Source organism: Brucella sp. GW823-FHT04E01 (assembly GCF_058796175.1).
In genome coordinates, this window is sequence record NZ_JBXAIK010000003.1 from 759,106 (window position 1) to 816,008 (window position 56,903).

The window sequence follows — 56,903 nt, forward strand, 5'->3', positions numbered from 1 at the left end:
AGGCGTCCTCGCGCCGATCGGGTTGATCTGGCGGAAGCGGGACAACAAATTCTGGAAAGCCTCTCGGGCAAGGCGTTCGACCGCAAGATCGATCTCGGGTTCGAGCTCAAAGCAACCAAAGCCATCATTTCTGGCGACGGCACCATGCTGCGAGAAATGATCGTCAATCTGGTGGACAACGCCCTTACCTATACGCCCGAAGGCGGCACAGTAACGCTTGTGATTGATCAGGATGGGCCCAAAATCGACATACGGGTCGAGGACAACGGACCCGGCATCCCCGCAAATGAATATGAACACGTTTTCGAGCGTTTCTATCGTGTTCCAGGCACTGTCGCAGATGGAAGCGGATTGGGCCTTGCCATCGTGCGCGAAGTTGCCGACACGGCGGGCGGCCATGTCGAGCTTTCCCAAACGAAAGGCGGCGGGCTTACGGTGACTGTCACCTTGCCCGCCGCCTGACTCGTTTGCATCTATCCGACTATCAGCTTCCCTGTTCGGAAAGCGCCTGTGGACGCCATTTCACCAGATGGTTTTCGACCAGTGTGATGATGTATTCCACGACGAGCGCCAGTACCGCCAGAATGACCATGGCCGCAAAGACGCCGTTGGCATTGAATGTGCCCTGCGCCGTGGAAATCATCAGGCCAACGCCTTTCTTGGCGCCGAGGAATTCACCGACGACCGCGCCGACGAGCGCGAAACCGAAACTGACGTGAAGGCTTGCCAGAATCCAGCTCATGGCCGACGGCACGATGACGGTGCGCGTGATCTGCGAACGGGATGCACCCAATATCTGCGCATTGGCGATCAGCGCGCGGTCGGCTTCGCGCACGCCCTGAAACGCATTGGCGAACACGACGAAGAAAACCATGACGACGGCCAGCGCCACCTTGGATGCCATGCCGAGGCCAAGCGCGATGATGAAGATCGAGCCCAGCACGACACGCGGGATGGAATTGGCGATCTTGATGTAAATCGAGAACACATCGGCGAGGAACTTGTTGCGACCCAGCAGGATGCCGCAAATGACGCCGCCGACCGCACCGATAAGGAAACCAAGCGCGGTTTCCTCAAGCGTTACGATGATCTGTTCCGAAAGCGGTCCCTGTGACGTGCCTTCCGTGACCCAGATCCATATCTGGTCGGCAATGCCGGAGGGGCTCGCAAAGAAGAATGGATCGATCAGGCCGGTCCGTGCGCCGAGTTCCCAACCGCCCAGAACGGCGACCAGAATGGCGAGGCGTACAAGAATAACGACCGCTCGGCGGCGGCGCATATCGGCACGAAATTTCGCTTCGGTGCGGGCAAGTTCGTCGGCACTTGCATTGACCTGCAAGCTTGGTGACGCGGAGAGAGCTTGTGTTGTCATATCATTTTCTCCGATTAGTTTCCGTTTGCCAGCGCGCGCTTCTGGCCGATCTGCACTTCCTCGCGCAAATCGTCCCAGATGACCTTGGCGATATCCACAAACTGGCTGTCGTAGCGGATGTCTTCCATGACGCGCGGGCGCGGGATGTCGATATCGTAGACACTCTTGACCGTGGCTGGACCGGCGGTCAGCACATAGACTTTATCGGCCAGCGCAATCGCTTCTTCGAGATCGTGCGTGACGAAGATGACGGACGCGCCAGATTGTTGCCAGAGATCGAGCAATTCACCCTGCATCAGCGTGCGCGTCTGTACGTCAAGCGCACTGAACGGTTCGTCCATGAGCAGGATTTTCGGTTCGTTGATGAAGGTCTGTGCCAGCGCCACGCGCTTGCGCATGCCGCCAGACAATTGGTGCGGATAGTGCTTTTCAAAACGGGCCAGACCAACACGGGCGATCCAGCTACGCGCTTTCTCATAGGCTTCTTCCTTGCCCATACCGCGATAACGCGGACCGGCACTCACATTGTCGATGACATTAAGCCACGGAAAAAGCGCATCGGCCTGAAACACGAAGCCGATATCAGGGCTGATACCTTCGATAGGCTTGCCCATCAGGCGGACTTCGCCGGCACTTGGCTTGGCGAGACCGGTTACGAGATTAAGCGTCGTTGACTTGCCGCAGCCGGTCGGACCGACAACACAGGCAAACTCGCCCTGTGCAACATTCATGGTGAAGTCGCGCAATGCGGTCATCATCTTGCCGTCGGGGGTGACGAAACGGCGAGTTACATTGTTGAGCGCGATTGCAGTAGCTTTCTCACGCGCAATGGTTCTGGGGGCTTCCATCAGCATGGGTTCCTCGCGGGTATGCGGCACCGCTCGCGCGCGATAGTTTCGTTATCAAAGATCTCCGAGCGCAAAACCGTCTTACACGTTTGCTGGAAATGCTCTGTCGCGCGCCTGCAATGCGGTTGAATCTTTGGAGGACAGCGGGACTGACGTTCATGTTTGAACGCCAGTCGAAGGCTGTTTACTTTGCAGCGTCAAGCGTTGCGTTGGCCTTGTCCACGAATTCGGTCGTGAAGGTCTTCGAAAGATCGACCTGCTTCTCCTGAAGCGGCTTCTTGAAGGTTGCGAGAACCTTGAGAACGGTTTCAGGTCCATCCTTCGGCATCCGGCCGTCCGGCGTGTACTGTGCCTTGCCCTCGGCAAGTCCCTTTACGTAAAGGTCCTTGTCACCGACGTAATAATCCTTGGGCATCTGGTCGGCGATTTCTTCAGCGCTGTGCGAAGCGATGTAACGCATGGTCTTGACCAGAGCGTTGGCAAGCTTCTGCGCGTCTTCCTTGTGCGTCTCGAGCCATGCGCTTTGCACATAGAACGACGCAGCCGGGTAAGGTCCACCAAGCGCTTCGATGGTTTTGTCGGGCGTGCGCATATCGACCAGCACCTTGGCATCGCCGCTCTTCAGCATATTGGCGACGGTCGGTTCCGTGGTCATGCCTGCCTGAACGGCATCCTGCTTGAAGGCGGCAATGAAAGTATTGCCCGCTCCGACAGGAAGCAGCGTGTAGTCGCCCTGCTTGAGGCCATTGCGCATGGCAAGGTATTGAGTCAGGAAGTCCGTCGAGGAGCCGAGCCCGGTGACGCCAAGCGTATGCCCCTTGAAATCGCCCGGCGACTTGATCTGGTCGGCATATTTGCTGGAAACGAGTTCCACTTCACCCGGCGCCTGACTGAACTGGACGATGGACTGAATAAATTTGCCCTTCGACTGCAGGTCGATCGTGTGATCGTAAAAGCCGACCACAGCCTGAGCTGCACCGGCCAAAAGTTCGTTTTCAGCATCCACGCCAGCGCGGCTGTTGATCAGCTCGACATCAAGGCCTTCATCCTTGAAGTAACCCAGCTTTTCCGTCAGCACTGCCGGAAGGTAAATCTGCTTTTCCATACCGCCGACAATCACTGTCAGCTTTTCGGCATGGGCAGCACCTGCTCCAAGTACCATTGCGCCGCCGATGAAGGCCGCGCCAAATAGATGGCGGCATGAATCGATAGAGATTTTCATCTACGCTCCTCCGAGAGCTCCTGTTGGCCCGGCAATGCCAGACCCCTCCTGATATGCAGCCGATTCCTCAATCGGTTTTGAATGGTTAGCGCAGGCAAGCTTTCAACCAGCTTTCAACAAACTCGCGGCGAGATTTCGAACCCCGTAAACCGGTAGCCAGAGATTATCGCTATTTATATCCGGAAGAACCGGATCACCAAGAACACTATCGTGATGCGCCTGATATCGCTGTCATAAAACGATCTGTTGCTTTCCCTCTGAATTAGAGGTTCAATCAATCAAACGGGGAGGCGTCCATGCCATTTCGCGGCAACAAATATCAGGGAACATATGCGCCAAACGATCTCCAAGTGCTGCAGATTGCCTATAATCGCTGCTGCGCACTGCTTGATCGATGTTCAACGACGCACGAAAGCAAAGAAGCGCTTGCACGCGCAATTATAAGAACATTTGAATCCGGTGAACAAAATCCGGACAAGATCGCTGAAATAGTAGCCAAACTGGAACTTGATCGCGTTTAACGGCATTGGTTGGAAAAGAGTCTGCTTACGATCCCTCAGCAAATTTTAGCTCTCTAATGCTTTCGGTTTCGCAACTGACTGAATATTTTACATAAACTAAATAATTCTCGATTATAATGCTTTGCAATCAGCTATGTTTTAGTATAGCGGGTCGCAAGAATTTTCAGGCTTTCAGATCGGATTATCTGTCTGTCGCCATCTGCGGAATGCATAAAATGCCATTTTCGAGAGATTACTACTTCGGGCGTTTCAAGCCCATCGAGTTGGAGGAGCTGCAAGCGGCTTATGTCAAGTCGTGTGAAGCGATGGCTCGTTGTCCGATCACTTCTCCCCAAAAAGACGAAATGGCGCGCGAAATCATCCAGATTTATGAATGCGGCGTCATGGATGCCGAGAAGATCGCCGAACTCATGGTGCAGATCGAAGCGGTCAAACCACGTCCGTTGAGCGAACAGATGCTCGACCGTGTGACGACGATCCAGCCCAAGATTGCCTGAGCAAAATTACTTCATGAAAAACACCCGGATGCAAAATCGCATCCGGGTGTTTGTTTGTTCAGCGCTGAGCCACCGGGCGGACAAGCGGAGTCACGCGGCGGATCGTGACACGACGATTTTCCTGTTCGGCTGCCTGCGTGCGAATTTTCAGGAAGCGTTCGCCATAGCCTTGCGTGACAAGGTTTTCTGGTGGAATTTCATAGACTTCCGTCAAAAGGCTTGCAACTGATTCAGCACGTTTATCGGACAGGACGAGATTTGAACGGTCCGATCCAACCGCATCCGTATGCCCTTCAATGAAGAAGGTTTCGCCCGGATCCTTTGCCAGTACCTTCTGCATGGCGGTTGCAACCTTGCGTAGCGTCTTCGCCTGCGAAAGCGAAACCTCGGCGCTGCCCGTCGCGAAGTGGATTGTATCCAGATCGATACGACGCACCTTGTCGCGCAGGCGGGCTGAATGACGAACCTCGTCGATCGTATAGACACGCTCCACACGTTCTACCGGAGGCATGGCAAGGAAGTCATAGAAATCGCGATCCGGATCGTCTGCGACGTCGATGATGTAATCTCTTACCGGAATGGTCAGACGCATCGGCGGCAGTTCGTAACCAACATCGATAATCGAAGCGCGCGGATTGTCGTCATATTCCGGCGCATAGATCATCAGATATTCATTGCCGTCCCGGTCGATACGGGAACGCTGAAGAATATCGCCGTAGCGATCATAAACCGTAACGATCTGGTTGCCACCCGGGCGGACAATGGTTTCACGGGTGCGCCCGCGCGGCAGTTCATCGTAATAGGTTTCCTCGGCATCACGGCGCAACCTTGGGCGATCATCGCCGCGAACGAAGATACGGTCGCCCACGTCCAGAATGACACGATTATCCACCTCCTCGATCACTTTGACGTTGGTGACATTGTTGGTCACGTTATTGACCGTCGTATTATTGATGACCGTATTGTTCACCACCGTGTTGTTGATGATATTGGTGGTTTCCGGCACGGCAAAAACCGGCGCTTCCTTGATACGGGTGCCCTCTTCCTTGAGATTGGCTTCGATCTTCTGCGGCAGCGCTGCCTTCACTTCCTCTGGAATCGCAACCTGTGCCGCCGCATCATTTGCGGGCGGTGGTGCACTTTCCTCAGCGGAACGTTGCTGTTCGCGCTGCTTGCGACGCTCTTCACGCGACTGGCTTCCGCCGGAATTGTCGGCGTCCTTGTCGCTGTCGAGAATGGCAGCGCCATTTTCGACTGGCAAGACAACCGTATCGTCCGTCTTCGCAGGGTCTTTCGCAATCTCCTGCTTTTCCTCGGTCGAACGCTGATCGACTATCTCTGGCGCTGGCTCCGAAGACGGTTTTTGCTGGTCTTCGGTTGATTGGGGCTGTTCGACCGGCTGTGCAGGCTGAGCCTCATTCTGTGGCTCTTCCTTTGCTTTCGGTTCTTGCGGTTGAGCTTCTTCGGGATGCTCAACAGCGGATTCTTCCGCTGGTTCTTTCTGCGGAGGCGAGACCGGAGATGCGTCTGCCGGTTGTTCGGCTGGCTTTTCCGGTTCCTGCGCCGGAGCTTCCTTGGCAGGTTGCTCGGCCTGCTTGGCCGGTTCTTTCGCCGCCGGCTGCTCAGGTTTCGCTTCCGGTTCCTGTGCGGGTTCTTCCTTCACCGGCTTTTCAGCGGGAGCGGTCTGTTCCTGCGTCTCATTGGCCTTGCGAGCAGCCTCTTCATCAGCCTTCTTCTGTTCTTCAGCGCGACGCTGAGCTTCCTCTTCAGCGGCCTTCTGCTGCTGTTCGCTCTGACGCTGTGCCTCTTCGTCAGCCTTTTTCTGTTCGGCAGCCTGCCTGGCCTGCTCTTCGGCCTGTTTCTGCGCTTCGCGCTCGGCTGCCTTCTGTTGTTCCTCGGCTTGCTTCTGTGCTTCGCGCTCGGCGGCTTTTTGCTGCTCTTCAGCCTGGCGTTGCGCCTCTGCCTCCGCAGCGCGCTTCTGTTCTTCCGCTTGACGCTGGGCTTCCTCTTGAGCAGCCTTCTGCTGCTCTTCGGCCTGACGACGATTTTCTTCCTCGGCAGCGCGCTGTTGTTCCTCAGCCCGACGGGCTTCTTCTTCCGCTGCCTTTTGCTGTTCTTCAGCCTCGCGCTGTTGCTGCTGCAACTGCTCGTCGGATGGCTGGTCTCCGTTCTCCTGTGCCAGCAGGATTGGAGCCATCAATGAATCCGCCAGTACGGGTTGCGCTAGAATAGAGGCCGACAGAACCGGCACGGCAACAGTGGCAAGAAGCTTCGAACGAATAGACATAAATCCTTCTCCTTCTGGAAGGCAGAATTGATATGCGTCTCATCCACAGAATCGCGGGCAAAGACGCCGTAGAACCGCCAGCGATATCCATCGAATTGGGACAAATTCCGGCAACTTCACAAATCCGTTATCGTAATCCACATGAACGCAGCCTGAACCCAAGCGTTCCAAAACTACGAGATTTGCCGCATTCTTTTGGCCAGAAGCTCGATGCCTTCCGCAATCCGATTAATCGGAATGGAAGAATAAGCGATGCGAAAATAGCGGCATGGCCTGTCATCGCTCCAGAAGAAAGGGGACCCCGACTCGATCAGCACGCCGTCCTCGCGCAGATCACGTGCGAGTTTGTCGGCATCCATGCCCTCCGGTCCTTCGATCCAGAATGCCGTACCGCCAAAGGCCGATTTACCAGCGATTTTCAATCCTTCGCGATTAAGGGCCTCGATCATGACAATATGGCGCTTGTGATATTCAATCCGCATACGATGAATAACCGCATCGTAGTGACCAAGAGCCAGAAAATAGGCGGCTGTTCGCTGCAAATGTCCGGGCGGATGACGAAGCATGAGCGCGCGTAGCGCCCTCGCCTCACGGATGACAGGTGCCGGAGCAACCAAGTAGCCAAGCCGAAGCCCCGGAAACAGCGACTTTGAAAAACTGCCCACATAGAGAACGCGGCCATACTGGTCGAGCGATTTTAGCGCCGGCGTCGGCGGCTGCAAAAAGCTCATCTCGAATTCGTAATCATCTTCGACAATGACGAAATCGCGCTCGGCTGCAGCCTCCAGAAGTGCGATACGCCGCGCACGTGGCATAGTGGCGGCCGTGGGTGACTGGTGGCTCGGCGTGACGAAGACCGCGTCGATCTCATCTGGCAGCAACTCGGGTGGCAAGCCGCCTTCATCAACGTCAAGCGCCGTTACATTGGCCCCTGTCAGATGGAGCGTAGCGCTGATATCGGGATGTCCGGGATTTTCGCACACGACATGCGAGCGCCGTGTCAAAAGCAGATGACTGATGATCCAAAGCGCGTTCTGCGCGCCAACGGTAACAAGTATCTCGTCTGGCTCCGCGTGTATTCCGCGGCTAGGCAGCGTGCGCGAACGGATATAATTGACAAGTTCCACATCATCGGCAGCGGCAAAATCACCCGCCATAAGGATAAAGTCTTCTCTGGCCAGCGCGCGCCGTGCGCAATCGCGCCATGCGGCGAGATCAAACAAGGTCTGATCCATCTGGCCATAGAGAAAGGGGTAGCGATACTTCCGCCAATCCAGAGGCTTGCGAATGGTCTTGGCAATGTTGAAGCCGAGACGCAACTTGGATGACCAATCGACGGCGGTGTCAGGCGTTTGCAAAAAATCCTTGTCTGGACGGCTGATGGGTGGCGCTGCAGCCACGTGATAGGCACTGCGGGAATGCACTTCCAGATAACCTTGGGACACAAGCTCCTGATAGGCCAGCGTTACCGTGAGGCGCGAGACTTTCAGATAATCCGCCAATCGCCGCGTGGAGGGCATGCGGGCACCGGGCAAAACCGCGCCTGAAAGAATGGCTGATACCGTTGTTTCCCGGATTTGGGACTGCAATCCGGTATTTCTGCCGCCATCTATGAAGAAGATCGTCGGTGAGACGGCATCCAAAACCCTACTCCATTAGTGAATCTGCGATTACACCCAAGTTCGCGTCAGTTTTTCCGCTTCGTGCTCTACTTAGCAATAGCGTTTCTTCTTTCTGTTTCTCCTCGTGGAATAATTTCGACGGTAAAGTGAGCACGAACCCCAATTCCCGGGTAGCGCCATCTTTAATGCCAAACTGGACTTATTGACTATTCCAACTGGATATAAGGCAAATTTCATGAGATGGCTATCGTTTGTAACTGGAACTGCAGATTGGCGAAAAACGTCAACAGTCGTGACCAAGTCAGGCATGGTTCTTAAATGGAAGGGGAACTCCATGAACTATTTCAAAAGCATAAAACGGGTGGTGTTATTTTCGGCCGTAGCAGCGCTTTCCACGTCTGCGGCCTATGCCGAAACCACGGTCGTGGTCGGTTATCAGCAGATCGTCGGGCCGTTTCTGACCGCGATCGCTAACGGAAAATTCGACGCGGCAGCCAAGGAAGCCGGATATAAGATCGATTGGCGCCAGTTCGCATCGGGTGGCGATATTTCGACGGCACTTGCTTCCGGCAACGTGCCGATAGGCGTTATCGGTTCAACGGGCATCGCAGCAGCCGCCACACGCGGTGTTGACCTTCAACTCTTCTGGATTCTCGATAATATCGGCAAATCGGAAGCACTGGTAGCGCGCGAAGGCTCCGGCATAGAGAAGCCGGAAGACCTCAAGGGCAAGAAGGTCGGCGTGCCTTTCGTCTCGACCTCGCATTTCCATCTCCTTGTCGGCATGAGCGACATCTGGAAGATCAATCCGCGCGACGCGGAAATACTCAACATGACACCGCCGCAGATCGTTGCCGCTTGGCAGCGCGGCGATATCGACGCGGCCTATGTCTGGCCTCCTGCTCTTTCCGAAATCCTCAAGACCGGCAGGGAAATTGCCAATTCCGAAGAAATCGGCGCGAAAAGCGTCCCGACTTTCGACGGCCTTGTGGTGGATAAGAGCTTCGCCAGCGAAAACCCCAAATTCATGACCGCCTTCACCACGGTGCTGAAGGATGCCTATGCCGACTACAAGGCCAATGGCGGCCAGTGGACGGCAGACTCCGAACAGGTCAAAGGTATGGTCAAGCTGATCGGTGGCAATGCCGCTGACATACCGGGCGCACTCGCGCTGTTGTCCTTCCCCACCGTGGAAGAACAAGCCTCCCCGACATGGCTCGGCGGTGGCAAGGACAGCGGAGCGCTCAAATCCGTCACCCAGAGTGCAAAATTTCTCGTCGACCAAAAACAGCTCGACCAAGCTCTGGATGACTATAGCGGCAACGTAAATGGCAGTTTTGCCGAAGCCGCAGCGAAGTAATTACGTAAAGTAATGCAAGCACCTCCGCCAGCGGCATGCCTTCGGGCAAGCCGCTGAACCGAGACGGTTCCTGCAATGTTGTGTGTGCCTTCTGGCTTTTGCCGGAACCGCTTCTTCGTTCCCGAAAGGTGACGTAATGGAAACCTTGAACGTATCGAATGTCAGTCTGACCTATCCCGGTCTTTATGTGGAAGAAGCCGTGATTGCGCTGAAGGGCGTTAATCTGCGGATCGACAGCGGGGATTTCGTGGTGGCGCTTGGTGCGTCCGGCTGCGGCAAGACCACGCTTCTCAATCTGATGGCAGGGTTCATGATCCCGTCATCCGGCGAAATCACGTTGGGCGGAAGGCAAGTGCGTGGTCCCGGCGCCGACCGGGGCGTCGTGTTCCAGAAACATGCTCTGCTTCCCTGGCTCAATGTCGTTGACAACACCGAGTTTGGCCTGAAGCTTCAAGGTGTACCGAAGGCAGAACGCCGGGCGCGTGCCACGAAAAATCTGGCTCTGGTCGGCCTGCAGGATTTCCACAATCACAAGATTTACCAGCTTTCCGGCGGTATGCAGCAGCGTGTCGGCATTGCCCGCGCACTGACCTGCGACCCGGCGATGCTGCTTATGGACGAGCCCATGGCAGCGCTTGATGCCCTCACCCGCGAAACGATCCAGGAATTGCTTTTGCGGGTATGGCAAGTGACCAACAAAATGTTCTTCTTCATCACTCACAGCGTCGAAGAGGCCTTGTTCCTCGGTTCGCGGCTGATCGTCATGTCGCCGCGCCCCGGACGGATCACCCATACCTATGATCTGGATTTCAACCGACGCTTTCTGGAATGCGGTGATGCGCGCGCCGTCAAGTCCAGTCCCGACTTCATCAAGATGCGTGAGACAATTCTGGGGATTATCTATGGCGATGAACGTGCATCAGGAAACCCGGAACTGGTCCATGCTTGAGTTCGTAACTCGGGCAAGACCAGTCAAACCCGGTAAAATCTATGGCGCCCCCGGCGACGGCAATAGCGGTTTCATCAGCCTTGTAACCGCACTGATTTTGCTGGGGCTCTGGTTTCTCGTAACAGGAATGGGCTGGGTCAAACCGCTGTTTCTCCCCTCGCCGTTCGCTGTCTATGGCAAGTTCATGGTTGCCATGACAGACGGCGTGGCAAACTCCACTCTGGCCGAACATACGCTCGCCAGCCTTGGACGTGTATTGGGTGCCTTCGCGATTGCCTGCATCACGGCAATTCCCATCGGCATCATGATGGGTATGAGCAGCTTTGTTCGTGGCGTGCTGGACCCGATTATCGAGTTTTACCGACCACTGCCGCCGCTTGCCTACCTGCCGCTGATCATCATCTGGCTTGGTATTGGCGAGTTCCCGAAGGTGTTCCTCATCTTTCTCGCGATCTTTGCGCCAATGGCGATCGCAGCGAGAGCTGGCGTGCGCTCGGTCTCAACCGAACAGATCCATGCCGCCTATGCGATGGGCGCATCCCGGACGCAGGTAATAACGCAGGTCATCATGAAAGCGGCCATGCCGGAAATCTTCACCGGCATGCGCATCGGGATCGGTGTGGGCTGGACGACGCTGGTAGCGGCGGAAATGGTGGCGGCGCATCGCGGTCTTGGCTTCATGGTACTCAATGCAGCGCAGTTTTTGGCCAGCGACACCGTCATCATGGGCATCATCGTCATCGGTGTATTCGCTTTCGCCTTCGACCTTTTGATCCGTTACATGGAAAAGGTCCTCATCCCGTGGAAGGGTAAAGTCTGATGGCGCTACAACCGCTTTAGTCAGCCCGACCGAAATCCAATTCGCAATATCAATCGCGCGGCAACTCTGCCGCGCCACAGGGAAGCTTTACCCGAAATCAGGGCAGATTTCAGACGTATCAAGGAGCATTCGAATGTCCGCCGGACAACTCACAGAGAAGCATTTTTCCGACCTCTTCGACGCCTTCAACCGGCACGACATCGACGCGATCATGGCCTTCTTTGCCGACGATTGCGTGTTTTACACCATCGGCGGTGAGGAAGTTTACGGCACCCGTCTCGAAGGCAAGGATGCGATTGCCAAGGCTTTTTCCGGCGTCTGGGCCGTGATGCCCGACGTGAAATGGGACGGACACAGGCATTTCGTGAGCGGCGACCGTGCGGTGTCCGAATGGACCTTTCGCGGAACGGATGCCAACGGCGCACGCGTCGAGGCAGAAGGCTGCGATCTCTTCACACAGCGCGACGGCAAGATCGTCCGCAAACAGGCATTCCGCAAGAACCGGCCTTTGCTGAAGGCGTAAGCCCCAACATCGCCAGTCGGTGTTTTGGAGGACCGACATATGGATACCCACACTCTCAACAGTTTCTCGGCCACCCAGCCATTCGACCCCGCTTATGATCCGGTGGTTTCGAAGACGCCAGGACAAGGCCGCGACTATGCCCCGACTTACTGGATAGGCACTGCCGGACCGGCGCCGGAAGACGATGGCCCTATTCGCGGAGAAGTCGATGCCGATGTCGTTATCGTCGGCTCAGGCTATACCGGTCTTTCGGCGGCAATCCATCTCGCTCGGGATCATGGCGTCAAGGCCGTGGTGCTGGAAGCAAATGGCGTCGCCTGGGGCTGCAGCACCCGCAATGGCGGTCAGGCGCAGATTTCAGCCGGCCGGCTCAAGCGTTCACAATGGATCGAGCGCTGGGGTGTGGACGTCGCCCGGAAATTGCATAACGAAATTGCCGAGGGTTTTGATCTCTTTCGTTCACTCATTGCCGAACCGGAAATTGATTGTGATCCGCAGGATGGCGGTCATCTCTACATCGCCCATCGCGACAAGGTCATTCCTTCGCTGGAGAAAGAATCCCGCCTGCTGAACGACGTATTCGGCTATCGGACGCGCATGGTCGGTCGCGACGAGATTCACCGCGATTTCATCCGGGATCAAGAAGCTCGCGGAGCTATGTATGAGCCAGACGGCATTGGCATTCACGCCGCGAAACTTGCCTTCGGCTATCTCCGGCTTGCACGCAAGCTGGGCGCAAAGGTGCACACCGCAAGCCCGGTTCTCAGCTGCCGCAAGAACGGCAATGTATTCCATCTCAACACGCCGAACGGTACAGTCACGGCGCGACAGGTTTGCTTCGCGACAGCGGGATACACCTCGCCCGGCCTCCATCCTCTCACCCGTTACCGGCTGATGCCGGTGCTGTCGAACTCTGTCGTGACACGACCGCTGACACCCGATGAAATTGAAGCATGCGGCCCCAAGACCGGTATTCCGCTAACCGACACGCGCACGCTTCGTCACTATTATCGTTTTCTGCCTGACGGGCGGATGCAGATCGGTAGCCGCAGCGCCATTACCGGGGCTGATGCACCGAACCCTAAACATTACGATCTGCTGCTTTCGGGCCTTTACCGGAAGTTCCCGGCTCTGAAAGGCATCAAGATCGATTATTCCTGGTGGGGGTGGGTCGATGTCAGTCATGACATGATGCCCCGCATCTATCGTCCTGATCCGACGCAGGAAATCTACTATGCCATGGGCTACGGCGGCAACGGCGTGATGTATTCAGCGCAGGCCGGACGCCGGGTTGCCCAACTGATGACGGGTCGGGGACAGGAACTCGACCTGCCGATCTTCACCTCCGAATTACCGAGTTACGGCATGCTGACGCCATTCAGGCGCATAGGCCAGCGCGCAATGTATCACTGGTATGCGCTGAAAGACGAAGTTCTCTGAATTCCAAGGAAAGGTACGCGCCATGAAAATGACGACGGAAGAAGCATTTGTTAAGGTTTTGCAGATGCATGGGATAGAACATGCATTCGGGATCATCGGCTCCGCGATGATGCCGGTATCGGATTTGTTTCCGAAGGCGGGCATTACCTTCTGGGATTGCGCCCATGAGACGAATGCGGCGCTGATCTGCGACGGTTATACCCGCGTGACAGGCAAGATGGGTATGGCGATTGCCCAGAACGGGCCCGGCGTAACCGGCTTCGTGACTGCCATCAAGACTGCTTACTGGAACCACACGCCGATGCTGCTTGTCTCTCCACAGGCTGCCAACAAGACCATCGGTCAGGGCGGTTTTCAGGAAGTTGACCAAATGGCCCTGTTCGAAGAGATGGTCTGCTATCAGGAAGAAGTGCGCGATGCGACCCGCATTCCCGAAGTGCTGAACCGCGTGATCGAGAAGGCATGGCGCGGCTGTGCACCGGCACAGATCAACGTTCCCCGTGATTTCTGGACTCAGGTCATCGACGTCGACCTGCCACAGATCGTCCGGCTGGAACGCCCGAGCGGCGGACGCGATGCCATTGCCGAGGCTGCAAAACTACTGACCAATGCGAAATTCCCGGTCATCCTTAACGGGGCCGGTGTCGTTATCGGCGGTGCGATCCCCGAATCCATCGCGCTTGCCGAAAGGCTCGATGCGCCGGTCTGCTGCGGCTACCAGCATAACGACGCGTTCCCCGGCACCCATCCGCTGTCCGCAGGACCGCTCGGCTATAACGGCTCCAAGGCCGCGATGGAGCTGATCTCCAAGGCCGATGTGGTTCTGGCGCTCGGCACCCGCCTCAATCCGTTCTCGACGCTGCCAGGCTACGGCATCGATTACTGGCCGAAGGACGCCAAGATCATCCAGGTCGATATCAATCCTGATCGCATCGGCCTCACCAAGAAGATCTCGGTCGGCATTTGCGGTGACGCCAGGCAGGTTGCGCAGCAGATTCTCGACCAGATGGGAGCCAATGCGGGCAATGCAGGTCGCGACGAGCGCAAGCAGCTCATCCATCAGCGTAAATCCGCCTGGTTGCAGCAACTTTCCTCGATGGATCATGAGGATGACGATCCGGGCACGCATTGGAATGCCGGTGCGCGCGAGCGCGAGAAGGACCGCATGTCGCCGCGGCAGGCATGGCGTGCCATTCAGGCTGGAATGCCGAAGAACGCCATCATGTCCACCGACATCGGCAATAACTGCGCCATCGGGAACGCCTATCCAAGCTTCGAACACGGACGCAAATATCTGGCGCCGGGCATGTTCGGCCCCTGCGGTTATGGCTTCCCATCCATCGTCGGCGCCAAGATCGGCCAGCCTGACACGCCAGTGGTCGGCTTTGCAGGCGACGGTGCGTTCGGCATATCCATGAACGAGATGACCTCCATCGGTCGGAAGGGCTGGCCTGCGATCACCATGGTCATCTTCCGCAACTATCAGTGGGGCGCCGAAAAGCGCAATACGACGCTGTGGTACGACAACAACTTCGTCGGCACCGAGCTCAATCCGAACCTGAGCTACGCCAAGGTGGCGGATGGCTGCGGTCTGAAAGGCGTGACCGTCGATAGCCAGCAGGCGCTGACCGAAGCCTTGCAGACGGCAATCGACGAGCAGGCCAAGGGGGTGACCACCTTCATCGAAGTCGTGCTCAATCAGGAACTGGGCGAACCATTCCGCCGCGATGCGATGAAGAAACCCGTTGTCGTGGCCGGCATCGACAAGGCCGACATGCGCCAGCAAATGCCCGTCTGAACCAGTCCGTCAGTGATCAGGCCGGGAGCACAACTCTCGGCCTTTTGAAGAGATTGCGCCATGCTGCCGTTGGAAAAGATTTTTGAGAAAGCTCGTTCGAGGCCACGTCACATCGTTCTGGCCGAGGGCGAAGATCCGCGTATCATCGATGCGGCGCTCCGTGCCGAACGCGAAGCCATTGCCCGCATCACGCTTCTGGGCTCCGAAAGCGTCATCAGCAGGCAGATTGACGGCTCAAAGATCGCGATCATCAACCCAGAGACATCGGACAAAAGCGCGGATTATGCGCAAAAACTCTATCGGCTACGTCAGGCCAAAGGCATGACGGAAGAACAGGCTGAGGCGATGGCGAAGACGCCACTCGGTTTCGCCGCAATGATGGTACGAGAAGGCGATGCGGATGGGACGGTGGCTGGCGCAGTCGCAACAACAGCCGATGTGGTGCGCCACGCCCTGCAGATCATTGGTAAGGCCGAAGGCGCATCGCTCGTCTCAAGCTTCTTCCTGATGCTGCTGTGCCAGTCTCATCATCAGAAGAAAGGCGCTTTCGTCTTTGCCGATTGCGGCCTCGTGGTGGAACCTGATTCCGCGCAACTTGCCGATATCGCCATCCAGTCGGCAGATTCATACCGCCAGCTCACGGAAAAAGATGCGGCCGTTGCCATGTTGTCCTTCTCCACCGGCGGCAGCGCTGCGCATGAGCGTGTGTCAAAGGTCGTTCAGGCAACCCGGACGGTGCAGGAGCGTAAGCCTGATCTGTGCATCGATGGAGAATTACAGTTCGACACGGCATTCGTCGAGGCAATCAGCTATGCCAAATCGCCGGATTCACCGCTCAAGGGCAATGCCAACGTCTTTGTGTTCCCCAATCTCGAAGCCGCCAATATCGGCTACAAGATTGCCCAACGTATTGGTGGGGCGCAGGCCATAGGCCCCGTGCTTCAGGGCCTCGCCAAACCCGCTAATGACCTCTCACGCGGGTGCAGCGCTGACGATGTCCTCCACATGATCGCTATAACCGTCAATCAGGCAAAGTGAAGGACATCGCGCCGCTATTCGCGAACCGCTAAGACTTCAGGAAGCGCGTAGCGATGCCGTTGAGAAACTGTGGCAGTACCGTAAAGGCATAGGGTGCATAGACCCGCTCCAGCCGCTGATGATACTCGCGGCCCCACGGGCCGATATTCACCACCGGATAGGAAAGCGCTTTCGGATTGGCGCGGTCGATAAATTGAGCCGCTGGTGTGTTGGCCGCGATGACTTCACTATCCGTCGCGTCAGGGATATGACCGAAGAAGCTCATATCTGAAATGCCGGCGAAGATTTCCCTGTATCGGATCGTCGTTTCGAACTGGCGTTCCGCATCCAGGCGTGCGGTTTCCAGAGCTTCTGCGAAACGCTGTTCTTCGGCCGTTTCGACACCCATGCGAACGTGAGGATAGACGAGACTTCCGAAGCCGACAATGACCGTTGGGCCTGTAATGCGTGCCTCGGCAACCATGGCGTTGACGAGTTCCCGCGTGATAAGAAGCGGGTTATCGCTGCTTGAAAGTTCAGCTTCCAGTGCCGCTATCCGTTCCAGTGCCGCATCACCACCAATACGCCGGACTTCGTCGCGCAACTCGGCCGTGGTCAGAATTCTGCCCTTGTGATTGGCATCTGCATCGCTGCCAACCAGCTTTGCAAAGCGCTCCGCCTCCACATTGAAGTGCGTGATCGCCCGATCCAGCGCCTCATCGACAATTGCCTTGAACCGCTGGAACAAAGCATCAGGCGAGACGGAATGGGTCAGCCAGTTGAAAGCAATCCACGTCCGTTCCGGTGTGGTCACTTCATAACCACCGCGAAAATCCCGCGCTTCAAGGCAGATTGGAGGTGGCGAAACTTCGCCATCCGCCGTGTCGCAAAGGGCTGCATTGGCTTCCACCGCCCGCATGATTTCCGATGCAATGAGGTGCGCGCTGACACCTTCGAACGGATAGCTCGCATGAGAAGGCTGTCCGACCACAAAAGCAAAGGGAAGCTGCTTGCCGATTGTGCCCCGATAGATGGCTCGGCCTTCCGCACCGTCACCTTGATCGCTCGTTGCGTCAAGATTGATACCGGCGACGATATCGAGGCCCCAGCGTTCGGCAAGTTCCGGCAAAGCATCTCGCAGGCTGCGCATTCCCCGCGAACCACGCTCTTCGTCAGGTGTCGCAAACAAAATCAGATTGCCTTCGCGATCTACCCGCTGCGAGAAATGTTCCAACGTTGCGATACCGGCTGCAACACCGCTTTTCATGTCGAGCATGCCCCGACCGGGAATGTAATTTCCGCTCTGGAAGTCGGCGAGTGCCTTTTCCTCGTTCGGTGCAAGCGGACGGCTGGTAAGATCGGCCAGAAGAGCTTCCAGCAAAGCATCCGGCTCGAAAGCAAGATGTTTCAAATCGCGATAATTTGCAGTTTCCACCACATCGAAGTGCCCCGCCAGAGCCAGGGTTCGTCGCCCGGCGCCGCGCACGACGGCGATAACATTCTTGGTCATCGGCGAGCCGTGACTGTCGATGACGGCAATATCGTCAGGGTTCTTTTGGAAATAGGGGATCTCGCGTAAAAGCTCGGCCAGCTTCGGCCCGAACGATGCCTCGTCAGGTGTTCCCGTTTCGCTCGGCCATCTCACCATGCGATAGGAGAGTTCTCGCACCCGTTCTGTCGGGTTCCATTCATTTGGGGATGCCACGGTCTTTCCTCGCTCAATAGTTCCCCGTCTCCGTGCCTTGGGGAAGGCACAGGCGGGTTTTCAAATCTGGTTTAAACGTCGACTTACTGGTTGAGATGCTTTCGCAGGAACGCTCTCGTTCTTTCATTTTCCGGATTGGTGAAGATCACGTCCGGCTTGCCTTCTTCGACCACGACGCCCTTGTCCATGAACAGAACCTTGTCTGAAACTTCGGCGGCAAAACGCATTTCGTGGGTCACGATCAGCATGGTCATGTGTTCCTGCGCGAGCTGTTTCATGACCTGATTGACTTCCTCGACCAGTTCCGGATCGAGCGCAGAAGTCGCCTCGTCGAACAGCATGACTTTCGGCTGCATCGCCAGTGCACGGGCAATAGCCACGCGCTGTTTCTGCCCGCCCGACAGACGCGACGGATACATTGACGCCTTATCGGCAAGACCGACCTTCTTCAAAAGAGAAACGGCCAGCTCCTGCGCTTCCTGCTTGCTCTTGCCCTTCAACTTGATGGGTCCGAGTGTGATGTTTTCCATGACATTGAGATGCGGAAACAGATTGAAGTGCTGGAAAACCATGCCCATCTGCTGGCGCACGGCATTGATATGCCGCTCGAAGGAGCGTCCGCTCAACGACTGGTTTACCTGCACGCCGTCCAGTAGTATCTGGCCTGAGTCGACCGTTTCCAGATGGTTGATGGAGCGCAGCAAAGTACTTTTGCCGGAACCGGACGGCCCGATAATGGCGATAATCTGGCCGCGTTCAACAGACAGGTTGATGCCCTTGAGAACTTCGAGCGCGCCATAAGACTTGTGGACGTCGCGCACTTCCACCATGGGTTTGCTGTTGCTCATCGGTAAGCCTCGACTTTCTTTTCCATCCAGTGCAATCCGGCTTCCAGGATGAGATTGAGTACGTAGAAGATCACTGCGGCAGTGATGTAGAATTCAAACGGGCTGTAGGTTTCGCTGATCGCCTGCTGCGAAGCGTGAACCAGCTCGGTAATACCGATTACCGACACGAGCGCCGTGTCCTTCAAAAGCGCAATCAGATTGTTGCCCACCTGTGGCAACGCATTGCGGACGGCCTGCGGCACGATGATGTAGCGCAGCGTCTGACCGCTGCCGAAACCCAGCGAACGGGCACCTTCATTCTGCCCCGGATCGACAGTCAGGATCGCGGTGCGGAAGATATCCGAATTATAGACCGCAAAATGCAGGCCAAGGCCGATGATGCCAGTCCATACGGCTGGAATGTTGATGCCGATCTGCGACAGGCCGTAATAGAGCAGGAACAGCTGCAGAAGCAGCGGCGTGCCCATGAACAGCCAGATGAAGAAACGGACAGGGTAACGCACCAGCCAGTTGCCATAGAGAACGAGCAAGGCAAAAGCGATACCGCCGAAGAAGCTGACGATGGATGAGGACACGGCGATGATGAGCGTCCACCAGATGCCGGTCATCAGAAGTTCAGTATAGGGCGGGACGATAGAGAAATCGAGTTGCATGGGATCACCGCCTATTTGAGTGCATAGCGGGCTTCGAGGAAATCGACGAAGCGTGCAACGATATAAATGAGGACCATGTAGATGGCCGCGGCGATGCCGAAGATTTCAAACGGACGATAGGTCGAGCCGATGAAACGTTGAGCCGTGTAAGTCAGTTCGACCACGGAAATCGCGGAAACGAGAGCAGACCCCTTGATCAGCATGACTGTATTGACACCGAGCGAACGGATCATGAGCCGCGCTGCCTGCGGCAACACCACAAAGCGCATCGACTGTCCGTTGCTGAAGCCAATGGAACGGGCGGCTTCGTTCTGCCCGGTATCGACCGTCAGAATGGCGCCTCGCATGGCTTCGGCGTAATAAGCGCCGATATTAAGGCCAAGACCAATGGCACCGGCTGCGAATGGTTCGAGATTGATGCCGATCTGCGGGCCGCCGAAATAGAGAACGAAAAGTTGCAGAAGGCACGGCGTGCCGCGAAAAACGCTGACATAGGCTGTACCGATAAAACGCAGCGGCCAGAAACGCGATAATTTTGCAGATGTGGCAAGCGCACCGACGCTCAACCCGATCAGAATGGCAAGCGCCGATATTTCGACGGTAACCAGGGCGGCCTCCAAAAAATATGGAAACACGTCCACCATCAAAGAGAAGTTCATTATCTCCCCTTTCCTGTCTGGAAAACCAAGCCGGAAAGAAATGTTGCCGGGACAATTGCGTTAATAGCTGTCCCGGCTCGGGGTTTCATGCGGTTAGCGGATGTCGCGACCGATCCACTTGGTCGAGATTTTCTCGTAGGTACCGTCCGCTTTCATGTCGTCGAGAGCCTTGTTGATCGCATCCTTAAGCTCAGGGTTACCCTTGCGCAGAGCGATGCCGACATTGTCGGTGCCCTGAAGTTCAGGCGTATCGAGCTGACGAACCTTTTCGCCGCTTTCCTTGATGGCGATCAGGATCGGAATGTCATCCGATGCAATGGCGTCCACGCGGCCTGAACGAAGCTCAAGCAGTAGTTCCGGGATGCCCTTATAGGTACGGACGGTCCAGCCACCCTGCTCGCGCGCCCACTTGTCGCTGGTTTCACCAAGCGTCACGGCAATGGTCTTGCCCTGTTTCAGTTCGTCCATGGACTTCACCGGCGAGGCTTCCGTCACGAAAATTCCACGGCCACCGCGATAGTAAGGGCCTGCGAAATCGACAGCCTTTTCGCGTTCCGGCGTGATGCTCATGCTGCCGACGACCACATCGAACTTGCTCGCACGCAGGCCTGCAATGATGCCGTCGAAAGCGGTGGTCACGACAACCGGCTTTACATCAAGGCGCTTGGCAATTTCGGTGCCGATATCGACGTCGAAACCGACCACCTGGTTCTGACCATCAACAAAACTGAATGGCGGGAAAACACCGCTCATGCCGATGCGCAATTCGCCACTTTGCTTGACCTTTTCGAGGTCGTCCGCATGAGCGGGAGCGAGCATCATCAGCGCACCGACGCCAGCGGCAATGAGCGAAGACAGAAGGGTTTTCATTTCATTTTCTCCTAAGTGATCGTATCGCGATCACGGGCGATGCCCGTTCCGAGCGCCCGGCTGGACGCATCTTTCCAGATCGTCGACGCCCGACGGGCGACGGCAAATTTCTTGGGAAAACAGATTCGGAACAGGCAAGAACGATATGCTCTGGTTACCCAGGAGCGGGAGAAAGAAAAGCTCCATCGATCCACCTCCGAAATTCCCCTTGCCGGTTGCGTTGCTTGCTTATCCGGCTTGTTTGTTTTCAAGCACGCTAACGGAGCAAAGGATCAACGAAAACGTCAATTCTGTATAGAAATGTCCAGCAATCTGCGATAAACGCAATCAAACTGACGAAATCGTCAAATGGCGGTGTGGTGATGGATGATCTGGATCAACGATTAATATCGGAACTGCGCATCAATGCGCGTGCGTCCATTCCGACTCTCGCCAGCATTTTGGGTGTGGCGCGGGGCACGATCCAAAGCCGGATGGAGCGCCTGATCGCATCGGGCGTCATTGCAGGCTTTACAGTCAGATTGAAGGATCATGGTGCCACCGACATGATCCGCGGCATCATGATGATCGAATTGACCGGGAGAAACATCAAAAGCGTGATAGCGACTTTACGCAAGAACCCCGGCTTTTCCGCGGTGAACACCACGAATGGTACGTGGGACCTGATCGCCGAGATCGAAGTCCCCAACATGAATGAATTTCACCGGCTGGTAACAGGTATCCGCGCCATGGACGGGATCGCGAAATCCGAGACACACATCTTTCTCGGACCCGCCTGAACCTTCGGCTGCCTATTCCGCCGCTTCAGCCACATAACCGAACTGCATGATGGCATCCGGCGCAGCAACACCCGGCAGAATACGACCGTCATTCACCGGCGCGCCCATCTGGGTGGTCATGGGAATGACGCCCGCCCAGATTGGCAGGGCATAATCGGCATCGTCATCCTTCGGCGGACCGGAGCGAACCTTTGCTGACGCTTCATTCAGTTCCAGTTCCAGAAGCATGGTGGCCTTCAGCTCCTTTGCCATCATCGGCCGCAGGCTTTCCCAGCGACCCGGAAAAAGGCCGTTTACGAAGCTGCGCAAGTGATGTTCCTTCACCGCGATGTCCGAAACTTTGCGCGCTGTCCCGAAAGCCATGACCGAACGGTAATTGCAGGAGTGGTGAAACGCCGAGCGAGCGAGGACCAGCCCGTCGAGCAACGTAAAGCTTACGCACACTTCTGCTTCGTCGCAGCTTTCCAGCATACGACTGGCGGATGATCCGTGCCAGTAAATGAAATCGCCTTCACGCCAGACCAGCGTGGGCGTGACATAGGGCGTTCCGTTGAACACATAGGCCACATGCGCCAGAGGCTGCGCATCGATGATTGCGTGAACCGTGGCTGCGTCATAGGCACCGCGCTCATGCAAGCGTTTTACACGGCTGCGTTCTGAAGGGGCTGTCGTCATGGCCGATTTTTCTCCTTTGTATTCGGCCAAACTGCCCTCATAGTGGCTTTGAGAAAATAGCCACTTTAAGAGAATACTATGATGCCAATTTCGAATACACTTCCAGAATTCGGGATTGATCGCTCCAGCGATGTCTCGCTGACCGCCCAACTGGTTGATCAGATAAGACAAGCGGTTTTAGCCGGACGCCTGAAACCCGATTCAAGATTGCCGTCTACCCGCGCCTTATCTCTGGAACTCGGCCTGTCACGAACAACCGTTCTCGCGGCATTCGACCAGTTGATTGCCGAGGGCTATCTCGAAGGACGTCAAGGTTCCGGAACCCATGTCACCGCCGAACTTCCCGACACCAGTCTGACAGTCGACCATCCGCCCCTCGACGCGATAGTCCAGCCGCAGTTACATCAAGAGGAAGCCAAACCTTTTCATCTTGGTGTATTTGATAGTGATCATTTCCCACACGACGAGTGGGGGAAGCTGCTCGGGCGCATCTGGCGCAACCCATCCCCTGAGCTGCTAAGCAGTGATGATGTGTTCGGCTTTCATCCTTTGCGATCTTCACTTGCCCGTCATTTGCACGAGTGGCGCGGGATGATTGTGTCACCAGAGCAGATTATCATTACCGGCGGCAGCGCGGACGCTCTTTCCCTCATTCGGGAGGCCCTGTTTGTACCGGGTGACAGACTGTGGATGGAGGAACCGGGCTACCCGCCTGCGCGCAAGATCCTTGGCGTCAATGGCCTTGACATCATTCCCGTCCCCATTGATGGCGGGGGTCTCGATGTTTCGACCGCGCGAGACAAGGCCAACAATGCGCGTGGAGCGTTTGTCACACCGGCACGGCACCACCCGACAGGCGTGACCATGCCATTAGGGCGCCGGCTGGAGCTGCTTGCCTGGGCAAGGGAACGCGACGCCATCATCATCGAGGACGATTATGACAGCGAGCACCGTTATGTCGGCCAGCCATTGCCATCTCTGATGTCGCTTGATCCAGATCGCATCCTTTATATCGGAAGTTTCTCCAAGGTCTTTTCGCCACTCCTGCGGCTCGGTTTTCTGATTGTACCGTCGCACATGACCACTCGATTCAGGGCGCTGCGACAAACCTTGTTCCCAGCGCCATCGCCCTTGGCCCAACCGGCATTGGCCAGTTTTATCGAAACGGGAGCCTTTGCACAGCACATCAGGCGCATGCGGCGCATACATGCATCGCGGCGGCGTAAACTGATTGCAGCACTGGCGCCCGGAGAGCCGGAACTGTTCCAGATTGAGGCCCCTCCTGCCGGGCTTTCATTGCTGCTGGCTTTGCCAGACGGGAAAAGCGATACGCGCCTTGCCACTGTTCTCGCAGATGCTGGTATCGAGGTTTATCCGCTATCAACGCTCTATACAAAACTGACGCCACGTCAGGGGCTTATCCTCGGATTCTCAGGATTTGATGAAACCGCATTGGAGAATTCGGCAACAGCGCTGATAAAAATTCTTCAACAATCGAATTAGAGAATGTGCATTAGCAATTTCGTAAACTTTGGATTCAGCATTTCCCGGTAAGCTTTGATTAGCAATTAGCTCGGAGGGAGCGTTGCAGCCCATTTGTTTTGCGTTACGGGTGCTCATGCGTTCTTCGGTTGTATCAGTCATTGCCCTTGCCTGCGCCGCTTTGACGGGCTGTACGTCAAGTTCGGGCATCGACAGCATTATGCTCCAGTCGAAGACATCGGCTGAGACCACAAGTTCGGTGGCTCGCCCGGTTCCGCCCGCCCCCTTGAGCGAAATGGCGAGCGCACCGCAGCCGATGCCAGCTGCCGAGCAGGAAGAAGTTCTGGCTTGGGCCGGCCCCATTCCGGATGCGGGTCCGTTCAAGGCAGAACCGCCTGCTCCCGTTACACCGCAACCGCAGTTGCAGGAACGCCCTCAGGTGCGCATCTCTGTTCCAAAGCCGGAAGTCGCAGCCTATCCGCCGGTGCGCCTCGCACCACAGGAACGATCGAAAGTCTACAGCCACCGCTTTCGTGATGCGAAACCAATCAATTTCGGACGCTCATCGCCGCGCAAGCTGGCAGTGCACGGTGTGGACGTCTCCCGCTGGCAGGGTGATATCGATTGGGTGAGACTGCGCACGCAAGGTGCAAACTTCGCCTACATCAAGGCGACCGACGGCGGCGACCACCTCGATCCCATGTTCCGCAAGAACTGGCGCGAAGCGAAAGCAGCGGGCATCAAACGCGGTGCATACCACTTTTTCTACTGGTGCCGCGTGGCAAGCCAGCAGGCCGATTGGTTCATCCGCAATGTTCCAAAGGAAGCCGATGCGCTTCCACCTGTCATCGACGTAGAATGGAACGGCGATTCCTCCTGCAAGCGTCGGCCTTCTCCGGCGCAGGTGCGGGAAAAGATGCAGGTCTTCATGGACAGGCTGGAGCAGCATTATGGCAAGCGGCCAATCATCTATACAGCTCCGGACTTCTATGACGATAACCTGAAAGGTGCCTTCACCAACTATCCATTCTGGCTGCGTGCCGTTGCCCAGCATCCGTCGAAGGTCTATCCGGGTCGCCCATGGACCTTCTGGCAGTATTCCGGGTCGGGTCTGTCGCAGGGCGTGAACGGTAAGATTGACCTGAACGTTTTCCACGGCTCAGAGGACGACTGGCACAGATGGCTGGCGCGTGCCGCCAGCTAAACAGCAAGAAACTGGCCAGAAGCCGGTTTGGATGTTATGAAGTTATATCAGGGATAACCGAAGCTTTGCCTCGAAACCCGGCATGCAATATCGCCATGCCGGGCCATTTGCTGCCCGCATGGTGTTACCATGAAAGGGAATGGCAAATATGGACATCCGGTTATTTGTGCTGGCGCTGGCAACCTTCGTTACCGGCACCGCCGAGAACATTATCGTCGGCATTCTTCCGGGCATCGCACCCGGTTTGAATGTCTCAGTCAGTGCTGCTGGGCAGCTCACATCAATCTTCTCGATTACCTTTGCGCTTACCGCTCCAATGGCACTCGTTCTCACAACGCGCTTCGAACGGAAAGCCATCCTCGTCTTCGCCTTGGGCGTTTTCGTCGCAAGCAATATCATCGCGAGCATTAGCTCCAATTATGCTGTCCTGTTTATCGCGCGCATCGGCATGGCCTCCGCAAGTGCAGTCGTCTGCCTGATTGCCACCATGCTGGCGACAGAGCTGGTTAGTCCCGCAATGCGCGGACGCGCCATCGGGATCATATTCATGGGTATAAGCGGATCGATGGTGGCCGGTGTCCCCACGGGAATGATTGTCAACGATTGGCTGGGCTGGCGTGCGGTCTTCCTGTGCCTGGCACTGGCGGCAGCTTTGGTGCTGCTCCTGTCGTTGCTTTCCCTGCCCCGTGCAGGACGAAGCCTGCGTGGCTTGCCACCTTATATGCCGCACCTGAAATCCTTTCGGCTGGTATCAGCACAATTGGTTTCCATCCTGATGATCGGCGGTCATTTCGTCTTGTTCGCCTATCTGTCACCCTATCTTCTGGAGGCTGTCCACATCTCTTCACAGAAAGTCATCTGGGCGATGGTGGCGTTCGGCATGGCCGGAATGACAGGCGGTTATCTCGGTGGTTTGCTCGTCGACAAGTTGTCGCCTCGGCTGGCTATCGTGCTGACGCCGCTCCTCTATTTGACGGCGTTAGCAACGATACCACTTGCAACAGGGTCCAGCACTATTTTCGGCGCGGTACTGATGATCTGGGCTTGTATCAGCTGGATGATATCACCCGTCGTTCAGAGCTTTCTCATCACGACCGATCCCGCAACGGCAGATGCCGGTGTCGGGATCAATCTATCTGCCATGCACATAGGCGTAGCGCTTGGCACGGCCACGGGCGGACTTGCTTTACGGCACTGGCACTTGCAAGCCCTGCCGTGGATCGGATGCATTCTGGTCGCGCTTTCCTTACTGTGTGCCCTTAACGCTTCCCGATATTTTGCAGGTCGTAAGGCGTCGATTGATACATCTCGTTGATCCAGTTTCCAAACAGAAGATGCGCGTGGCTGCGCCAGCGGTTTTCCGGCTGGCGCGTCGCGTCATCTCCGGGGAAATAGTTCGCTGGAACCTTTGTTTCAGGCTGAGCCTGAATGTCGCGGAAATACTCATCGGCAAGCGACGTTGTGTCGTACTCCACGTGATTGAACATATGCAGCGCGCGATGACGTGGATCGTCCAGCAGGCAAAGGCCCGTTTCCGGACTATCGACCAAAACCTTCAGCTCACTCTCGGCTGGAATGTCGCTCTTGCGCACTTCGGTCCAGCGTGAAACCGGGATTTTGAAATCATCCGAGAACCCGCGAAGGTAGGGAGACGACGGCGCAAGATTGCGCTGGCTATAGACGCCCGACGCCTTGCCCGGCAGCTCGTACTTGCCCATGCCGTGGAAATGATGGACCGCAGCCTGTGCGGCCCAGCATATATTCAGTGACCGGTGCACATGGGTCTGCGTCCAATCGAAGACACGCTGCATCTCATCCCAATAGGTGACTTCCTCGAACTCGAGGCGTTCGACCGGAGCACCGGTGATGACAAAACCGTCAAAGCGTTGGTCCCGCACCTCTTCCCACGGCTGGTAGAACGACAACATGTGATCGGCAGGCGTATGGCGCGCCACATGGTTGGTGATACGAACAAGAGTTAGCTCGACCTGCAGCGGTGTCGCGCCAAGCAGACGCGCAATCTGCGTCTCTGTCGTGACCTTGTTCGGCATCAGATTGAGAAGGCCGATCTTCAGCGGACGAATATCCTGACGAATGGCATCTGCTTCGCGCATGACCATGACGCCCTCGGCCTGGAGAACACTGGTTGCTGGCAGATCGTCAGGAATTTTAATCGGCATGTCGCGTCGGTCCCTAGTTTATGTTGGGGGAGGACGCGAGTGGCTTTATCCGTATATTTGCCGGTTTGGCCACATCCTCTCTTTACAGAGAGTACCACCTTGCCCGGAGAGGCAGGTTGGCGTTGGGCGTCTCCCCAACTCTTGATGTGATGTCACTTCTACTCAAACTCTTTCGGGGTGGCAATAGGGTTTAAGTGTCGCCTTAAAGTGTATGAGAAATTTCCATTTCTTTTGCCGATCAGTTTATGAATGTTGCACTCAGCGACTTACAAAATTTGGAATGAACGTCCTTCAAATTTTTTCTATGGCGGCTTTCAACGCGCTTACACGCTGAACTGATGTCCGAAATGATTGTTCTGCGGCAAAACCGAAAGCGATAGCGCGAGAATCCTTCTCTTCGACCGGGACACGGCATGAAGCATGAATCTCTGCCGCGCCCGTTGCCTCCACGATCCGTCTCGCATTCTCCGCGTTGACGCCGCTGCCGGGCATGATGCGGATTCGGCCACCAGCCAACTCAGCCAGCACCCGCAGATTATCCAACCCCTTTTCCGCAGTTTGTGACAGACCAGACGTCAGAATGCGCTCGAAGTCGAGTGCAATTGCTTGCTGTACGGCAATCTCCATATTCGGAACGAGATCGAATGCGCGATGAAGCGTCGTTCCAAGGCCTTTTGCTTCTGCAACCAGTCTTTCCAACATGGCGACATCAAGAGAACCGTCGCTCAGCGAAGCTCCAATGACAACACCGGCCAAACCGGCATTTCTGGCATTACGAATATCCGACACCATGATGGCTTCATCTTCTGTCGAAAAGCAGAAATTGCCCGCGCGCGGTCTGATCATTGCGTAAACCGGGATTGGCGCTTTCAAGGCAAGCTCCATCAATCCCAGCGAAGGCGTCAAACCACCAAGCTCAAGCGCAGAACAGAGCTCGATACGATCCGCACCACCTTCTATTGCCGACCGCAACCCTTCGGCGCTATCTACGCAGACTTCAAGTAACACGCTCACGTCTGATGCCCCAATATTGCGGCCCCAACCAAACCGCCATCACTGCCGAATACACCCGGAACGACCAATGGCTGGTTCATTTTCCGCAAAATTCTGGCCCTGACGGCCGTATCAAGTGCGGAGATCAATTCGGAAGCAGTAGCAAGTCCACCACCAACCGGAATAATCGACGTGCCTGTTATGTTGACGACGGCTGCAAGCGGATCGGCAACCAGCTGGAGATAAGCGGTAATCGTCCGTCTCGCCTCCGGTCTGCCTTCCAGCCATTCCTGCAGGACCGCATGGCTACTCGCATCTATACCGTTCAAAAACTGGTGCAGTTTTTCGATCCCGCGCGCGCCGCCAATCGTATCGACGCAACCGCTCTGGCCGCAGCCGCAATCGAAGCGAGGAACCGACACTGTTTGTCCGTCTATTTCTACATACGTGTTGAGGATCGGGCCATGCCCCCATTCGCCAGTCAAACCGGCTTTACCGCGAACCAATCGACCGTCGATAACAAGCCCGCCGCCAACACCTGTGCCCAGCACTGCGCAAAAAACTATGTCGTGCCCCTTACCGGCCCCTTCGATAGCTTCTGCAAGGGCCAGACAATCAGCATCATTGGCGGCGATCACCTGTCGCTCCAATCGCTCGCCGAGTTCAAGGCTTAATCTGTGATCGGTGATGCAAGGAATGTTCGCCGAGAAAGCGGAACTTGTTACTGGATCAACCAATCCAGCGATGGAAAGTGCAAGTGGCCCCACCTCGTCCGATGCGCGGGTTCGAAGCACAGTTTCCAATGCGCCCCCGAACTCATCCCAACTGCTTGCAGGGGTCGGCAACTTTTCAAGAAGTTCGATGTGTCCCGGATGTACAGAGCGGGCCAGCCGAATGAAGGACCCACCAACATCCGCGGCAAAAACAGTACCTGCCTGCCGAGACTGACGCATCCTTCTGTCGTGCATGATCGATCTTCCGCCGATACGTTTCGATGGTCCAACCAATCATCGCAAATGTATCGGCAGTCAATCGCAAGGCGCAATTATCCTACGGTTTTGGCGCCACGAGCGAGATGTTCACACCTTGCGGATCCTTGCATTGAACAACCCATTCCCCGTTCGGCACTTCCATCGGCTCTTGCAAAACCGCTCCGCCGAGAGACTTGACCCGGCTGGCAGCATTCTTCACGCCATCGACCATGAAATAGAAACCCCAGCCAACAGGAGTGCCGGGAGGTGCGGTCATGATACCGCCGTGATCGGCGCCATCGACACTGAACACCTTGTAATTGCCCATAGGCCCCATGTCGAAATTTCGTGAGAGCTTCCAGCCGAAAACTTTCTCATAGAACGGAAATACCGTCTCGCAGTTTTGAGCATACAGTTCATGCCAGCCCGGATGCCCCGGTTTGCGCGAACCGAAGTCAGCCGGTGGCGGCATGTCGTCTTTCGGTTCAAAAAGTGCAAAGATACCACCTTGCGGGTCCGAAACGATCGCAAACCGTCCAATGTCCGGGATATCCTGCGCTGCTCTGAGCACCTTGCCACCTTCAGCTTCAACCTTTTTGGCATATTCGTCTGCATTTGCGACACCGACATAACCGATCCAGCCGGGTTCGCCTCCGCAATCTTCCTTTGGCATATCCGCCATCGACATCATGCCTGCAATCATGCATCCGGGCACTTCGAACAATGTATATTTCATGCCGGGAACCCCGGCATCTTTCGCTGTCCAGCCGACAACTTTTGTATAAAAATCCTGTGCGTTGTCAGCATCTGTTGTCATAAGTTCGTACCAGACGAACGGAGAAGAGCCGTTTTTCATTGAAAGTACTCCCTTGGATTTATTTTACGGTTGAATGATCAGCCGCAGCAGCTGTGCTTGGAAGCCTGTGCTTCATACTCATCATGCCGTTTGACGAAATGCATCGTGCCATTTTCATTCCGGCCCTTGGGGGCTCGGTCGAGGATCATCAAAGTGCCTATCCACTCCTCGATGCCTCGGGCATAGCTGGAATAGGTGTGATAGATGGCACCGCTTTCGTCCTTGTAGAAAGCGCTCATGCCGGGCAGCTCATCAAAAGCATCTTCTGCAGCCAGCTTGTCGAAATTGTAGAAAACGCGGTTATTCTCGAGTTCATCCTTGGTAAAGGAGACGTGGTAATCGAAGTTGAAATCACTGCCTTCTGACGAAACCCATGGGAAATGCCAGCCCATCCGCTTCTTATAGGCTTCCAGCTTTGCCAGAGGCCCGCGCGAAACGGCAACTAGCGTGACGTCGTGATTGTTGAGATGAGTCACGGCACCATCAAGATTGTCGGCAAGGAACGAACATCCGGTGCAACCTTGATCCCAGTCGGGTCCGAACATGAAATGGTAGATCAGCAACTGGCTACGCCCGTCGAACAGTTCGGAAAGCGACTTCCGACCCGAAGGCGTATCGAATGCATAATCCTTATCAACCTTCACCCATGGCAGTGCCTGCCGCTCACGATTGACCTTGTCGCGCAGATGGGTGGCTTCTTTTTCACTTGCCAGAAGCGCACGTCGCGCCTCAAGCCAAACTTCTCGGGATACGACCTCATTCATGGTGCAAGCCCTCCTCCGGCTTTTGCTCCCTGTCTATGCCCAGATATCAATGTTCCCGCTTGACGATTTACATTGATATCAATATTAATAAGTCATGTCAAATAGCCTCGATGTACCTTTTGAAACAACACTTCTGGTTCGTGATACCTGCCTTTGCTTGCATGTTCAGCGCGCCGCACGTGCGCTCGCCCGCCGCTTTGACGACGCTCTGCGTCCAGTTGGGCTGACCAACGGTCAATTCTCGCTGATGATGTCGCTCAATCGCCCGTCACCGCCGCCAATGAAGCCGGTGGCAGAACTGTTGGCCATGGATCAGACGACTTTGACCGCAGCGTTGAAGCCATTGCAACGGCAAGGTTGGGTGGAGATCGTTATCAACCCGAAGGACAGGCGCGAGCGTTTATTGCAACTCACGCCTGAGGGAAAAGCAGCTCTTGCTGCAGCGGTGCCGATATGGAAGGCCACACATGCGGATATCGAGAAGCAGCTCATAAGCGGCAACGGTGATGACGTCCGCCGCGACTTGCTGGTTCTGTCGTCAGCCTAATGGCTGAAGGGGCGCTTTTCGCGCCCCTGCCCAACAACTTATTTGTTTTTCTTCTTTGGCTTGAATTCCTTGTCGTAAACCTCTTCCGCCATACGCCGGAGCGAACGCCCGATAGCGGCATATTCATACTCATTGAGGTTCGCCAGCGAGATACGCCCTGCAGGCTGCAAAGTACCGAAGCCAGTGCCCGGAAGCATAACAATGCCGGTTTCATCTGCGATACGGAAAAGCAATTCTGTTGGAGAGATATTCTTCTTCACCCAGGCCGCGAAATCATCGCCATAGAGGCGGCGAACGATATCCTCCAGATCGAGCAGCGTATAATAATCGACTTCATTCTCGTCGGACTGTGGTTCCAGCCCAAGCTCGCGGTAAAGCGCCGCTTCACGGTGACGGATCAACTTCTTGAGTTCGGCCTTGTAGGAATCCTTTTCGTCCATCAGACCGAAAAGCGAGAACAGAACCATCTGCACTTGCTGCGGCGTTGATAGCCCTGCTGTGTGGTTAAGCGCGACAGTGCGGCTGTCGGCAACAAGCCTGTCAATAAACTTCAGTTTTGAGACATCCGGCGTTAGTGAGGAATAGCGCTCATTCATTTCCTTCTTCGCCGATGACGGGAGGTTCTTGAGCTTTTCATCCAGAAGATTGTCCTTCTGCATGGCGACAACACCAAGACGCCAGCCGGTTGCTCCGAAGTACTTGGAAAAAGAATAGACGAGCATTGTATTGTAAGGGCAGATCGCAAAGAGCGACTTGAAGTCATCTGCAAAAGTGCCGTAGACGTCATCCGTCAAGATCATGAGATCGGGACGCTTTTCCTTGACGATCCGCGCGATTTGCTCAAGGCCGCGTTGATCCATCTTGACCGACGGCGGGTTGCTCGGATTGATCAGGAAGAAGACCTTGACCGACTTGTCGAGCAGCTTGTTCAGCTCCGCTTCCGGATATTGCCAGCCCTGGTGCGGGTCGGCATTGATGTGCACTTCTTTCAACCGATAATTGTTCAGTTCCGGTATTTCGATGTAGGGCGTGAAAGCTGGCATGCCGATGGCGACTGTATCGCCTTCATCAAGTATCTTGTTCTGTTTCAGCGTGTCGAAAATATAGGTCATGGCAGCAGTTCCGCCTTCGACCGCGAATATATCGAGTTTATCGGAACTCATGTAACCGCCGATCATCTCGCGCACGAGATAATGCTTCACGATCTCTTCGCTGATCTTCAGCATGCGCGGTGGAACCGGATAGTTACACCCAAGAATGCCTTCCACCATTTCATGCAGATATTCTGATGGGGAAAGGCCCAGCTGATCGCGTACATAAGACAGTGCACGCCCGAGAAACTTCACCCCGGGCTGGTCGCCATTATCTGAAAGAAATCTCTGGAAACGCCCTTCAATTCCCTCGACTTTCGGCAAACCGCCCACGCTTGTCGACATATAGGAATAGGAAAGTTCGGCTTCTGCGACTGCAAATAGCCCCAGCCGCAGAAAGGCACGACGTGGTAAGGTGGCAAGAAAGTTCGGATTGCCGCGCCCGGCGTTCAGCATGGTCAGATCAGCTTTGCTTGAAGCCAGCTGGATCAGTGCGTCCTTGAGTTCGAACGGGCTTAGCTTTGCATATTTGCTATAATCAGTCTTCGCCATGATCTACTCCTCAGGAGAAAGCGACCACCAACGGCCCGAGCAATGTCAAAAAGACATTGGCAAGCGCATAGGTGATTGCGAACGGGGTGGTAGGAATGGAATTGCCTGCCTTGTCGAGCACTTCGCCGAAGGCAGGATTTGCGCTGCGCGACCCGGAAAGAGCGCCAGCAAATATAGCCACATTGTCATATTTCAGCACGTAACGGCCAAAGAACATCGTGATGATCAGCGGCAGAATGGTTACGACCACACCGATCAGGAAAATGGTGAGACCGCTGCTGATAATTGTCTGCACGGCCTGCAGACCTGATTGGAGGCCGACAACTGCAACAAAGCCAGCGAGGCCCAAATCGCGCAGCAATGTGGAGGCACCCGTCGGCATGTTGCCGATGGTCATGTTCCGGCTGCGATACCAACCGAAGAGCAGACCTGACAGAAGCGCTCCGCCGCCGCTGCCGAGTGTCAGCGGTATCGAACCAATGCGCACGACAGCCAGACCAATCAGAAGACCGAATGCGATACCAAGACCATGAAACACGAAATCGGTCTTGTCACTCGGAACGATCACCGGACCGATAGACTTCGCCGCACGCTGCAAATCCTGATCGGTTCCGTAGAGTGAAACGACATCGCCAGCACTGATGACCGTATCAGGTTGCAGCGGCAAAGGCTTGTCGGCACGTTTGACACCGATAACATAGACGCCATGGCGCAGTTCAGAGCTTATATTCTCCTTGATCGCAGCAACGGTCTTGCCGACATAATCCGGTGAAGTGATCGTCACGTCACGGATTTGCACGACGACATCCATGCCTTCAGAAGATTGCAATTCGGTGCCGATCTTGTTGCCAGAAGCGACAACGCCTGAGCGCCTGCCGGCCACAAGAACGATGTCGTCCCTTTCCAGATGGAGATTGGGTGCGAGGCCGATGATCTTGCCAGCACGTTTGACCCGTTCAATGGTTATGGCGTCTTCAACAGAGGTCATCGCCTCAATCTGGGCCACGGTCTTTCCTGATGCCTGTTCCACCTTATAGATGCGCCCCACAAGATCAGGAGCTGCTTCGCTTTCGCCCTGCCCCAAGACCCTTATGCCAGCCAAAAGTTCGGCTTCCGCCTTGATGGCATCGTCGCGGATAGTGCGTCCCATGAATTTCGGCAGCAGATTGACGCAGACAATGATCGCTCCGAAGGAACCGAAAATATAGGTCACAGCATATCCAACAGCGACATTGGCCTGCAATCGCTGTACTTCGTCAGCTGCCAGACCAAGCTTGGAAATGGCCGAACTTGCCGTTCCGATGATTGCAGATTGCGTCAGCCCACCTGCTGCGATACCCGCCGCAAGACCTTTGTCCAAACCGAATATGCGCGCCATGATGACGACGGTCGCGAGACCGCTGATAGCGAGCACCGCGGCCATTGCGATCTCACGCAAGGATTGCCGCCCGAGTGATCTAAAGAATTGCGGACCACTTTCGAAACCGACCGCATAAATAAAAAGGGCGAAGAGCAGAGCCTTCACCCCATTATCGATCTGAACGCCCACCTGGCTGATTATCACCGCGACAAGCAGTGACCCGGCAACCCCTCCTAACTGGAACTTGCCGAAGTGTATCTTGCCGACCGCATACCCGCCGGCCAGGGAAAGGAACAAAGCAATTTCGGGTGCCTGCTGAAATATTGCCTGAAGCCAATGCATCCGTCCCTCCAAGCTCCGATAACAACCTAGGGTTAGCTAGAGCGGAAACACCAAAGACAAGAGGCCGCAAACACAAAATGTTAAAAGAAATGACAGCAAACACAAGATCGCTCAAAAAGTTGAAAGTGCTTTCTGGAATTGTTCTATTCTGGAACGGAGACAATCTCTTTACACCGTTCTGTGATGAAAACTTAAAATAGATCAATATCGGGGTAAGATGTCTGGAAAAAGCAGGACACAGACATAAAATATGTCTGACGACGATCCTCCTCTTGCAACAGGGTGATTGACGAGCATTTTAAGGATGAAAGCAGGCTGAAGTAATGAGTGAAAAGCGAGCCCCCCATCTCGTTGTCGTCGGCGCCGGTTTTGGCGGATTGCAACTGATCCACGATCTTAGAAACGTCGACGTGCGAATAACGCTGATCGATCAGCGTAATCATCACCTGTTCCAGCCGCTTCTCTATCAGGTTGCAACAACTATCCTGGCCACGTCCGAAATTGCCTGGCCGATCCGGCATCTGTTCAAAGATCGCAAGGAAGTGACCACGCTATTGGGCACAGTCACCGATGTTGACACCGAGCACCGTCAGGTGCTGCTCGAAAACGGCACCGAAATTTCGTACGACATGCTCGTACTCGCCACCGGAGCACGACACGCCTATTTCGGCAATGATCAGTGGGAGGCGCTAGCACCCGGACTGAAGGCGCTTGAGGACGCAACCACCATTCGCCGTCGCCTGCTTCTCGCCTTTGAGCGTGCAGAACGTGAAAGCGATGAAGCAAAGCGGCAAGCATTGTTGACATTTGCCATCGTGGGTGGCGGGCCGACGGGCGTTGAACTAGCAGGCATTATCGCTGAGTTGGCCAAGCAAACCATATGGCCGGAGTTTCGCAATATAGACACGCGGCAGACACGCGTGATGCTGCTTGAAGCCGGTCCGCGCATTCTGGCGGCGTTTCCAGAAGACCTGTCCAGTTATGCGTTGAAAGCGCTCGAAAAACTGGGGGTGGAAGTACGGCTCGGAATTCCGGTCAAGGACATCACAGCCGAGGGCGTGACTGTCGGCGAAGAGTTCATTCCATGCCGGACGGCAATCTGGGCAGCAGGCGTGGCTGCCTCTCCAGCTGCGACGTGGCTCAACGCCGAGAGTGACCGAGCGGGGCGCGTAAAGGTGTTATCCAACCTCAATGTACCTGGCCATGAGGATATCTTCGTCATTGGTGATACCGCATGGGTCGAGGGACCGGACGGCAAGCCGGTTCCGGGTATTGCCCCTGCCGCCAAGCAGCAAGGTGCCTATGTTGCGAAGGTCATCAAAAGCCGCATTGAAGGAAAGACCCCACCGATGCCATTCCGTTATAAGCATCAGGGCAATCTTGCGACCATCGGCAGAGGCGCCGCTGTGGTCGATATGGGGCGCTTCAAGCTCAAGGGACTCATCGCCTGGTGGTTCTGGGGCATTGCGCACATCTTCTTCCTTATTGGAACGCGAAGCCGTGCCGCCGTCGCCTGGAGCTGGCTCTGGACTTACATCTCCGGCCAGCATAGCGCCCGGTTGATAACGCAAGGCAAACCTGTAGAACGCTAGATGGAAGACGGCCCGCCAGAAGCGGGCCATTTCTCTTACTGTCTGACGTGCTGATATGGCGTTATTCGGCAGGTTCCATCTGCGGAACAAGGTCTGTGACAACAGGCGTTCCGTTCATCGCTGCGGCCAACTTGTCGGTGTCGAGTTCATTTTCCCAACGTGCCACGACGATGGTTGCGACCGCGTTGCCAACGAGATTGGTCAGAGCGCGGCATTCTGACATGAAGCGGTCGATACCGAGGATCAGGGCCATGCCCGCGACTGGAACGGCTGGAACGACGGACAGTGTCGCCGCAAGCGTGATGAAACCGGCACCCGTAATGCCTGCTGCACCTTTTGAGCTCAGCATTGCCACCAGTAGAAGCAGTATCTGATCACTCAGTGACAGTGGAATATCCGTCGCCTGCGCGATGAAGAGGGCTGCCAGCGTCATGTAGATATTTGTGCCGTCGAGATTGAACGAATAGCCCGTCGGAATGACGAGGCCAACGACAGAGCGCTTGCAGCCAGCCTTCTCCATCTTGTCCATCAGCGCGGGAAGTGCGGCTTCAGACGAAGATGTGCCCAGAACCAGCAGCAGCTCTTCCTTGATATAGCGGATAAGCGCGAGGATCGAGAAGCCATTGTAACGGGCGACAGCTCCCAGAACGACAAGCACGAACAGCAGGGCCGTGAGATAGAATGTGCCGATCAAAAGCGCGAGATTGGCAATCGAGCCGATGCCGTATTTGCCGATGGTGAATGCCATGGCACCGAAAGCCCCGATTGGAGCGGCCTTCATGAGGATCGAAACCAGCTTGAAAACGGGTGCTGTCAGGACGTGAAGAAAATCGGTGACAGGCTTGCCCTTGTCGCCGACCAGAGCCAGCGCAATACCAAACAGAACCGAGAAGAACAGCACCTGCAGAATGTCGCCGTCTGCGAATGCTCCAACAATCGTTGTCGGGATGATGTTGCTCAGAAAGCCGGTGATGGTCTGCTCATGTGCCTTGGCGGCGTAGTTGGCAACGGCCTTCGGATCAAGCGAAGCCGGGTCGATGTGCATCCCGGCGCCCGGCTGCACGACGTTGGCGACGATAAGCCCAATAATTAAGGCAAGCGTCGAAAACGTCAGGAAGTAGATCATTGCCTTACCGGCAACGCGACCGACCTTTTTCATGTCGGTCATTCCGGCGATGCCGGTTGCAACGGTCAGGAAGATGACAGGCGCGATAATCATCTTCACGAGCTTGATGAACGCATCGCCAAGCGGCTTCAACTGCGTGCCCAGCTCGGGATAAAAATGGCCAAGCAGAATACCGGCAGCAATAGCCACCAATACTTGTACATAAAGATGCTTATAAAAGGGGATTGGGCCGCGCGGCGCAGCCGCGGCACCTGTCGGTACTGCAATCATGATGTCCTCCGTTCGGCTCAGTCCGGAACCTGTCCAGCCTCCCAAGCCTTCAGTCTCGAATTCCAGCGGTCCCAGCCGCTGCTGAACTAATTGATTGCAATGTCCGTGCCAGTTTGGAGATAGATCACTAACGTGTTGTTTTCTTTAAATTTGTGAGTTTTCGCATCGAAGTAAATCTAGCAGAAGTGCGATTATCCGCACATTTGGATTTCCTATTTGTGTGAAATATTGCACAATGAGAGCAATGAGTTCGAACCCCTCCCCAGCGGACAGCCGCACCCGACCCACAAACATCAACCGACGGACATGGGCGTTGTTCGGATTGTTTTGGGCTGCGGTTTTCGCGCTTGCATTCTGGGTCGTCGGCGACATGGCACGAGACAAGGCCGTCCTCGCATTAAGCGAGCAGACAAGGATCGATGCCAACCTCAACACTGCGTTGTTGCGCGCTGTTCTCGACAAGCAACGTGCTTTGCCTCTGGTGCTGTCAAAGGATAAGGCGCTGGAAGCTGCATTACTGGACAAAACAGCCACAACAATCGATCCCTTGAATGAGAAACTCGAAGCATTGGCGGATGGGACACAAGCGGCCGTCATTTATCTTGTCGGCATGGACGGCATTGCCATCGCGGCAAGCAACTGGCGCGGACCAACGAGTTTTGTCGGCAACGACTACAAGTTTCGCCCCTATTTTCACAACGCTTTGAAAAACGGGGATGCAGAGTACTTTGCGCTCGGCAATGTCAGCAATCGCCCCGGTCTTTACATATCCCGTCGCATCGATGGCCCAAGCGGTCCGTTGGGGGTGATCGTTGTCAAGCTGGAGTTCGACAGGCTGGAAAGTGACTGGAACAATGCCGGACGACCGACCTTCGTGACGGATGAACGAAATATCGTTCTGATTACAAGCTTGCCGTCCTGGCGTTTCATGACCATTGGCTCGATCAATCAGGAGCAGCTTCAGTCTATCCGCGATAGCCTGCAGTTTGGTGACGCGCCACTTAAACCCTTGCCCCTGTCGATCAAGTCAATTGACGGCGAGGATGTACAGTTGATTGATGCGCTGCTGCCCGGCAATGCGCGCAATACCGACTTTCTCGCAATCCGTTCGATCGTGCCTTCCACTCCCTGGCAGATGTACAGTCTCGCGCCAATTCGCCCGCAGATTCCTTCCGCCATTCGTGAATCCCGGTTGTTCACCTTTATCATCCTTTCAGCTATCGCAATGGTTGCCGGACTTCTTCTACGTCGCAGGCAGAAAATCGCGACACGCATCGCCAATGCACAGCGTACACAGATAGAACTGGAAGAACGCGTGGAAGAGCGCACCCGCGATCTCAGTCTGGCACGCGACAGACTGCAAGCTGAGATCAGCGACCATCGTCGCACCGAAACAATGCTGCAAGGGGTGCAGCAGGACCTCGTGCACGCCAATCGCCTGGCCATCATGGGGCAAGTAGCGGCTGGCGTGGCGCATGAAATCAACCAGCCCGTCGCAACTATTCGCGCCTATGCAGACAACGCAAAAACCTTCATCGAACGGAAATGCCTTTCCAACGCAACCGAAAACCTCAGTGAAATCGCCGCATTAACAGACCGCATAGGTACAATCACGGGTGACCTTAAAGCACTTGCCCGCAAGGGACGTACTCCTTCCGAACCGACTTCGCTCAGTCAGGTCATTTCGGGTGCGCTGGTACTGTTGCGAAGCAGGTTCTCTGGGCGCATGGATCAGCTCGATATCGCACTACCACCGCCGGAACTGCAAGTTATCGGTCATTCAATCCGGCTGGAACAGGTTTTCATCAACCTGTTCCAGAATGCACTGGAAGCCATTGATTTAAAACAGAATGATGGAAAAATAGAAGTCCGCACTCATGTAGATCGTGACAAAGTCATCATATTGGTTTCCGACAATGGACCGGGTATGCCGCAGCATATTCGCGACAATCTGTTTTCGCCTTTCAATACATCGAAGGAAAAAGGTCTCGGTCTAGGTCTTGTGATCGTCAAGGAGATCGTCACTGACTATGGCGGGACCATCTCTGCCGAAAGTAATGCCGCAGGCACGTCTTTCCGCATTGAACTGAGAAAAGCATGATGGACAAGTCACCCTTCGTTATCCTTGTCGACGATGACAAGGCCCTCCGCCGCGCCACTCGTCAAACGCTTGAGCTTGCCGGTTTCGAGGTTGCTGATTTTCCAAGCGCACTGGATGCGTTGAACAGCGTTACTTTTGAGTATGATGGCGTTGTTGTTACCGATGTCCGCATGCCGCAGATCGACGGTCTCCAATTCTTTGCCCGGATCAAAACCATTGACCCCGATTTGCCAGTAATCCTGATTACTGGCCACGGTGATATTCCGATGGCGGTGCAAGCCATTCAGGACGGTGCCTATGATTTCATCGCCAAGCCGTTTGCAGCCGACAGGCTCGTGCACAGCATCCGTCGTGCATGGGAAAAGCGACAGCTTATCGTTGAAAACCGCGCCTTACGCGAAGCCGCCGAGAATGTGGAGGGCGATCTGCCGTTGATCGGCCAGACACCGGCGATGGAAAATCTGCGCCGTACCTTGCGCGATATAGCCGATACGGATGTTGATGTGCTCGTGGCTGGTGAAACTGGCAGTGGCAAGGAAGTCGTCGCACAGTTGCTGCACAACTGGGGCCATCGTCGCAAAGGCAATTTCGTAGCACTCAACTGCGGGGCCTTGCCCGAAACGGTGATTGAAAGCGAACTGTTCGGTCACGAGGCAGGTGCTTTCACGGGAGCTCAGAAAAAGCGGCTCGGACGGGTTGAACATGCAAGTGGTGGCACGCTGTTTCTCGATGAAATTGAAAGCATGCCTGCAGCAACGCAAGTGAAACTGCTGCGCGTCCTTGAGATGCGCGAAATCACTCCACTCGGCACGAATGAGGTTCGCCCGGTCGATCTGCGGGTTGTGGCTGCAGCAAAGATCGACCTCGGTGACCCCGCCCAGAGAGGCGACTTCCGTGAGGACCTCTATTACCGGCTGAATGTCGTCACGCTTTCCATCCCGCCGCTGAGAGAAAGACGAGACGACATTCCGTTGCTTTTCGCACATTTCCTGACGCGAGCGTCGAAACGCTTCAATCGCGATGTGCCCGCTATCGATGCAGCGACACACCGACATCTCATGAACCATAGCTGGCCGGGAAATGTCCGCGAGTTGGCACATTTTGCCGACCGCGTAGCGCTTGGCGTTGCGAAACCGGCTCACTTGCTGCAATCGATGGTCGGCAATCAAGAAACACTTCCAAAACGGCTCGAGCGCTACGAAGAAACGCTTATCCGCGAAACGCTTGCCGCCCATAATGGCAATGTTCAGGAAACGATTGAGGCGCTCGGTATTCCGCGAAAGACCTTTTACGATAAGATGCAGCGTCATGGCATCAATCGCGCGGACTATCGCGCCAACGGCGATTGAAGTTCATCTGCCATCTGTCTGGGAGGACCACGATGACCTTGAAACTCTACCTTCATCCCTTTTCGTCATACTGCCAAAAAGCGATAACCGCCTTCTATGAAAAGGACATAGCTTTCGAAGCAAGAATTCTTGATGGTACGGAACCGGTAGCGAGCGAGTTCAACGCCGTTTGGCCCTTCGGTAAATTCCCCGTGCTAACGCATAATGGAAAACTGGTGTTTGAAGCGACCGGTATCATCGAGTATCTCGACGCCACCCATCCCCACACCAGACAACTGATCCCATCGGACCCGCTTGTCAGCGCGGACGTGAGAATGTGGGATCGTTTCTTCGATAATTACATAAACTACCCGCAGCAACGCCTCGTCTATATCGCACTTGGTCGCGAGCATGACGACGGGGGCAACCGCTGGCGAGCAGCCTTCGATACAGCCTATGCGTTTCTGGATCGACATATGGAAGGGCGCAAATGGGTCTCGGGGGATGATTTCAGCCTTGCCGACTGCGCTGCGGCGCCTGCCCTGCTCTACGCAGACTGGACCTATGCCATTCCCGAAAAATTCGCCAATGTGTGGACCTATCGCAAACGTCTGCTTGCACGGCCGAGCTATGCCCGCGCACTCGATGAAGCGCGACCATTCCGTCATCTGTTTCCGTTAGGAGCGCCCGAAGAAGGTAGGGACTGACAGCCTATCGCGGCGAAGCGATCAACTGTCCCGTAGAAGTGTGCTGCATGACTTCCATCGGAATGCCATAGATTTCCTCCAGGCGTTCTGGCACCATAATTCCCTTAGGCGTGGATTGTGCGATCAATCTGCCGCTGTGGAGTGCAAACACTTCATCGCAAAAGCGTGCGGCCATATTGACATCATGCAAGACGACGAAGACGCTCAGGTCCCTTTCGTGTGACAGCTTACGCACAAGCGAGAGAACTTCGATCTGGTGCGCGATATCCAGCGCCGAAGTCGGTTCATCAAGCAGAAGGCATTCCGCATCCTGAGCAACCAGCATGGCGAGCCAGACGCGCTGACGCTCACCGCCCGAAAGGGTGTCGACCAATCGGTCCGCGAAGGCTCCGATCCCGGTCAGTTCGATGGCTTCTTCCACCTTCTGACGGTCTGTTACACCGAAGCGCCCAAGAGCACCGTGCCAGGGGTAACGCCCCAAAGCGACAAGTTCCCTGACCAGCATGCCTGCCGCAGGTGCAGTCTGCTGTGGCAGATAGGCAAGCTTACGCGCAAACTCACGGTCACCCCAATCACCAAGCGCCTTACCCGCAAAGCGTACAGTCCCGCCGGACACTGGCTGCTGCCGAGCCAAAATTTTCAGAAGTGTTGATTTGCCTGAACCATTATGCCCGATAAGCGCTGTCAGACTTCCCACCGGTATCGACATCGTCAGCGGTTGCAACAGGATGCGCCCGGCGGCTGAAAAGGTGACATTCTCGAGTTCGAACAGAGCGGAGGTCATCATTCTCATTCCTGATTTTGGTCCACTCTAGGGTCAGGACCTAGATATCTGCCCTGCAATAAAGCAGTTCATCGAAGGTTGATAGCAAAATATGAGAAAGATATACATGTTTTGAGAAACACCATCGGGAAGAAGAGTTTGGGCTTCCATCCGCATATGAAAAGTCACATTGAAGACGTCAGCTTACTGGACGATCTCCATTATCGCGTTTGGAATGGCGCAATAGCCGACGTATGGTCGGTCGATTGCGGACCAGGCGCACGTGGAGAATATGTTTCGGAAGCGCCGCGCCTTTTTCTTGTGCTTGAAAGCCGAGGGGAACTGGCAATCCGCCCCGAACAAACCAACCATACGCTGGCGAGTGTTCAACCGCGGCAAAGGCTTTGCTACGTCCCTGCTGGCATGACGATCTGGAGCCGCGTAACACGTCCGGGAAAACTAAAGCATCTCGATCTGCATTTCGATATTGCTGCCCTACAACAACGCTTCGGTCACGTACTGGACAAAAGTAGCATCGAAAAGCCTCGCCTGTTCTTTTCGAACTCGAAGATCGAACAGATTGGTTCCTTGCTGGCCGAAGAATGCATTTCAAAAGCACCGATGCATGACCTTTATGGAGAGGGCCTGCTAACCGCACTTGTAACAGAACTCTTTGAAGCGCAGTTGGAACAAAGGACACTTAACAGCAAGCTTTCACCGCGACAGCTTCGCCGCGTTACTGAATTCATGGAGGATAATTACGCGCGCGTTATCCGCCTTCAAGAACTGGCAACGCTCGCCGGATTGTCCGAATCCTATTTCTGCAGCGCCTTCAAGGCCTCGACAGGCGTTTCACCGCACGCCTGGCAGATGCGGAAGCGCATTGATCAAGCGCAGATGCTGCTTCTGCAACCAAACGTGTCCCTACCCCATATCGCAGCTCTCACGGGCTTCGCCGATCAGGCGCATTTCACCCGTGTTTTCAAGAAACTGACCGGCACTACGCCTGCCGCCTGGGTCAGACAACACCAACAGTAAACCCAGCGCGAGCGATATTTGAGGACATTTTACATTAGCCAAAGATCATTCAATTGGGCGAAATAACGAACAATCTTCTAGCAATATCTTGATGTAAATACTCATATTAATTCGCAATGCGTTGCAGCGCTGACGCATTCGCCGTACCTGGCTGTTGTCTTATCGGACGTTGGCAAGTTGGGTCAGATATAGGATTTCTCAAGGGGCTTGCACCGAATGACCACATCGATAAAGCAACACTTCCTGATGCTGCTGGCCGGCAACGCAGCATTTGCGTTTCTGCCGCTTTCGACAACCTACGCGCAAGAGACTAACAATACAGTTCGCCTTGACACGGTTGTCGTACAGACGGGAAATGGTCGTAGTGATGAGGGTATTGCGCCGGTAAACGGCTTTGTTCCAACAGTAACGACAACCGGCTCGAAAGACAGCGTTGCCATCGAAAAGATTCCACAATCCGTATCAGTTGTAGGGCGCAAGCAGATGGATGCCATCGGCGCGCAAAAGCTGGACGAAGCATTGCGCTATACGCCAGGTGTGCTCGGACAGCCTTTCGGTGTCGATAACGATACCGACTGGCTCTATATTCGCGGTTTCGAAGCCACCCAATACGGCACCTATCTCGACGGTTTGCAGAACTTCAGCTACGGCTTCGGTGGTTTCCTGATCGATAGCTTTGGCATTGAACGTATCGACGTTCTGCGTGGTGCATCGTCTGCCCTTTACGGCGGGTCCAATCCGGGCGGCATTGTCAACTATATCAGCAAGCGTCCGACCGACGAGCGGCTGCGATATCTAGAAACGGGCGTCAATAGTTACGGTAATGCCTATCTTGGCTTCGACATCGGCGACAAAGCCAGCGATACGGTCAATTACCGTGTGAACGGCAAGATTCAGGGTGGCGATAATTATACAGACTTCGCCAAGGAATTTCGCGGCGTCATCTCGCCAAGCATTGAATACAAGCCGGACGAAGCGACGAAGCTGACCATTCTCGGCAACTATACCCATCTTGATCTGACCCACGATGGCGGAGGCTTTCTTCCCTACTACGGCACTGTCGTTCCAACCGAGTTCGGCAAGATTTCGCGCAAGCGAAATTTCACCGAGCCCGACATTGATTCCTACGAGCGCGAGCAGGCCTCCATCGGCTATGAATTCGAGCATCAGTTCGACAATGACTGGACTGTACGGCAGAACGTTCGCTATGGTTTTTCACATGTGAAAGAACACACCCTTTACGCCTATGGTTATGAAGGTTTCTTGCCGCAGCCGGCACCAGGAAATCCGAACATTGCGCGCATCAATTTCAGGCACGATACGACGGTCAATACCTTCCTTGCCGGCAACCAGCTTGAGGGAACAGTCGAGACCGATGCTCTGACACACAATCTTCTGTTTGGTGTCGAGTACCGTTATTTCCGTATTGAACAGATGCAGCAGACCGGCGGGGCGACTGTTATCGATGGTTTCAATCCGGTATATGGTGAACCACAGGGCCCGATGTTCGACCCTTATATCGATCAGGATCTGCGACGTCACCAGATCGGCATTTACGCACAGGATCGAGTAGAGTTCGGCGACGGCTGGATCGCAACATTCAACGGTCGCTACGACTATGTCAAAACTGACGCGGCAGGATTGCCGAGCTACGAATATAACAAGGGCAAAGCTTCAGGCCGCGCTGGACTGGGCTACGAGTTCGACAATGGCATAACGCCTTATGTCAGCGTCGCGACCTTCTTCAATCCGATCATCGAAACGCTGGCAGATGGCAGCTATGCTCAACCGGAGACGGGAACACAGTATGAAGTGGGCGTCAAATACCGTCCGGAATTGTTCGACGGCTTGATCACCGCTTCACTGTTTGATTTGACCAAGGAGAATGCCCTCACTGGCTCCAGCTTCGCGCGTGAGCAGCTTGGCAAGGTCAACTCGCGCGGTTTCGAACTGGAAGTTCAGGCCAATATCACCGATGCTTGGAAAGTGACTGCTTCGGTTACTGCCTACGACCTGAAAATCAAAGAGAATGACAGCAACCCCGATATTATCGGCAATCGTCCTTACCTCTTGCCGGAACAACAGGCCTCCGTCTTTGTCGAGTACAAGGTGCCAGACGGTGCTTTTCAAGGGGTGACGCTCGGCGGCGGTGTACGCTACCTCGGTTCCTCTTATGCCGATGAGGAAAATACACTCAAGGTGCCAGCTGTGGCGCTTGCCGACCTGAAGCTCGGTTACGAAAAAGACAATTGGGGGGTCGACCTCAACGTCACCAATCTGTTCGACAAGAACTATGTCGCTGGTTGTCAGGGCATTTATGTCTGCGGCTATGGTGAAGGGCGTAAAGCGCTACTCAAGGTCCACACCAAGTGGTGATTTTGAGATTGAATACCAAAGAGTGCCACGGTTGTGGCACTCTTTGAGGCCGTCTACAGAGTTTGCATGAATTCATGCAAGACGACAGCTTGATTATGCTCTTCGTCTTTCGCGCCATATAAGAGCGTTAGTCGCCCACCTCTTGCCTTGGCGGTCGCGATCAAATCCTTCAGTGCTGGCTTGTTACCTTCCAACTCTTCGCGATATTTTATCTGAAAATCATTCCATTTCGCCGGATCATGGCAGAACCATTTGCGAAGATTGGCGGTCGGGGCAATATCTTTGGCCCAAAGATCTATATCCGCCTTCTCCTTTGTCATACCGCGCGGCCAAACACGATCCACGAGTACACGGTAGCCATCGTTCGGTGAAGGAGCTTCATAAATACGCTTCAAGCCAATCGTCGTCATAGGAATGGTTCCTCAATGCCTCACCAACACATATGGCGAATGGAACGGCTTCGACAAGGCGACATTTCTGTTCTGGCGAACAAAGAGAAAAGCCGTGGCTGTCAGACATTGAATATCCGACAGCCACGGCTTTTACTGGCTCAAGCAAAGACGGTCGCAACCGCCTTTTTCGTCGCGGCAACAACCTTGTCTGCTTCTTCACGCGTCAAGCAGAGTGGTGGAGCAAATCCGAGAATATCGCCTTCAGGCATAGCGCGAGCGATAACGCCGTTGGCAAGAAGTGCCGTTGAAACCTGTGCGCCGATCTTCAGCGAAGGATCGAAGAATTTGCGGTCGTCGCGATCTCCCACGAATTCGATTGCCGCCATCAGACCTTCGCCGCGAATTTCGCCGACATGCTTGTGATCGCCAAGAGCATCCTGCAGTGCCTTGCGGAAATAGGCGCCTGTGGAGCCGGCATTTTCAACCAGTTTCAACTCGTCGATGAGCTTGAGATTGGCTACGCCTGCTGCAGCGCAGATCGGATGGGCAGAATAGGTCCAGCCATGGCCAATTGGCCCCATCTTGTCTGATCCCTGAACCAGCACCTGCCACATGCGGTCCGATACAATCGAGCCGGAAAGCGGTGCATAGGCCGAGGTTAATCCCTTGGCGATGGTAATCAGATCTGGCTTCATGCCGTAATGGTCGGAACCAAACATGCTGCCGAGACGGCCGAAGCCGGTAACGACCTCATCGGCAACGAGCAGAATATCGTAGCGATCAAGAACAGCCTGAATCTTCTGCCAGTAACCAGCCGGTGGCGGCACAATGCCCCCCGTACCCAGAACCGGCTCACCAATAAAGGCAGCAATCGTATCCGGACCTTCAGCAAGGATCATTTCTTCGAGCTTGTCGGCGCAATGTTGCGAAAACTGCTCTTCGCTCATCGAGCGGTCCGCGCGACGGAAATAATAAGGGGATTCAGTATGCAAGATCGGAGCGCGCGGCAGATCGAATGCATTATGGAAGGTTGCAAGACCCGTCATGCTTCCCGTCATCACGCCCGAACCATGATATCCGCGCCATCGAGAAATGATCTTCTTCTTTTCCGGGCGGCCAAGAATATTGTTGTAATACCAGATCAGCTTGATGTTGGTTTCGTTGGCATCCGAACCGGACAGACCAAAATAGACGCGGCTCATATGGTCTGGTGCACGGTCGATGATCATCTTGGCAAGCGTGATCGACACTTCAGTGCCATGACCGACATAGGCATGATAATAGGCAAGTTTGCGCGCCTGTTCTGCAATCGCATCCGCAATTTCTGTGCGGCCATAACCAACATTGACGCAATAAAGACCCGCGAAGGCATCAAGGCTCTTCCGACCATTCACGTCGGCAATATACACGCCCTCGCCGCCTTCCAGCACGCGCGTTGGCGTTTCACCACGGGCATGCATCCCCATATGCGTGGACGGATGAAAGAAATGATCCCGATCCCAAGCGGTCAGTTCATTGCTATTATTCAACATGGTTGTGTTCCTTTCCTGTCGCCACGCTTTCACGCGGCGGTATCGATGCAGAGATACTTGAGTTCGGTGAAGGCTTCGATGCCCTGATGGGAGCCTTCGCGGCCAAGACCGGATTGCTTCCAGCCGCCGAAAGGGATCGGTGCGCCGGTAATTTTTGCGCGGTTGATGGCTACCATTCCATATTCGAGTGCGCGCCCCATACGGAGCTGTCGGGCGCCATTCGCCGTTACGACATAGGCAACGAGACCATATTGTGTGGCATTGGCGCGGGCGATGACTTCGTCCTCATCGTCAAAAACCGTGACGGCAGCTACCGGTCCGAATGTCTCTTCGTGCATAATCGCCGCATCGTCAGGCACATCGACCAGCAATGTCGGTTCAAAGAAAAGCGAATTCTCTCTCAGCCGGTTGCCGCCGACGAGTATCTTACTGCCTCGCTTTTCAGCGTCCCGCACGTGCTCTTCGACCTTGTCCACCGCCCGGCTGTGCATCAGAGGCCCAATCTCCACCGTCGGATTAATCCCATTGCCGACCTTCAGCGCCTCAATGCGCACAGCAAAAGCCTTTGTGAACGCTTTCAGGATACCGCGCTGAACAAAGATACGGTTTGCAGCAAGGCAATCCTGACCAGAGGTCGCAAATTTGGCGGCCATAGCAACATCGACCGCCCGCTCGATATCGGCATCATCGAAGATGATTAAAGGTGCATGTCCGCCAAGCTCCATGACAAGCCGCTTCATCGTGTTCGCACATTTGGTGGCAATCAGCCTGCCGATGTCCGTAGAACCGGTGAAGCTCAGCGCCCGTACACGCTCGTCGCGGCACAATACATCGACGATAGGCGCGGCTTTGCCCGTCACCACATTGAATATGCCCGCAGGCATTCCCGCACGTTCGGCCAGTTCGGCGAGGGCGAATGCAGAAAGCGGTGTTTCAGAAGACGGATGCACGACGACCGGGCAACCGGCGGCAATCGCTGCAGCCGCCTTGCGGGTGATCATGGCATGCGGAAAATTCCATGGCGTTACAAGTGCTACGACACCCAACGCCTCGCGGCGCACGAGCATCTCGGCATTTGGGAGATGGCTCGCTATGGTTTCGCCGTTAAGACGCTTGGCCTCTTCTGCAAACCATTCGATGAAAGATGCGCCATAGTCGATTTCGCCGCGCGATTCCGCCAGCGGCTTGCCCTGCTCCAGCGTCATCAGCAATGCGAGATCTTCGCGATTTGCCGTGACCAGCTCGAACCAACGCCGCAAGACCGCGGATCGTTCCTGGGGCAGCTTATCACGCCAGGCCGAAAAGGCCTTTACTGCCGCATCGATCGCGAGCGTCGTCTCAGCTTCGCCAAGACTAGCCACACGGGCAAGCCGTTGACCCGTTGCAGGATCGAGAACAGGGAAGGTTTCGGCCTTTTGTCCCGCAAACCAGCGTCCATCAATATAGCCAAGCTCGCGAAAAAGATGCTTATCGCGAAGCCTGCCAAGCCCATCATGTTGTATCGGATGATCCAGAACGGCATTCATTGTTCTTCTCCCAATTCAGGAAGAAGTTTGTCACAGGATAGCTCTGGATTCGGACCAAAGGCAGCCCGACGAACATGCGAATTGGACTAAATTTAAAAGCAAGACAGCCTGTTTGGGCTAGTCCGCGACTTCCTTGAACAGCGACAAAGGTGCGCTCGCTTTCTCGTCCTTGACCAGCTTGGTCACGATATAGGTGAAGTAGCGTTCTATGCCGATATTCTGGTCCAGAAGACGGTCAATCAGACGCTGATAGCCATCAATATCGCGCGCCACGATCATCAGAAAATAGTCCACCCCACCGCCAACCGACCAGCAGGACACGATTTCGGGTACTACTGTGACGGCTCTTTCGAACCGGTCAAAATCGCTTTGACGATGATTGCCCAGAGTGATCTGCACAATGACATTCGCGATGGGAGCAATTTTACGGTAGGCGATGCGTGCATGATAGCCCGTGACAATCCCCGCCTCTTCCAGCTTGCGCAGTCGTAGCCAGCAGGGTGTCGCAGAAAGCCCGACCTTCTCCGCCAAGGCAAGCTTGGTGATCCGCGCATTCTCCTGAACGGCTTCGAGAATACGCAAATCGACGGCGTCGAGCTTCAAGGCGGCTTTCATTCTGTTGATCCAGCATCTGCAAACATTCCAGTTCTCATTGGCACGCGCCTGCGCCGCTGACAAGGCTCCAACATCGAAAAGTCGTGACAGATCAAAATTGTAATGATCCAATATAATTATTGACATGATCCTATAGGTCTTTCACACATAGAGCCAAGAACAAAAAATCAAACATATGGGGAACGAGGATGCGGCCTTACGGTTTCGCACGTGGTGTATTATTGCGCCCTCAATTTGCTCGCCTGCAGCGAAGACGTGCTTTGCTTGGTGCGGCGCTCCCCATTGTCACGCCGCTTTGAACGGCGGTGCGGATGTCGGGAAGTGTGTCGCAAATGATCAGTCTCAACGAAATAGAGCAAGCCCAAGACAGGCTGAATGGTCATGTCCAAAGAACACCGCTGATCCACTCCGAAAGTCTCAGCAGGCGATCAGGCGCGCCGGTTTTTCTCAAGCTTGAAAACCGACAACCAACGGGTAGTTTCAAGCTTCGCGGTGCAACAAATGCCGTTCTCAGCCTGTCCGAAAATGAACGCAAGCAGGGACTCGTGACCGCGTCTACCGGCAATCATGGGCGCGCGTTGGCTCATGCGGCGTCCATGCAAAGGTTGACCGCCACAATCTGTCTTTCATCGCTTGTACCGCGCAATAAGGTCGAGGCAATCCGCGATCTTGGTGCGGATGTGCGCATCGTTGGGAACTCACAGGACGATGCGATGGAAGAAGTCGTGCGACTTGTGCGTGATGAAAGCATGAATGCCATCCCACCATTCGACGATCCGCGCATCATTGCCGGACAGGGAACGATGGGATTGGAAATTGTCAAAGACCTCCCTGAACTGGACACCGTGCTTGTTCCGCTTTCTGGTGGTGGACTTGCCGCCGGAGTGGCTGCAGCAGTGAAAGCAAAACGCTCACTAGCGCGGGTAATTGGAATTTCCATGCGCCGCGGCGCGGCGATGCAAGCGAGCCTTGAAGCGGGCAGACCAGTCAATGTTGAGGAACAGGATACGCTGGCAGATTCCCTCGGTGGTGGCATAGGCCTCGATAACCGTTGGACTTTTGAGATGTGCCGCTCGCTGCTGGACGACGTGATCCTGCTGGACGAGGAAGAGATCGCAGCAGGCATCCGCCATGCGGCGCGGCTGGAAAGCGAGATTATTGAGGGCGCGGCAGCTGTTGGTATTGCCGCCTTGCTTGCTGGAAAAATCAAGCCGACAGGACCGACCGTCATCATAGTCTCAGGTGGCAATATCGATCCTGAACAACACCGCGCAATCATGGAAGACCGCTATCGGAGGGCAGGCTGATGGCTGAAATGCGAATTCTGACCGAAGCTGATCTGCGACAGATCATAGCCCTCGAACTTGAAAGCGTGGCGTGCGTGGAGGATGCTTTCCGGGCACTCGCGAGTAGCGGTGTCAGCATGCCGCCCATTCTTCGGTTGGATATCCCCGCAGAACGTGGCGAAGTCGATGTGAAGACGGCCTATATTCCCGGGATAGACAGCTTTGCCATCAAAGTAAGTCCCGGCTTCTTCAATAATCCTTCCATCGGCTTACCATCCACCAATGGGCTGATGATCCAGTTTTCGGCAAAGACAGGGCTTATCGAAGCATTGTTGCTGGATAATGGCTATCTGACCGATGTGCGTACAGCGGCTGCCGGTGCTGTCGCAGCAAAATATCTGGCGCGGGAAAATGCCCGTGTCGCCACCATCATCGGTGCGGGCATGCAGGCTGGAATGCAGCTTGAAGCGCTGACGCTCGTGCGCCCCATCACCGAGGCGCGGATTTGGGCACGCAACTTCGATAGCGCGAAAAAAGCCGCGCAAAACTTCACCCAAAAGCTCGGAATACCGGTGACGGCGATTGCAGATGCAAAGGAAGCTTGTGATGGCACTGACATCATCGTCACGACCACGCCATCGGAAACGCCACTCATAAAGGCTGAATGGCTTGCACCCGGTCAGCACGTTACTGCTATGGGATCGGATGCCGAACATAAGAACGAGATCGACCCCACCCTTTTCCAGCGATCAATCATCTATGTCGCTGACAGCCTCTCCCAGACACGCAGGCTTGGCGAACTGCACCACGCAATTTCGGCTGGGATTGTTGCAGCGGATACTGTCTTTCCAGAACTGGGCCAGATCGTTCTCAATGCCCCCACATTCCAGCGGAAGGCAGAGGACATAACCTTCTGCGACCTCACGGGCACCGGGGTTCAGGATACTGCAATCGCCCGTCTTGCGACGGAGCGCGCCAGCCTGCGCGACGCAGGCACGAAAATTGATTCAACCAAAACTGCAGGAGCCAGTCGATGAGTGTGGAACTCAACTTCACCCGCGCGGAATATGATGAGCGGATAGCCAAAACCCGTCGCGCCATGGAGAAGGCAGGCTTCGATGTCATCATCGTCACAGACCCGTCCAACATGCACTGGCTTACCGGTTATGATGGCTGGTCCTTCTATGTCCATCAATGCGTTGTGCTTTCGATGGAAGGCGAACCGATCTGGTATGGTCGTGGTCAGGATGGCAACGGTGCTAAACGCACCGCGTGGATCAGCCATGACAACATTATCGGCTATCCCGACCATTACGTGCAATCGCTGGAACGCCACCCGATGGACCTTCTGGCCTCAATCCTTGAGGAAAAGGGATGGGGTAACAAGACGATAGCCGTCGAGTTCGACAATTACTGGTACACTGCTGCGGCCCACCATGCTCTGCAGAAGCATCTGCCCAATGCACAGTTCAAAGATGCGCAAGGTCTCGTCAACTGGCAGCGGGCGGTGAAGAGTTCAACCGAGATCGGCTATATGCGCAAAGCCGGTCGCATCGTGGAAGCCATGCACCAGCGCATCGTCGATAAAATCGAGCCGGGCATGCGTAAATGCGATCTGGTTGCCGAAATCTACGATGCAGGCACGCGCGGCGTTGACGATTTCGGCGGCGATTATCCTGCCATCGTGCCACTGCTGCCTTCTGGACCTGATGCCTCCGCCCCGCATCTCACCTGGAATGATCTACCGATGAAGACCGGAGAAGGTACTTTCTTCGAAATCGCCGGCTGCTATAAGCGTTATCATTGCCCACTGTCGCGGACTGTATTTCTCGGCAAGCCGACGCAGGCTTTTCTTGATGCAGAAAAAGCAACGCTCGAAGGTATGGAAGCGGGACTTTCTGCTGCTCGCCCCGGCAACACGTGCGAAGATATCGCCAACGGCTTCTTCGCTGTGCTGAAGAAATACGGGATCATCAAGGACAACCGCACCGGCTATTCAATCGGTCTGTCCTATCCGCCGGATTGGGGCGAGCGCACCATGAGCCTGCGCCCCGGCGATCACACCGAGTTGCAGCCCGGGATGACCTTCCATTTCATGACAGGTCTCTGGCTGGAAACCATGGGGCTGGAGATCACCGAGAGCGTCGTGATCACCGAAACCGGCGTCGAATGCCTGTCGAATGTGCCACGCAAGCTCGTGGTCAAGGATTAGGACGCTGCGATGATGCTTAGCTCGCCTCCATCACGTCCCTCCCCGATCACGCCGACTGTCGATCTTGACCGCGACGGCGTACAGCACGGGCATTTGCGGCTGCCTTGGTCCAGAGACGATTCCGCCTGGGGATCGCTGATGCTGCCCATCTGCGTCATTCGCAATGGCGATGGACCCACAGCCCTTCTTACGGGTGGCAATCACGGCGATGAATATGAGGGGCCGGTTGCACTCTACGATCTAGCCGCCAATCTGAAACCAGCTGAGATCAACGGACGCGTTATCATTGTTCCTGCAATGAATTTCCCGGCCTTCATGGCCGGAACACGCACATCGCCGATAGATAAAGGCAATCTCAATCGTAGTTTCCCCGGCCGCCCGGATGGCACGGTAACTGAAAAGATCGCCGATTATTTCACCCGCTATCTGCTGCCCACAGCCGATATCGTCATGGATTTTCATTCCGGCGGACGAACACTCGATTTCCTGCCCTATGCCGCAGCACATGCCCTGCCCGATGCAACTCAGGAAGCCCAATGCTTTGCTGCCGTCAAAGCATTCTCCGCCCCCTTTTCCATGCGAATGATCGAGATCGATGCTGTAGGCATGTACGACACGACCGCTGAGGAAGCCGGGAAGGTGTTTGTGACGACCGAGCTTTCCGGCGGTGGCACGATTTCAGCACGATCGGCAGCAATCGCCAAGCGTGGCATTCGCAACCTATTGCGCCACGCTGGCATTTTGCATGGTGATGTGGAGTATTCGCCCACTACATGGCTCGATATGCCATCGCAGGAATGCTTCGGCTTTGCCGATACCGAGGGGTTGCTTGAACCTTTGGTCGATCTTGGCGCGGAAATACGCAAAGGCGACCTCATTGCCCGCGTTCATAATGTGGCGTGCACCGGCGTGGCTCCGCAAGAGTACCGCGCGGCACTCGACGGAATTCTCGCGGCACGGCACTTTCCGGGTCTCATCAAGATGGGTGATTGCCTTTCGGTCATCGCCACGATCAGCGAGGAGCCGTCTTCGTCTTAAATCAATCAGTACCGACCAATTGAAAAGCCGGACCAAAAACAACCGGCATCCATAAAGAGGAGTGAACACCATGCGCATGAAACTTCATACGATTTCCGCTCTGCTTTCCGCGGCAGCATTTGCAGCTCTTACAATCCCGTCACAGGCCGTCACCATTGACGATCTGAAAAGCGCAGGGTTTGTGCGAGGAGCGACCGCCAACGAAGTGCCCTATGGTTATATGGACGCGAGTGGCGCAGCCAAAGGCATCGGCCCAGACGTTGCCGCAGCAATCTTCAAAAAACTCGGAATTGAAGAAGTCGATTGGACTGTTACGCCTTTCGGCTCGCTTATTCCCGGATTGAAGGCCAAACGCTTTGAGTTTGTCGCCGCCGAGCAGAATGTTTTGCCCGACCGCTGCAAACAGGTTCAGTTCACGGTCGCCAATTCCAGCTACGGTGAAGGTCTCCTGGTGCCAAAAGGCAATCCAAAAAACATTCATTCCTATGATGACATCAAGAAAGATCCGTCTCTGAAAGTCGCAATTGTTTCGGGTGCCGATCAGATCGATTTCCTGCATGGAATGGGTATCGATGAATCGCAGATCGTCATGATTCAGGGCAATGCTGACGCTCCATCCACGGTTCAGACTGGTCGTGCGGATGCCTACGCCGCTACAGAGCTGACAGTGGCCAAGCTCGTTGAAAATTCGCCACAACTGGAACAGGCACATCCGTTTACCGACCCGGTTGTGGATGGCAAGTCCGCGCGCAGTTTTGGCGCTTTCAGCTTCCGTCCGGAGGACAAGGAATTCTACGACGCCTTCAACAAGGAACTCATCGAGTTCAAGAAGACCGATGACTACAAGAAAATCCTGATGACCTATGGGCTTAGCGAAGAGAGCGTCGAAGCGGCGCGGACTGTTGATACAGCCAGCCTCTGCAACGCAAAATAACGCTTTTGTCGCCCGCCGTGCCATGATGATTGGTTCGGCGGGCCTTGTCTCATCTCTATCGGGAGAAGACCATATGCACTGGACGGAGTATCTTCCCGCCCTTTTCAAAGGCGCACAAATCACCGTCGTTCTTGCCCTCAGTTCGATGGCTATCGGCACTCTGCTGGCGTTCGCAGCCGGTATTGCCCGTTTTGCGGGTGGGCCGATCCTTTCCACGATTGCGGTGATCTATATCGAGATATTCCGGGGTACTTCACTGCTCGTGCAATTGTTCTGGCTCTATTACGCCCTGCCATTGATCGGCATTTCATTCGATCCGATCACGACCGGCATTATGGGGCTTGGCCTTAACATTGGTGCTTATGGTGCTGAGGTCGTGCGTGGTGCCTTGCAGGCCGTTCCTGAAGCGCAACATGAAGCCGCAAGAGCCCTCAACTTCAGCAGAGGCCACACATTGTTTCACATTGTCCTGCCACAGGCGGTTGTCGAGATGATGCCGGCTTTCGGCAATCTGGCTATTCATAATCTGAAAGATACAGCACTCGCCTCGCTTATCGCCATCAGCGATCTCACTTTCCAGGCCCAGCGTTTGCGCAATCTGACGCTGGACAATGTAACGATCTACTCACTGACATTACTCGGCTATTTTGCAATGGCTCTGGTGCTCGCCTCCGCTATTCGCTGGCTTGAGCGACGACTGAAACGCCAGACAATGGCAGGAGGTTTCGCATGATCTACGGCTATGCATGGGACACCTCGTCCACGCTTTCCTTTGCGATTTCTATTCTGCCAATTTTGGCAATTGGTCTGACGGTAACCCTGAAAGCGGCAGCCACCGGCTTTGCTATTGCATTGGTGCTCGGCCTTGTCTTTGCGCTTCTGCGCCGCAGCCCATACAAAATCATATCCTGGCCGACTGTGGTCGTTGTGGAGTTTCTGCGCGATACGCCGCTGCTGGTACAGTTGTTTTTCCTGTATTACGTGCTGCCTGTCTATGGCATTGTTCTGCCCGCATTCCTGACCGGCGCTCTGGCGCTTGGCCTTCAATATTCGGCCTATACGTCGGAGGTTTACCGCGGAGGTATAGAGGCCATTCCGCGCGGACAATGGGAAGCAGCGCGCGCCCTGAACCTTACGCCATGGCGCACTTATCGCGACATTGTCATTCCGCAAGCCATACCCCGGATCATCCCGGCTATGGGCAATTACCTCGTCTCGATGCTGAAGGAGACCCCGGTTCTGTCTGTCGTCAGTATCGTC

The 56,903-nt window shown here is 55.2% G+C and carries 52 protein-coding genes and 1 riboswitch (2 of these 53 only partly in view); of the genes, 28 read left to right on the top strand and 24 right to left on the bottom strand.

Annotation, left to right across the window (positions count from 1 at the left end):
• Positions 1-462 carry the end of a sensor histidine kinase gene (locus tag AC1RHM_RS13950; protein ID WP_010658713.1) on the top strand. The gene continues 927 nt to the left of window position 1, outside the view, so 462 of the gene's 1,389 nt are visible here — the last part of the coding sequence; its start codon lies off the left edge, out of view; its stop codon occupies positions 460-462.
• A gap of 22 nt (positions 463-484) precedes the next feature.
• Here AC1RHM_RS13950 and AC1RHM_RS13955 read toward each other — a convergent pair whose 3' ends face one another.
• The 3 genes from AC1RHM_RS13955 to AC1RHM_RS13965 all read right to left on the bottom strand — a co-directional run bounded on the left by AC1RHM_RS13955 (position 485) and on the right by AC1RHM_RS13965 (position 3,442).
• Positions 485-1,372: an ABC transporter permease gene (locus tag AC1RHM_RS13955; RefSeq protein ID WP_010658712.1), complete on the bottom strand. Its 888-nt coding sequence runs from the start codon at positions 1,370-1,372 to the stop codon at positions 485-487.
• A gap of 14 nt (positions 1,373-1,386) precedes the next feature.
• The gene (locus AC1RHM_RS13960) at positions 1,387-2,226 is read right to left on the bottom strand and encodes an ABC transporter ATP-binding protein (RefSeq protein ID WP_010658711.1); all 840 of its coding nucleotides are present in this window, start codon (positions 2,224-2,226) and stop codon (positions 1,387-1,389) included.
• A gap of 178 nt (positions 2,227-2,404) precedes the next feature.
• Positions 2,405-3,442, bottom strand: a complete 1,038-nt coding sequence (locus tag AC1RHM_RS13965; protein WP_010658710.1) for an ABC transporter substrate-binding protein — start codon at positions 3,440-3,442, stop codon at positions 2,405-2,407.
• Positions 3,443-3,738: 296 nt separating this feature from the next.
• Here AC1RHM_RS13965 and AC1RHM_RS13970 point away from each other — a divergent pair, with 296 nt between their 5' ends.
• Together AC1RHM_RS13970 and AC1RHM_RS13975 are read left to right on the top strand one after the other, a co-directional pair.
• Entirely contained in the window at positions 3,739-3,963 is a 225-nt protein-coding gene (locus AC1RHM_RS13970; RefSeq protein ID WP_010658709.1) for a hypothetical protein, read from the top strand.
• A gap of 215 nt (positions 3,964-4,178) precedes the next feature.
• Entirely contained in the window at positions 4,179-4,460 is a 282-nt protein-coding gene (locus tag AC1RHM_RS13975; protein WP_010658708.1) for a hypothetical protein, read from the top strand.
• Positions 4,461-4,518: 58 nt separating this feature from the next.
• On the opposite strand, the gene AC1RHM_RS13980 is transcribed toward AC1RHM_RS13975, so the two are convergent.
• Complete coding sequence (locus tag AC1RHM_RS13980; RefSeq protein ID WP_036580246.1) at positions 4,519-6,747, bottom strand: OmpA family protein; 2,229 nt, start codon at positions 6,745-6,747, stop codon at positions 4,519-4,521.
• Positions 6,748-6,920: 173 nt separating this feature from the next.
• Positions 6,921-8,390, bottom strand: coding sequence for a MocR-like pyridoxine biosynthesis transcription factor PdxR (pdxR, locus tag AC1RHM_RS13985; protein WP_010658706.1), 1,470 nt, complete (start codon positions 8,388-8,390; stop codon positions 6,921-6,923).
• Positions 8,391-8,703: 313 nt separating this feature from the next.
• On the opposite strand from pdxR (AC1RHM_RS13985), the gene tauA reads away from it, so the two are divergent.
• The 7 genes from tauA to pta all read left to right on the top strand — a co-directional run bounded on the left by tauA (position 8,704) and on the right by pta (position 16,297).
• Positions 8,704-9,729, top strand: a complete 1,026-nt coding sequence (tauA, locus tag AC1RHM_RS13990) for a taurine ABC transporter substrate-binding protein (protein ID WP_036580237.1) — start codon at positions 8,704-8,706, stop codon at positions 9,727-9,729.
• Between the two features lie 136 nt (positions 9,730-9,865).
• A complete protein-coding gene (locus tag AC1RHM_RS13995) occupies positions 9,866-10,678 on the top strand; it encodes a taurine ABC transporter ATP-binding protein (RefSeq protein WP_010658704.1) in 813 nt (270 codons plus the stop codon).
• Entirely contained in the window at positions 10,671-11,498 is an 828-nt protein-coding gene (locus tag AC1RHM_RS14000) for an ABC transporter permease subunit (protein WP_010658703.1), read from the top strand. Before AC1RHM_RS13995 ends, AC1RHM_RS14000 begins: the two co-directional genes overlap by 8 nt.
• A 133-nt stretch (positions 11,499-11,631) precedes the next feature.
• The gene (locus tag AC1RHM_RS14005) at positions 11,632-12,021 is read left to right on the top strand and encodes a nuclear transport factor 2 family protein (protein ID WP_010658702.1); all 390 of its coding nucleotides are present in this window, start codon (positions 11,632-11,634) and stop codon (positions 12,019-12,021) included.
• Positions 12,022-12,060: 39 nt separating this feature from the next.
• Positions 12,061-13,461: an NAD(P)/FAD-dependent oxidoreductase gene (locus AC1RHM_RS14010; protein ID WP_010658701.1), complete on the top strand. Its 1,401-nt coding sequence runs from the start codon at positions 12,061-12,063 to the stop codon at positions 13,459-13,461.
• 22 nt (positions 13,462-13,483) lie between these two features.
• Positions 13,484-15,259, top strand: coding sequence for a sulfoacetaldehyde acetyltransferase (gene xsc, locus AC1RHM_RS14015; RefSeq protein ID WP_105529295.1), 1,776 nt, complete (start codon positions 13,484-13,486; stop codon positions 15,257-15,259).
• A gap of 60 nt (positions 15,260-15,319) precedes the next feature.
• Positions 15,320-16,297 (top strand): phosphate acetyltransferase, encoded by a 978-nt coding sequence (gene pta / locus AC1RHM_RS14020; protein WP_151606370.1) that lies wholly within the window; start codon positions 15,320-15,322, stop codon positions 16,295-16,297.
• 28 nt (positions 16,298-16,325) lie between these two features.
• Here the strand turns inward: pta and AC1RHM_RS14025 are convergent, their stop codons facing one another.
• The 5 genes from AC1RHM_RS14025 to AC1RHM_RS14045 form a co-directional block, all read right to left on the bottom strand.
• Positions 16,326-17,924, bottom strand: a complete 1,599-nt coding sequence (locus AC1RHM_RS14025; protein WP_010658698.1) for a M20/M25/M40 family metallo-hydrolase — start codon at positions 17,922-17,924, stop codon at positions 16,326-16,328.
• Positions 17,925-18,064: 140 nt separating this feature from the next.
• Complete coding sequence (locus AC1RHM_RS14030) at positions 18,065-18,829, bottom strand: amino acid ABC transporter ATP-binding protein (RefSeq protein ID WP_029375942.1); 765 nt, start codon at positions 18,827-18,829, stop codon at positions 18,065-18,067.
• Complete coding sequence (locus AC1RHM_RS14035) at positions 18,826-19,482, bottom strand: amino acid ABC transporter permease (RefSeq protein WP_010658696.1); 657 nt, start codon at positions 19,480-19,482, stop codon at positions 18,826-18,828. The genes AC1RHM_RS14030 and AC1RHM_RS14035 overlap by 4 nt, the downstream gene beginning before the upstream one ends.
• Positions 19,483-19,493: 11 nt before the next feature.
• Complete coding sequence (locus AC1RHM_RS14040) at positions 19,494-20,141, bottom strand: amino acid ABC transporter permease (protein WP_010658695.1); 648 nt, start codon at positions 20,139-20,141, stop codon at positions 19,494-19,496.
• 93 nt (positions 20,142-20,234) lie between these two features.
• Positions 20,235-21,011: a transporter substrate-binding domain-containing protein gene (locus tag AC1RHM_RS14045; RefSeq protein WP_010658694.1), complete on the bottom strand. Its 777-nt coding sequence runs from the start codon at positions 21,009-21,011 to the stop codon at positions 20,235-20,237.
• 362 nt (positions 21,012-21,373) lie between these two features.
• Between AC1RHM_RS14045 and AC1RHM_RS14050 the strand changes: the two genes are divergently transcribed.
• Positions 21,374-21,790: an Lrp/AsnC family transcriptional regulator gene (locus AC1RHM_RS14050; protein WP_010658693.1), complete on the top strand. Its 417-nt coding sequence runs from the start codon at positions 21,374-21,376 to the stop codon at positions 21,788-21,790.
• A 12-nt stretch (positions 21,791-21,802) separates the two neighbouring features.
• Here AC1RHM_RS14050 and AC1RHM_RS14055 read toward each other — a convergent pair whose 3' ends face one another.
• Entirely contained in the window at positions 21,803-22,465 is a 663-nt protein-coding gene (locus AC1RHM_RS14055) for a pyridoxamine 5'-phosphate oxidase family protein (RefSeq protein WP_010658692.1), read from the bottom strand.
• Positions 22,466-22,543: 78 nt separating this feature from the next.
• On the opposite strand from AC1RHM_RS14055, the gene pdxR (AC1RHM_RS14060) reads away from it, so the two are divergent.
• The 3 genes from pdxR (AC1RHM_RS14060) to AC1RHM_RS14070 all read left to right on the top strand — a co-directional run bounded on the left by pdxR (AC1RHM_RS14060) (position 22,544) and on the right by AC1RHM_RS14070 (position 26,466).
• A complete protein-coding gene (pdxR, locus tag AC1RHM_RS14060) occupies positions 22,544-23,968 on the top strand; it encodes a MocR-like pyridoxine biosynthesis transcription factor PdxR (RefSeq protein ID WP_010658691.1) in 1,425 nt (474 codons plus the stop codon).
• 115 nt (positions 23,969-24,083) lie between these two features.
• Positions 24,084-25,151: a glycoside hydrolase family 25 protein gene (locus tag AC1RHM_RS14065; protein WP_010658690.1), complete on the top strand. Its 1,068-nt coding sequence runs from the start codon at positions 24,084-24,086 to the stop codon at positions 25,149-25,151.
• Between the two features lie 139 nt (positions 25,152-25,290).
• Entirely contained in the window at positions 25,291-26,466 is a 1,176-nt protein-coding gene (locus tag AC1RHM_RS14070) for an MFS transporter (protein WP_010658689.1), read from the top strand.
• Here AC1RHM_RS14070 and metA read toward each other — a convergent pair.
• From metA to AC1RHM_RS14095, 5 genes are all read right to left on the bottom strand, one after another.
• The gene (metA, locus tag AC1RHM_RS14075; protein WP_010658688.1) at positions 26,411-27,331 is read right to left on the bottom strand and encodes a homoserine O-acetyltransferase MetA; all 921 of its coding nucleotides are present in this window, start codon (positions 27,329-27,331) and stop codon (positions 26,411-26,413) included. The two genes, AC1RHM_RS14070 and metA, sit on opposite strands and share 56 nt — an antisense overlap.
• A 43-nt stretch (positions 27,332-27,374) precedes the next feature.
• Positions 27,375-27,484, bottom strand: a riboswitch (SAM-I-IV-variant riboswitch).
• A gap of 138 nt (positions 27,485-27,622) precedes the next feature.
• Complete coding sequence (locus AC1RHM_RS14080) at positions 27,623-28,345, bottom strand: copper homeostasis protein CutC (RefSeq protein ID WP_029375939.1); 723 nt, start codon at positions 28,343-28,345, stop codon at positions 27,623-27,625.
• Positions 28,342-29,292, bottom strand: a complete 951-nt coding sequence (locus AC1RHM_RS14085; protein ID WP_050897424.1) for an ROK family protein — start codon at positions 29,290-29,292, stop codon at positions 28,342-28,344. The genes AC1RHM_RS14080 and AC1RHM_RS14085 overlap by 4 nt, the downstream gene beginning before the upstream one ends.
• Positions 29,293-29,374: 82 nt before the next feature.
• Positions 29,375-30,151: a VOC family protein gene (locus AC1RHM_RS14090; RefSeq protein WP_010658685.1), complete on the bottom strand. Its 777-nt coding sequence runs from the start codon at positions 30,149-30,151 to the stop codon at positions 29,375-29,377.
• Between the two features lie 38 nt (positions 30,152-30,189).
• Positions 30,190-30,915 (bottom strand): DUF899 domain-containing protein, encoded by a 726-nt coding sequence (locus AC1RHM_RS14095; protein WP_010658684.1) that lies wholly within the window; start codon positions 30,913-30,915, stop codon positions 30,190-30,192.
• A gap of 94 nt (positions 30,916-31,009) precedes the next feature.
• Between AC1RHM_RS14095 and AC1RHM_RS14100 the strand changes: the two genes are divergently transcribed.
• Entirely contained in the window at positions 31,010-31,462 is a 453-nt protein-coding gene (locus tag AC1RHM_RS14100) for a MarR family winged helix-turn-helix transcriptional regulator (protein ID WP_010658683.1), read from the top strand.
• A 38-nt stretch (positions 31,463-31,500) separates the two neighbouring features.
• Here AC1RHM_RS14100 and AC1RHM_RS14105 read toward each other — a convergent pair whose 3' ends face one another.
• Together AC1RHM_RS14105 and aspT are read right to left on the bottom strand one after the other, a co-directional pair.
• Positions 31,501-33,105, bottom strand: a complete 1,605-nt coding sequence (locus tag AC1RHM_RS14105) for a bifunctional aspartate transaminase/aspartate 4-decarboxylase (protein WP_010658682.1) — start codon at positions 33,103-33,105, stop codon at positions 31,501-31,503.
• Positions 33,106-33,115: 10 nt separating this feature from the next.
• Positions 33,116-34,807, bottom strand: coding sequence for an aspartate-alanine antiporter (aspT, locus tag AC1RHM_RS14110; protein ID WP_010658681.1), 1,692 nt, complete (start codon positions 34,805-34,807; stop codon positions 33,116-33,118).
• Positions 34,808-35,130: 323 nt separating this feature from the next.
• On the opposite strand from aspT, the gene AC1RHM_RS14115 reads away from it, so the two are divergent.
• Entirely contained in the window at positions 35,131-36,399 is a 1,269-nt protein-coding gene (locus tag AC1RHM_RS14115; RefSeq protein WP_010658680.1) for an NAD(P)/FAD-dependent oxidoreductase, read from the top strand.
• A gap of 61 nt (positions 36,400-36,460) precedes the next feature.
• On the opposite strand, the gene AC1RHM_RS14120 is transcribed toward AC1RHM_RS14115, so the two are convergent.
• Positions 36,461-37,795 (bottom strand): dicarboxylate/amino acid:cation symporter, encoded by a 1,335-nt coding sequence (locus AC1RHM_RS14120; RefSeq protein WP_010658679.1) that lies wholly within the window; start codon positions 37,793-37,795, stop codon positions 36,461-36,463.
• Between the two features lie 235 nt (positions 37,796-38,030).
• On the opposite strand from AC1RHM_RS14120, the gene AC1RHM_RS14125 reads away from it, so the two are divergent.
• The 3 genes from AC1RHM_RS14125 to AC1RHM_RS14135 are packed head-to-tail and all read left to right on the top strand — an operon-like array spanning position 38,031 to position 41,931.
• Positions 38,031-39,896, top strand: coding sequence for an ATP-binding protein (locus AC1RHM_RS14125; protein WP_050897423.1), 1,866 nt, complete (start codon positions 38,031-38,033; stop codon positions 39,894-39,896).
• Positions 39,896-41,245, top strand: a complete 1,350-nt coding sequence (locus AC1RHM_RS14130) for a sigma-54-dependent transcriptional regulator (RefSeq protein WP_010658677.1) — start codon at positions 39,896-39,898, stop codon at positions 41,243-41,245. The genes AC1RHM_RS14125 and AC1RHM_RS14130 overlap by 1 nt, the downstream gene beginning before the upstream one ends.
• A 32-nt stretch (positions 41,246-41,277) precedes the next feature.
• Positions 41,278-41,931, top strand: coding sequence for a glutathione S-transferase family protein (locus AC1RHM_RS14135; RefSeq protein WP_010658676.1), 654 nt, complete (start codon positions 41,278-41,280; stop codon positions 41,929-41,931).
• A 4-nt stretch (positions 41,932-41,935) separates the two neighbouring features.
• On the opposite strand, the gene AC1RHM_RS14140 is transcribed toward AC1RHM_RS14135, so the two are convergent.
• Positions 41,936-42,715, bottom strand: coding sequence for an ATP-binding cassette domain-containing protein (locus tag AC1RHM_RS14140; RefSeq protein ID WP_010658675.1), 780 nt, complete (start codon positions 42,713-42,715; stop codon positions 41,936-41,938).
• 156 nt (positions 42,716-42,871) lie between these two features.
• On the opposite strand from AC1RHM_RS14140, the gene AC1RHM_RS14145 reads away from it, so the two are divergent.
• Positions 42,872-43,732: a helix-turn-helix domain-containing protein gene (locus tag AC1RHM_RS14145; protein ID WP_226622719.1), complete on the top strand. Its 861-nt coding sequence runs from the start codon at positions 42,872-42,874 to the stop codon at positions 43,730-43,732.
• Between the two features lie 216 nt (positions 43,733-43,948).
• The gene (locus AC1RHM_RS14150) at positions 43,949-46,108 is read left to right on the top strand and encodes a TonB-dependent siderophore receptor (RefSeq protein WP_036563453.1); all 2,160 of its coding nucleotides are present in this window, start codon (positions 43,949-43,951) and stop codon (positions 46,106-46,108) included.
• Between the two features lie 53 nt (positions 46,109-46,161).
• Here AC1RHM_RS14150 and AC1RHM_RS14155 read toward each other — a convergent pair whose 3' ends face one another.
• The 4 genes from AC1RHM_RS14155 to AC1RHM_RS14170 form a co-directional block, all read right to left on the bottom strand.
• Complete coding sequence (locus AC1RHM_RS14155) at positions 46,162-46,518, bottom strand: DUF488 domain-containing protein (RefSeq protein ID WP_010658672.1); 357 nt, start codon at positions 46,516-46,518, stop codon at positions 46,162-46,164.
• 140 nt (positions 46,519-46,658) lie between these two features.
• A complete protein-coding gene (locus AC1RHM_RS14160) occupies positions 46,659-48,032 on the bottom strand; it encodes an aspartate aminotransferase family protein (protein ID WP_010658671.1) in 1,374 nt (457 codons plus the stop codon).
• Between the two features lie 29 nt (positions 48,033-48,061).
• Positions 48,062-49,558, bottom strand: coding sequence for an NAD-dependent succinate-semialdehyde dehydrogenase (locus AC1RHM_RS14165; RefSeq protein WP_010658670.1), 1,497 nt, complete (start codon positions 49,556-49,558; stop codon positions 48,062-48,064).
• 117 nt (positions 49,559-49,675) lie between these two features.
• Positions 49,676-50,161, bottom strand: coding sequence for an Lrp/AsnC family transcriptional regulator (locus AC1RHM_RS14170; protein WP_029375938.1), 486 nt, complete (start codon positions 50,159-50,161; stop codon positions 49,676-49,678).
• Positions 50,162-50,505: 344 nt separating this feature from the next.
• On the opposite strand from AC1RHM_RS14170, the gene eutB reads away from it, so the two are divergent.
• The 7 genes from eutB to ehuD all read left to right on the top strand — a co-directional run.
• A complete protein-coding gene (gene eutB / locus AC1RHM_RS14175) occupies positions 50,506-51,480 on the top strand; it encodes a hydroxyectoine utilization dehydratase EutB (protein WP_010658668.1) in 975 nt (324 codons plus the stop codon).
• Positions 51,480-52,496 (top strand): cyclodeaminase, encoded by a 1,017-nt coding sequence (locus AC1RHM_RS14180; RefSeq protein WP_010658667.1) that lies wholly within the window; start codon positions 51,480-51,482, stop codon positions 52,494-52,496. Before eutB ends, AC1RHM_RS14180 begins: the two co-directional genes overlap by 1 nt.
• Complete coding sequence (doeA, locus tag AC1RHM_RS14185) at positions 52,493-53,671, top strand: ectoine hydrolase DoeA (RefSeq protein WP_010658666.1); 1,179 nt, start codon at positions 52,493-52,495, stop codon at positions 53,669-53,671. Before AC1RHM_RS14180 ends, doeA begins: the two co-directional genes overlap by 4 nt.
• Positions 53,672-53,680: 9 nt before the next feature.
• The gene (gene doeB / locus AC1RHM_RS14190) at positions 53,681-54,709 is read left to right on the top strand and encodes a N(2)-acetyl-L-2,4-diaminobutanoate deacetylase DoeB (RefSeq protein ID WP_029375937.1); all 1,029 of its coding nucleotides are present in this window, start codon (positions 53,681-53,683) and stop codon (positions 54,707-54,709) included.
• A gap of 70 nt (positions 54,710-54,779) precedes the next feature.
• Positions 54,780-55,643 (top strand): ectoine/hydroxyectoine ABC transporter substrate-binding protein EhuB, encoded by an 864-nt coding sequence (gene ehuB / locus AC1RHM_RS14195; RefSeq protein ID WP_010658664.1) that lies wholly within the window; start codon positions 54,780-54,782, stop codon positions 55,641-55,643.
• A 73-nt stretch (positions 55,644-55,716) separates the two neighbouring features.
• The gene (gene ehuC, locus AC1RHM_RS14200) at positions 55,717-56,376 is read left to right on the top strand and encodes an ectoine/hydroxyectoine ABC transporter permease subunit EhuC (protein WP_010658663.1); all 660 of its coding nucleotides are present in this window, start codon (positions 55,717-55,719) and stop codon (positions 56,374-56,376) included.
• Positions 56,373-56,903 carry the 5' portion of an ectoine/hydroxyectoine ABC transporter permease subunit EhuD gene (gene ehuD, locus AC1RHM_RS14205; protein WP_010658662.1) on the top strand. Its footprint extends 162 nt past the window's final position, so 531 of the gene's 693 nt are visible here — the first part of the coding sequence; it begins with the start codon at positions 56,373-56,375; its stop codon lies beyond the right edge, outside the window. Before ehuC ends, ehuD begins: the two co-directional genes overlap by 4 nt.

What these genes read in the sequence shown, in the direction of transcription:
- AC1RHM_RS13955 (WP_010658712.1), bottom strand. Translation starts at nt 1,372, where the DNA reads ATGACAACACAAGCTCTCTCCGCGTCACCAAGCTTGCAGGTCAATGCA.
- AC1RHM_RS13960 (WP_010658711.1), bottom strand. Translation starts at nt 2,226, where the DNA reads ATGCTGATGGAAGCCCCCAGAACCATTGCGCGTGAGAAAGCTACTGCA.
- AC1RHM_RS13965 (WP_010658710.1), bottom strand. Translation starts at nt 3,442, where the DNA reads ATGAAAATCTCTATCGATTCATGCCGCCATCTATTTGGCGCGGCCTTC.
- AC1RHM_RS13970 (WP_010658709.1), top strand. Translation starts at nt 3,739, where the DNA reads ATGCCATTTCGCGGCAACAAATATCAGGGAACATATGCGCCAAACGAT.
- AC1RHM_RS13975 (WP_010658708.1), top strand. Translation starts at nt 4,179, where the DNA reads ATGCCATTTTCGAGAGATTACTACTTCGGGCGTTTCAAGCCCATCGAG.
- AC1RHM_RS13980 (WP_036580246.1), bottom strand. Translation starts at nt 6,747, where the DNA reads ATGTCTATTCGTTCGAAGCTTCTTGCCACTGTTGCCGTGCCGGTTCTG.
- tauA (WP_036580237.1), top strand. Translation starts at nt 8,704, where the DNA reads ATGAACTATTTCAAAAGCATAAAACGGGTGGTGTTATTTTCGGCCGTA.
- AC1RHM_RS13995 (WP_010658704.1), top strand. Translation starts at nt 9,866, where the DNA reads ATGGAAACCTTGAACGTATCGAATGTCAGTCTGACCTATCCCGGTCTT.
- AC1RHM_RS14000 (WP_010658703.1), top strand. Translation starts at nt 10,671, where the DNA reads ATGCTTGAGTTCGTAACTCGGGCAAGACCAGTCAAACCCGGTAAAATC.
- AC1RHM_RS14005 (WP_010658702.1), top strand. Translation starts at nt 11,632, where the DNA reads ATGTCCGCCGGACAACTCACAGAGAAGCATTTTTCCGACCTCTTCGAC.
- AC1RHM_RS14010 (WP_010658701.1), top strand. Translation starts at nt 12,061, where the DNA reads ATGGATACCCACACTCTCAACAGTTTCTCGGCCACCCAGCCATTCGAC.
- xsc (WP_105529295.1), top strand. Translation starts at nt 13,484, where the DNA reads ATGAAAATGACGACGGAAGAAGCATTTGTTAAGGTTTTGCAGATGCAT.
- pta (WP_151606370.1), top strand. Translation starts at nt 15,320, where the DNA reads ATGCTGCCGTTGGAAAAGATTTTTGAGAAAGCTCGTTCGAGGCCACGT.
- AC1RHM_RS14025 (WP_010658698.1), bottom strand. Translation starts at nt 17,924, where the DNA reads ATGGTGAGATGGCCGAGCGAAACGGGAACACCTGACGAGGCATCGTTC.
- AC1RHM_RS14030 (WP_029375942.1), bottom strand. Translation starts at nt 18,829, where the DNA reads ATGAGCAACAGCAAACCCATGGTGGAAGTGCGCGACGTCCACAAGTCT.
- AC1RHM_RS14035 (WP_010658696.1), bottom strand. Translation starts at nt 19,482, where the DNA reads ATGCAACTCGATTTCTCTATCGTCCCGCCCTATACTGAACTTCTGATG.
- AC1RHM_RS14040 (WP_010658695.1), bottom strand. Translation starts at nt 20,141, where the DNA reads ATGAACTTCTCTTTGATGGTGGACGTGTTTCCATATTTTTTGGAGGCC.
- AC1RHM_RS14045 (WP_010658694.1), bottom strand. Translation starts at nt 21,011, where the DNA reads ATGAAAACCCTTCTGTCTTCGCTCATTGCCGCTGGCGTCGGTGCGCTG.
- AC1RHM_RS14050 (WP_010658693.1), top strand. Translation starts at nt 21,374, where the DNA reads ATGGATGATCTGGATCAACGATTAATATCGGAACTGCGCATCAATGCG.
- AC1RHM_RS14055 (WP_010658692.1), bottom strand. Translation starts at nt 22,465, where the DNA reads ATGACGACAGCCCCTTCAGAACGCAGCCGTGTAAAACGCTTGCATGAG.
- pdxR (WP_010658691.1), top strand. Translation starts at nt 22,544, where the DNA reads ATGATGCCAATTTCGAATACACTTCCAGAATTCGGGATTGATCGCTCC.
- AC1RHM_RS14065 (WP_010658690.1), top strand. Translation starts at nt 24,084, where the DNA reads ATGCGTTCTTCGGTTGTATCAGTCATTGCCCTTGCCTGCGCCGCTTTG.
- AC1RHM_RS14070 (WP_010658689.1), top strand. Translation starts at nt 25,291, where the DNA reads ATGGCAAATATGGACATCCGGTTATTTGTGCTGGCGCTGGCAACCTTC.
- metA (WP_010658688.1), bottom strand. Translation starts at nt 27,331, where the DNA reads ATGCCGATTAAAATTCCTGACGATCTGCCAGCAACCAGTGTTCTCCAG.
- AC1RHM_RS14085 (WP_050897424.1), bottom strand. Translation starts at nt 29,292, where the DNA reads ATGCACGACAGAAGGATGCGTCAGTCTCGGCAGGCAGGTACTGTTTTT.
- AC1RHM_RS14090 (WP_010658685.1), bottom strand. Translation starts at nt 30,151, where the DNA reads ATGAAAAACGGCTCTTCTCCGTTCGTCTGGTACGAACTTATGACAACA.
- AC1RHM_RS14095 (WP_010658684.1), bottom strand. Translation starts at nt 30,915, where the DNA reads ATGAATGAGGTCGTATCCCGAGAAGTTTGGCTTGAGGCGCGACGTGCG.
- AC1RHM_RS14100 (WP_010658683.1), top strand. Translation starts at nt 31,010, where the DNA reads ATGTCAAATAGCCTCGATGTACCTTTTGAAACAACACTTCTGGTTCGT.
- AC1RHM_RS14105 (WP_010658682.1), bottom strand. Translation starts at nt 33,105, where the DNA reads ATGGCGAAGACTGATTATAGCAAATATGCAAAGCTAAGCCCGTTCGAA.
- aspT (WP_010658681.1), bottom strand. Translation starts at nt 34,807, where the DNA reads ATGCATTGGCTTCAGGCAATATTTCAGCAGGCACCCGAAATTGCTTTG.
- AC1RHM_RS14115 (WP_010658680.1), top strand. Translation starts at nt 35,131, where the DNA reads ATGAGTGAAAAGCGAGCCCCCCATCTCGTTGTCGTCGGCGCCGGTTTT.
- AC1RHM_RS14120 (WP_010658679.1), bottom strand. Translation starts at nt 37,795, where the DNA reads ATGATTGCAGTACCGACAGGTGCCGCGGCTGCGCCGCGCGGCCCAATC.
- AC1RHM_RS14125 (WP_050897423.1), top strand. Translation starts at nt 38,031, where the DNA reads ATGAGAGCAATGAGTTCGAACCCCTCCCCAGCGGACAGCCGCACCCGA.
- AC1RHM_RS14130 (WP_010658677.1), top strand. Translation starts at nt 39,896, where the DNA reads ATGGACAAGTCACCCTTCGTTATCCTTGTCGACGATGACAAGGCCCTC.
- AC1RHM_RS14135 (WP_010658676.1), top strand. Translation starts at nt 41,278, where the DNA reads ATGACCTTGAAACTCTACCTTCATCCCTTTTCGTCATACTGCCAAAAA.
- AC1RHM_RS14140 (WP_010658675.1), bottom strand. Translation starts at nt 42,715, where the DNA reads ATGACCTCCGCTCTGTTCGAACTCGAGAATGTCACCTTTTCAGCCGCC.
- AC1RHM_RS14145 (WP_226622719.1), top strand. Translation starts at nt 42,872, where the DNA reads ATGAAAAGTCACATTGAAGACGTCAGCTTACTGGACGATCTCCATTAT.
- AC1RHM_RS14150 (WP_036563453.1), top strand. Translation starts at nt 43,949, where the DNA reads ATGACCACATCGATAAAGCAACACTTCCTGATGCTGCTGGCCGGCAAC.
- AC1RHM_RS14155 (WP_010658672.1), bottom strand. Translation starts at nt 46,518, where the DNA reads ATGACGACGATTGGCTTGAAGCGTATTTATGAAGCTCCTTCACCGAAC.
- AC1RHM_RS14160 (WP_010658671.1), bottom strand. Translation starts at nt 48,032, where the DNA reads ATGTTGAATAATAGCAATGAACTGACCGCTTGGGATCGGGATCATTTC.
- AC1RHM_RS14165 (WP_010658670.1), bottom strand. Translation starts at nt 49,558, where the DNA reads ATGAATGCCGTTCTGGATCATCCGATACAACATGATGGGCTTGGCAGG.
- eutB (WP_010658668.1), top strand. Translation starts at nt 50,506, where the DNA reads ATGATCAGTCTCAACGAAATAGAGCAAGCCCAAGACAGGCTGAATGGT.
- AC1RHM_RS14180 (WP_010658667.1), top strand. Translation starts at nt 51,480, where the DNA reads ATGGCTGAAATGCGAATTCTGACCGAAGCTGATCTGCGACAGATCATA.
- doeA (WP_010658666.1), top strand. Translation starts at nt 52,493, where the DNA reads ATGAGTGTGGAACTCAACTTCACCCGCGCGGAATATGATGAGCGGATA.
- doeB (WP_029375937.1), top strand. Translation starts at nt 53,681, where the DNA reads ATGATGCTTAGCTCGCCTCCATCACGTCCCTCCCCGATCACGCCGACT.
- ehuB (WP_010658664.1), top strand. Translation starts at nt 54,780, where the DNA reads ATGCGCATGAAACTTCATACGATTTCCGCTCTGCTTTCCGCGGCAGCA.
- ehuC (WP_010658663.1), top strand. Translation starts at nt 55,717, where the DNA reads ATGCACTGGACGGAGTATCTTCCCGCCCTTTTCAAAGGCGCACAAATC.